This is a genomic window from Sphingomonas gellani (assembly GCF_900110035.1).
In the GTDB taxonomy this organism is placed as follows: Bacteria; Pseudomonadota; Alphaproteobacteria; order Sphingomonadales; family Sphingomonadaceae; genus Sphingomonas; species Sphingomonas gellani.
On record NZ_FOCF01000009.1, the window covers coordinates 115,344 to 172,669 of the forward strand.

47 protein-coding genes and 1 pseudogene (1 of these 48 only partly in view) are annotated in these 57,326 nt (G+C 65.6%); 22 read left to right on the forward strand and 26 right to left on the reverse strand.

Annotated elements, in window-relative coordinates:
* The 4 genes from BMX37_RS15715 to BMX37_RS15730 form a co-directional block, all read right to left on the reverse strand.
* Window positions 1-367, reverse strand: the start of a protein-coding gene (locus BMX37_RS15715; protein ID WP_093666726.1) for a nucleotide sugar dehydrogenase. Its footprint begins 902 nt before the window's first position; only the first 367 of its 1,269 coding nucleotides appear in the window; the start codon lies at window positions 365-367; its stop codon lies beyond the left edge, outside the window.
* A 324-nt stretch (window positions 368-691) separates the two neighbouring features.
* On the reverse strand, window positions 692-3,127 hold the full coding sequence (locus tag BMX37_RS15720) for a M10 family metallopeptidase C-terminal domain-containing protein (protein WP_212611463.1): 2,436 nt from the start codon (window positions 3,125-3,127) through the stop codon (window positions 692-694).
* Window positions 3,128-3,257: 130 nt separating this feature from the next.
* Window positions 3,258-4,895 carry an FG-GAP-like repeat-containing protein gene (locus BMX37_RS15725; protein WP_093666728.1) on the reverse strand — a complete coding sequence of 546 codons (1,638 nt, stop codon included), beginning with the start codon at window positions 4,893-4,895 and terminating at the stop codon, window positions 3,258-3,260.
* A gap of 163 nt (window positions 4,896-5,058) precedes the next feature.
* Window positions 5,059-5,760, reverse strand: coding sequence for an FkbM family methyltransferase (locus BMX37_RS15730; protein WP_170842023.1), 702 nt, complete (start codon window positions 5,758-5,760; stop codon window positions 5,059-5,061).
* A gap of 218 nt (window positions 5,761-5,978) precedes the next feature.
* On the opposite strand from BMX37_RS15730, the gene BMX37_RS18560 reads away from it, so the two are divergent.
* Window positions 5,979-7,811 (forward strand): calcium-binding protein, encoded by a 1,833-nt coding sequence (locus BMX37_RS18560; protein ID WP_170842024.1) that lies wholly within the window; start codon window positions 5,979-5,981, stop codon window positions 7,809-7,811.
* Window positions 7,772-8,782: an FG-GAP repeat domain-containing protein gene (locus BMX37_RS15735; RefSeq protein WP_170842025.1), complete on the forward strand. Its 1,011-nt coding sequence runs from the start codon at window positions 7,772-7,774 to the stop codon at window positions 8,780-8,782. The genes BMX37_RS18560 and BMX37_RS15735 overlap by 40 nt, the downstream gene beginning before the upstream one ends.
* Window positions 8,783-8,870: 88 nt before the next feature.
* Here BMX37_RS15735 and BMX37_RS15740 read toward each other — a convergent pair whose 3' ends face one another.
* The 3 genes from BMX37_RS15740 to BMX37_RS15750 all read right to left on the reverse strand — a co-directional run bounded on the left by BMX37_RS15740 (window position 8,871) and on the right by BMX37_RS15750 (window position 12,028).
* Window positions 8,871-9,521: an outer membrane protein gene (locus BMX37_RS15740; RefSeq protein WP_093666731.1), complete on the reverse strand. Its 651-nt coding sequence runs from the start codon at window positions 9,519-9,521 to the stop codon at window positions 8,871-8,873.
* A gap of 127 nt (window positions 9,522-9,648) precedes the next feature.
* Window positions 9,649-10,827, reverse strand: coding sequence for a hypothetical protein (locus BMX37_RS15745; RefSeq protein WP_093666732.1), 1,179 nt, complete (start codon window positions 10,825-10,827; stop codon window positions 9,649-9,651).
* Window positions 10,828-10,909: 82 nt separating this feature from the next.
* The gene (locus BMX37_RS15750; RefSeq protein ID WP_170842026.1) at window positions 10,910-12,028 is read right to left on the reverse strand and encodes a glycosyltransferase family 4 protein; all 1,119 of its coding nucleotides are present in this window, start codon (window positions 12,026-12,028) and stop codon (window positions 10,910-10,912) included.
* A 114-nt stretch (window positions 12,029-12,142) separates the two neighbouring features.
* Here BMX37_RS15750 and BMX37_RS15755 point away from each other — a divergent pair, with 114 nt between their 5' ends.
* The 4 genes from BMX37_RS15755 to BMX37_RS15770 all read left to right on the forward strand — a co-directional run bounded on the left by BMX37_RS15755 (window position 12,143) and on the right by BMX37_RS15770 (window position 17,369).
* Complete coding sequence (locus tag BMX37_RS15755) at window positions 12,143-12,805, forward strand: ABC transporter ATP-binding protein (RefSeq protein WP_093666783.1); 663 nt, start codon at window positions 12,143-12,145, stop codon at window positions 12,803-12,805.
* Window positions 12,806-12,949: 144 nt separating this feature from the next.
* Window positions 12,950-14,149, forward strand: a complete 1,200-nt coding sequence (locus tag BMX37_RS15760) for a polysaccharide biosynthesis/export family protein (RefSeq protein ID WP_244501634.1) — start codon at window positions 12,950-12,952, stop codon at window positions 14,147-14,149.
* Between the two features lie 17 nt (window positions 14,150-14,166).
* On the forward strand, window positions 14,167-15,336 hold the full coding sequence (locus BMX37_RS15765; protein WP_093666735.1) for an FkbM family methyltransferase: 1,170 nt from the start codon (window positions 14,167-14,169) through the stop codon (window positions 15,334-15,336).
* A 116-nt stretch (window positions 15,337-15,452) separates the two neighbouring features.
* On the forward strand, window positions 15,453-17,369 hold the full coding sequence (locus tag BMX37_RS15770) for a glycosyltransferase family 9 protein (protein WP_170842027.1): 1,917 nt from the start codon (window positions 15,453-15,455) through the stop codon (window positions 17,367-17,369).
* Here BMX37_RS15770 and rfaE1 read toward each other — a convergent pair.
* From rfaE1 to BMX37_RS15785, 3 genes are all read right to left on the reverse strand, one after another.
* Complete coding sequence (gene rfaE1 / locus BMX37_RS15775) at window positions 17,366-18,820, reverse strand: D-glycero-beta-D-manno-heptose-7-phosphate kinase (protein WP_093666737.1); 1,455 nt, start codon at window positions 18,818-18,820, stop codon at window positions 17,366-17,368. The two genes, BMX37_RS15770 and rfaE1, sit on opposite strands and share 4 nt — an antisense overlap.
* A 35-nt stretch (window positions 18,821-18,855) precedes the next feature.
* The gene (locus tag BMX37_RS15780) at window positions 18,856-19,929 is read right to left on the reverse strand and encodes a KpsE/RkpR family capsule polysaccharide export protein (RefSeq protein WP_244501635.1); all 1,074 of its coding nucleotides are present in this window, start codon (window positions 19,927-19,929) and stop codon (window positions 18,856-18,858) included.
* A gap of 124 nt (window positions 19,930-20,053) precedes the next feature.
* Window positions 20,054-20,866, reverse strand: coding sequence for an ABC transporter permease (locus BMX37_RS15785; RefSeq protein WP_170842028.1), 813 nt, complete (start codon window positions 20,864-20,866; stop codon window positions 20,054-20,056).
* A gap of 4 nt (window positions 20,867-20,870) precedes the next feature.
* On the opposite strand from BMX37_RS15785, the gene BMX37_RS18565 reads away from it, so the two are divergent.
* The 3 genes from BMX37_RS18565 (at window position 20,871) to BMX37_RS15795 (ending at window position 24,617) form a co-directional block, all read left to right on the forward strand.
* Window positions 20,871-21,110 carry a hypothetical protein gene (locus tag BMX37_RS18565; protein WP_139198116.1) on the forward strand — a complete coding sequence of 80 codons (240 nt, stop codon included), beginning with the start codon at window positions 20,871-20,873 and terminating at the stop codon, window positions 21,108-21,110.
* Window positions 21,111-21,176: 66 nt separating this feature from the next.
* Complete coding sequence (locus tag BMX37_RS15790; RefSeq protein ID WP_139198117.1) at window positions 21,177-23,246, forward strand: glycosyltransferase family 9 protein; 2,070 nt, start codon at window positions 21,177-21,179, stop codon at window positions 23,244-23,246.
* A gap of 33 nt (window positions 23,247-23,279) precedes the next feature.
* A complete protein-coding gene (locus tag BMX37_RS15795) occupies window positions 23,280-24,617 on the forward strand; it encodes a hypothetical protein (RefSeq protein WP_139198118.1) in 1,338 nt (445 codons plus the stop codon).
* A gap of 7 nt (window positions 24,618-24,624) precedes the next feature.
* Here the strand turns inward: BMX37_RS15795 and BMX37_RS15800 are convergent, their stop codons facing one another.
* From BMX37_RS15800 to BMX37_RS15810, 3 genes are read right to left on the reverse strand one after another with little or no spacing between them, the layout of a single operon-like run.
* Complete coding sequence (locus BMX37_RS15800; RefSeq protein ID WP_093666742.1) at window positions 24,625-25,773, reverse strand: AGE family epimerase/isomerase; 1,149 nt, start codon at window positions 25,771-25,773, stop codon at window positions 24,625-24,627.
* A gap of 38 nt (window positions 25,774-25,811) precedes the next feature.
* Complete coding sequence (locus tag BMX37_RS15805; RefSeq protein WP_093666743.1) at window positions 25,812-26,363, reverse strand: D-glycero-alpha-D-manno-heptose-1,7-bisphosphate 7-phosphatase; 552 nt, start codon at window positions 26,361-26,363, stop codon at window positions 25,812-25,814.
* Window positions 26,360-27,631, reverse strand: coding sequence for a glycosyltransferase family 4 protein (locus BMX37_RS15810; RefSeq protein ID WP_244501636.1), 1,272 nt, complete (start codon window positions 27,629-27,631; stop codon window positions 26,360-26,362). The genes BMX37_RS15805 and BMX37_RS15810 overlap by 4 nt, the downstream gene beginning before the upstream one ends.
* Before the next feature lie 129 nt (window positions 27,632-27,760).
* Here BMX37_RS15810 and BMX37_RS15815 point away from each other — a divergent pair, with 129 nt between their 5' ends.
* Entirely contained in the window at window positions 27,761-28,798 is a 1,038-nt protein-coding gene (locus BMX37_RS15815; RefSeq protein WP_093666785.1) for an SAM-dependent methyltransferase, read from the forward strand.
* An 8-nt stretch (window positions 28,799-28,806) separates the two neighbouring features.
* Entirely contained in the window at window positions 28,807-30,774 is a 1,968-nt protein-coding gene (locus BMX37_RS15820) for a glycosyltransferase family 9 protein (RefSeq protein WP_170842029.1), read from the forward strand.
* A 40-nt stretch (window positions 30,775-30,814) separates the two neighbouring features.
* Here the strand turns inward: BMX37_RS15820 and kdsA are convergent, their stop codons facing one another.
* Window positions 30,815-31,645: a 3-deoxy-8-phosphooctulonate synthase gene (gene kdsA, locus BMX37_RS15825; protein ID WP_093666745.1), complete on the reverse strand. Its 831-nt coding sequence runs from the start codon at window positions 31,643-31,645 to the stop codon at window positions 30,815-30,817.
* A gap of 187 nt (window positions 31,646-31,832) precedes the next feature.
* Here kdsA and BMX37_RS15830 point away from each other — a divergent pair, with 187 nt between their 5' ends.
* Genes BMX37_RS15830 through BMX37_RS15850 form a run of 5 tightly spaced genes read left to right on the forward strand, consistent with a single transcriptional unit; the run spans window position 31,833 to window position 37,039 of the window.
* Window positions 31,833-32,828, forward strand: coding sequence for a KpsF/GutQ family sugar-phosphate isomerase (locus tag BMX37_RS15830; RefSeq protein ID WP_093666746.1), 996 nt, complete (start codon window positions 31,833-31,835; stop codon window positions 32,826-32,828).
* Between the two features lie 12 nt (window positions 32,829-32,840).
* Complete coding sequence (locus tag BMX37_RS15835; RefSeq protein WP_093666747.1) at window positions 32,841-33,650, forward strand: 3-deoxy-manno-octulosonate cytidylyltransferase; 810 nt, start codon at window positions 32,841-32,843, stop codon at window positions 33,648-33,650.
* Window positions 33,647-34,264, forward strand: coding sequence for a histidine phosphatase family protein (locus tag BMX37_RS15840; protein WP_093666748.1), 618 nt, complete (start codon window positions 33,647-33,649; stop codon window positions 34,262-34,264). Before BMX37_RS15835 ends, BMX37_RS15840 begins: the two co-directional genes overlap by 4 nt.
* Window positions 34,265-34,302: 38 nt before the next feature.
* Window positions 34,303-35,346 (forward strand): phytanoyl-CoA dioxygenase family protein, encoded by a 1,044-nt coding sequence (locus tag BMX37_RS15845; RefSeq protein ID WP_093666749.1) that lies wholly within the window; start codon window positions 34,303-34,305, stop codon window positions 35,344-35,346.
* A 4-nt stretch (window positions 35,347-35,350) separates the two neighbouring features.
* Entirely contained in the window at window positions 35,351-37,039 is a 1,689-nt protein-coding gene (locus BMX37_RS15850) for a capsular polysaccharide export protein, LipB/KpsS family (protein WP_093666786.1), read from the forward strand.
* On the opposite strand, the gene BMX37_RS15855 is transcribed toward BMX37_RS15850, so the two are convergent.
* Entirely contained in the window at window positions 37,036-37,632 is a 597-nt protein-coding gene (locus BMX37_RS15855) for a sterol desaturase family protein (RefSeq protein ID WP_244501637.1), read from the reverse strand. The genes BMX37_RS15850 and BMX37_RS15855 overlap by 4 nt on opposite strands.
* Before the next feature lie 145 nt (window positions 37,633-37,777).
* Between BMX37_RS15855 and BMX37_RS15860 the strand changes: the two genes are divergently transcribed.
* Window positions 37,778-38,599, forward strand: coding sequence for an SDR family NAD(P)-dependent oxidoreductase (locus BMX37_RS15860; RefSeq protein WP_093666750.1), 822 nt, complete (start codon window positions 37,778-37,780; stop codon window positions 38,597-38,599).
* Between the two features lie 9 nt (window positions 38,600-38,608).
* Here the strand turns inward: BMX37_RS15860 and BMX37_RS15865 are convergent, their stop codons facing one another.
* The gene (locus BMX37_RS15865; protein ID WP_244501638.1) at window positions 38,609-40,075 is read right to left on the reverse strand and encodes an LTA synthase family protein; all 1,467 of its coding nucleotides are present in this window, start codon (window positions 40,073-40,075) and stop codon (window positions 38,609-38,611) included.
* A 186-nt stretch (window positions 40,076-40,261) separates the two neighbouring features.
* On the opposite strand from BMX37_RS15865, the gene BMX37_RS15870 reads away from it, so the two are divergent.
* Window positions 40,262-41,515, forward strand: coding sequence for a capsule biosynthesis protein (locus BMX37_RS15870; protein ID WP_212611464.1), 1,254 nt, complete (start codon window positions 40,262-40,264; stop codon window positions 41,513-41,515).
* A gap of 123 nt (window positions 41,516-41,638) precedes the next feature.
* Window positions 41,639-42,601 (forward strand): tyrosine-type recombinase/integrase, encoded by a 963-nt coding sequence (locus BMX37_RS15875; RefSeq protein ID WP_093666751.1) that lies wholly within the window; start codon window positions 41,639-41,641, stop codon window positions 42,599-42,601.
* Between the two features lie 87 nt (window positions 42,602-42,688).
* Here BMX37_RS15875 and BMX37_RS15880 read toward each other — a convergent pair whose 3' ends face one another.
* The 3 genes from BMX37_RS15880 to BMX37_RS15890 are packed head-to-tail and all read right to left on the reverse strand — an operon-like array spanning window position 42,689 to window position 44,434.
* Entirely contained in the window at window positions 42,689-43,807 is a 1,119-nt protein-coding gene (locus BMX37_RS15880; protein WP_093666752.1) for a tyrosine-type recombinase/integrase, read from the reverse strand.
* Window positions 43,804-44,181 (reverse strand): type II toxin-antitoxin system VapC family toxin, encoded by a 378-nt coding sequence (locus BMX37_RS15885; RefSeq protein WP_170842030.1) that lies wholly within the window; start codon window positions 44,179-44,181, stop codon window positions 43,804-43,806. The genes BMX37_RS15880 and BMX37_RS15885 overlap by 4 nt, the downstream gene beginning before the upstream one ends.
* 4 nt (window positions 44,182-44,185) lie before the next feature.
* Window positions 44,186-44,434 (reverse strand): AbrB/MazE/SpoVT family DNA-binding domain-containing protein, encoded by a 249-nt coding sequence (locus tag BMX37_RS15890; protein ID WP_093666754.1) that lies wholly within the window; start codon window positions 44,432-44,434, stop codon window positions 44,186-44,188.
* A 271-nt stretch (window positions 44,435-44,705) separates the two neighbouring features.
* Between BMX37_RS15890 and BMX37_RS15895 the strand changes: the two are divergent.
* Window positions 44,706-45,353 (forward strand): annotated as a pseudogene (locus tag BMX37_RS15895) (transposase family protein).
* Between the two features lie 683 nt (window positions 45,354-46,036).
* Here the strand turns inward: BMX37_RS15895 and BMX37_RS15900 are convergent.
* From BMX37_RS15900 to BMX37_RS19215, 7 genes are all read right to left on the reverse strand, one after another.
* Window positions 46,037-46,834 carry a hypothetical protein gene (locus tag BMX37_RS15900; RefSeq protein WP_093666755.1) on the reverse strand — a complete coding sequence of 266 codons (798 nt, stop codon included), beginning with the start codon at window positions 46,832-46,834 and terminating at the stop codon, window positions 46,037-46,039.
* Between the two features lie 3 nt (window positions 46,835-46,837).
* Window positions 46,838-47,992, reverse strand: a complete 1,155-nt coding sequence (locus tag BMX37_RS15905; RefSeq protein WP_212611465.1) for a patatin-like phospholipase family protein — start codon at window positions 47,990-47,992, stop codon at window positions 46,838-46,840.
* Window positions 47,989-48,702 (reverse strand): peptidoglycan recognition protein family protein, encoded by a 714-nt coding sequence (locus tag BMX37_RS15910; protein WP_093666756.1) that lies wholly within the window; start codon window positions 48,700-48,702, stop codon window positions 47,989-47,991. The genes BMX37_RS15905 and BMX37_RS15910 overlap by 4 nt, the downstream gene beginning before the upstream one ends.
* A gap of 11 nt (window positions 48,703-48,713) precedes the next feature.
* Window positions 48,714-49,508, reverse strand: coding sequence for a hypothetical protein (locus tag BMX37_RS15915; RefSeq protein ID WP_139198119.1), 795 nt, complete (start codon window positions 49,506-49,508; stop codon window positions 48,714-48,716).
* A complete protein-coding gene (locus BMX37_RS15920) occupies window positions 49,505-51,049 on the reverse strand; it encodes an MBL fold metallo-hydrolase (protein ID WP_093666758.1) in 1,545 nt (514 codons plus the stop codon). Before BMX37_RS15920 ends, BMX37_RS15915 begins: the two co-directional genes overlap by 4 nt.
* A gap of 3 nt (window positions 51,050-51,052) precedes the next feature.
* On the reverse strand, window positions 51,053-53,077 hold the full coding sequence (locus tag BMX37_RS15925) for a gluzincin family metallopeptidase (RefSeq protein WP_093666759.1): 2,025 nt from the start codon (window positions 53,075-53,077) through the stop codon (window positions 51,053-51,055).
* Window positions 53,078-53,337: 260 nt separating this feature from the next.
* Window positions 53,338-54,321, reverse strand: a complete 984-nt coding sequence (locus BMX37_RS19215; protein ID WP_170842031.1) for a helix-turn-helix domain-containing protein — start codon at window positions 54,319-54,321, stop codon at window positions 53,338-53,340.
* Window positions 54,322-54,456: 135 nt separating this feature from the next.
* Between BMX37_RS19215 and BMX37_RS18575 the strand changes: the two genes are divergently transcribed.
* Together BMX37_RS18575 and BMX37_RS15940 are read left to right on the forward strand one after the other, a co-directional pair.
* Complete coding sequence (locus tag BMX37_RS18575; protein ID WP_139198121.1) at window positions 54,457-55,047, forward strand: hypothetical protein; 591 nt, start codon at window positions 54,457-54,459, stop codon at window positions 55,045-55,047.
* Window positions 55,044-57,302 (forward strand): hypothetical protein, encoded by a 2,259-nt coding sequence (locus tag BMX37_RS15940; protein ID WP_093666761.1) that lies wholly within the window; start codon window positions 55,044-55,046, stop codon window positions 57,300-57,302. Before BMX37_RS18575 ends, BMX37_RS15940 begins: the two co-directional genes overlap by 4 nt.
* Window positions 57,303-57,326 lie beyond the last annotated feature (24 nt).

Genomic DNA, 57,326 nt, shown 5'->3' on the forward strand with positions numbered 1-57,326 from the left:
GATAGACGGTGCTCTCGTAGACGATGATCGACTGCCGCCCGACCTCCAGCATGCCGGCGACCGTGCGCGTGGCGGCCATGACGATCGACAGGTCGGGCTTGTTGTCGGCATCGACCGGGGTCGGCACCGTGACGATGTAGAAATCGGCCCCGGGGCACGCCGCAGGGTCGGATGTCAGGTGCAAGGTGGACGCGGCAAGCCGCTCCGCGTCGATCTCCCCCGTGCGGTCGTTGCCGCCTTCCAGTTCGGCGATGCGCCCGGTGTCGATATCGAGCCCCCAGGTATCGAACGACTTGGCGAGTGCCACGGCAAGCGGCAACCCGACATAGCCGAGCCCGATGACCACCACCCGCTTGTCCTGCACCATGTGCGGCCCGTCCTTTGTCACAACCCTTGAAAAGCCGCCTCTGTAGCGATCAGTCCCGATGCAACAAGCCGCAACCTGCCGCCGGCATGCTCAACAGATGATAATGTCCTTTATCATCTGCGATTGAATTCCTTGGGGGCAGGGGGCGCCTACCAAACCAAGGACCGGCACTGATCATCGTTCATGGCTGTGACCATCGCCATCGCCTTGTTCAATCAACAGTCCTGTTCATCCAATCCGCTGACTGGTTGTACAAAAGTCACACGGATCTGGCCCAAGCGACAGACAGTGCGCGTTTCGCTGGCCACCAGAGAATTCAGCGGTTTAGCCAAGCCCGTGAATATAAAATGGAAGATCGCCAAAAGCCAGATAACGTCCATCCTGGAAATGTATAACTTCTGTCGACCTATCAACATAGATATTCTCAGAGCCGTTATTAGAAACAAGCTCATATCCAGTTATATATTCCGCCGGCTTGTAACTGACGGATGCACCGGCGTATGGATCGTAAGGAACCAGAAAGTCTATAACCGGATGCAATAAATAATCTGCCACGTTGTGGTCGAGATACAAATTGTCAAAACCGTCTCTGCCTAAGACATATTGATCAGCACCCTTTCCTGCCCAGAGAAGGTCGTCCTGATCAGTGCCGTTGGTAAAAGTGCCGCCTCTCATATAGGCTGGTAGATCGGTGATAGACAGATATTGGCCATCACCAAATCGAACAACGTCTATCCCTTGCGATATAAAGAGGGGGTCACGGCCATTGTCTAGAATGAAGGCGCCGTCAGAACTCCTGCTCAGCCGGTAGTCGCCGACATTGCCTTCCACGTAGACGGTATCGAACGCGCCGGTTGCGGCTATGCTGTGCCATGAAGAGCTGATCTGGCCATGTGTCGCGACATGCACGTCGCCCGCCTGCGCCCCGGCGGACCCGACATAAGCGGGTATGTCCTTCAGCGCGAGATACTGGCCGTTGCGGAACTGCACGATCTCGACACTGGAATCGATAAATAGCTCGGCATTGCCGGCGCGTGCGACGAGGTTGAACCCGGAACGACGGCTGCCATCCGGCTCGGACGTGCCGGTGAACGTCCGACCAGTGTAGTCGGTCGCGTTTCCGTCTACGAACAGGATGTCATCGCCACCCCCGCCGACGAAGATTTCGTAATGGTAGGAAGCGTTACGATACAGCAGATCGTTCTGCGTACCGCCGATTGCAAGCGTGCTTGTTCCCGAAACATAGGCCGAAAGATCGCGCAGCGACAGATATTGACCATCCCGGAAATGAAGCTGGTCGATAGCTTCCCCGACATGGACGATATTGCCCGGGTCACGCCGATTGATTAGCACAAAATCGCCGGTGACCCCGACGGAAGAGTCCCGCTGGTCGCGGCTCAAGGTATAGTCCGATGCCCTGCCATCCACGAACAGCAGGTCAAGAGCGGAGGTTCCGTCGCTGCGGGTTTCGCCGATCGTGCGCGCTGCGATCGTGGTGCCGCCTACCTGCGCCGAGCGCACATAGGCCGTGACGTCGCGATAGGCGAGATACTGCCCGTTGCCGAACTGGACAATTTCCGTGCTGGGATCGATCCATGCGCTGCCGCTGCCATCAGCGACCTGAAGGAGCAGTGCGCCGCCCTTTGCTGTCAGCAGGCTGTAATCGGCAACGCTGCCGCTCAACAGGGCGCGATCGTCGCCGCTATCACCGATATAGGTGTCATCGCCGCTCAGGCCACGCAGCAGGTCGTTTCCGCCATTGCCGTGCAGGATATTGGCGGCTGCGTTGCCGATGATTTGATCGTCGCCAGATCCGCCGTTCGCGTTTTCAATGATGGTGCCGAGTGCAATCGACAGACCGCCATGGAAGCCGTCCACGTCGCTGAAGGAGCCGGGCCGCAGATCAATCTTCTGATTGCTCGATCCTCTGGAGAAATCGAACGTATCAATGCCTTCTGCGTCCCAGATGGAGCGCCAGTTCGGCAAAGCCGTGTAGACATCGTCGCCCAGATGGCTGGTCGTGTTCGCCCCATAGATGCGCTGGGCGGCCGCGATGTCATCAATCAACGGACCGAATGCACCCTCTGCCGATCGCCCTACATCCGAACCGGTGTCGGACGCATTGAAATAGCTCATCAGCGTATATTCGCGGCTATCCTCGAAATAGCTCGCATCCGACTGGTAGGAGAGCGTGACGCCCTCCTTTTCGTCGTAATCGGATGGATGCGACAGGCCGATGGCATGGCCTATCTCGTGTAGCAGCGTTTCATAGCCATAGCTGTTCTGGCCGAGCCGACCGTCCATGTTCTCGAACAATGTCGAGTTCACCCAGACGTCGCCCTGCACGGCGCTGCTTGCCCGATCTCCCGGCAGATAGGCGAAGGCGGTCGCGCCGTTCTCGCCCGTGCTGTAGTCGGCGAACAGGATGGTGGCGTTGTTGGAATAGGCGGCACTGCCGCTGGTGCCGCTGCCTACCCGAACAAAGGTGATGTTGGCCACGCTTGCCCAAGCGGCCAGCGCTCTTTCCGTCGCATCGATCTGGCCAGAGGAGAATTGCTGAAAACCGCCCGTGCCCTCCGGCATCGTTTCCGGCGCGGTGGCACGATAGGCATAGGTGACCGTTGCGCCCTGCCCTGGTGCGTTTGCCCAGCTTAATCCATAGCGGGCGAGCTGGGCCGCGGCCTGCTCGATTGTGTAGGAAGGCTTGCCGCTGACCGATATGCCCGCGCGCTGATCCTCGTTCAACGCTGCCGTCGCCATCATTCTCCCCCTGTGTACGTCCCGCCCCCGGGTGAAAGGATACCCGTCAATCCGGCTGGTGCAACCGGGTGCTGTTGCGGCCCGTTCAAAGGGTCGTCATCACGGACGTATCACTATCCGTGTTGCCCGCTCACACGTGCGGCACCACGCTCCACTCGGTGCTGGGGCCGCTGTTGTAGAGGATGTTTTGGTCGAACCCTTCGCCGTTCGACTGCCAGGTTGAAATCGCGCCGTTGTCGTTGTGCCACAGGATATCGGCAAGCCCATCGCCGTTGAAATCCGCCACGGCTGCGACCTTCCAGCTGGTATTGACCGAACCGAGGGGATTGTTCTGGACGAAACCGGTGCCGGTCGACCGCCACAGCGACAGCTGGCCGTCCGTGTTGTGCCAGATCAGGTCGGCCTTGCCGTCGCCGTCCACATCACCGATGCCGGCGATCTGCCAGCCGGTCGCCACCATGTCGGAAAAGCTGTTCTGGGCGAAGCCGTCATCACCTCTTGCTAGCCAGGTCGACACCGCGCCATTGTCGTTGCGCCAGACGATGTCGGTTCTGCCGTCCCCGTTCAGGTCACCGGTCGCCGAGATGCGCCACGACGGGTCAACGCTGGCGTAGAAGCTGTTTTCCGTAAAACCGCTGCCCGTGGAGACCCAGGTGGATACGCCGCCATCGGCATTTCGCCAGATCATCTCGTCACGGCCATCGCCGTTCCAGTCGCCCGTGCCGGCGATCGACCATGAGGGGTCGACCGGCCCGTGGTAATAGCTGCCCTGGTCGAGACCGGTCCCGGTGCTCCTCCAGACAGCCACGGCGCCATTGTCGTTGTGCCAAAGGACGTCGGCACGGCCATCGCCGTCCATATCGAAGGTGGAGGTGGCATGCCAGCCGGCCGCCACGGTCGCAAAGGTTGCCGGTTGCACCGTCGTGCCGTTGCCGGTGACCGTCCAGCTACTGATCGCACCGTCCGCGCGTGTCCACAAGATGTCGGAATGCCCGTCGCCGTCGAAATCCGTCAGGTGTGGGTCGTGATTGATTGCCTGCAGCACCACGCCCTCGTCCGAAGCGACGTTGACCAGCCGACCGACAAGCCCGTTGGGCAGCGTGATCTCACCATCACCCAGGATCAGTCGGTGCCTGTCCAGCACATATCGAAAGCTGCTCGGGTCCGCATCGGTGATCTGGATCCGGTCGCCCACCGACAGATCCATAATGGTGTCGCCCGCCAGCTCGGCCAGGCTGCCATAGAAGGTGTCGAATCCTTCACCCCCGATCAAGGTGTCGGCGCCCAAGCCACCGGCAATCACGTCGTCGCCGGCTCCGCCATCAAGCAGATCGTCGCCGGCGCCGCCATCGATCTGGTCGTCCCCGGCGCCCGCATGAACCGTATCCGGCCCGTCCAGCGTGTAGATGCGGTCGTCGCCATCGCCACCCCGGACGATGTCCGACCCGGACAGGACATGGTCGAAGAACGCCGAATAGTCACCAGCATCAAACCAGCTCGCCAGAAGCTGAGCCGGCAGCTCGATGTCCGAAATGCTGAAAACGAGCTGATCGTCCCGCATCTCGTCGATGCGGGTGATCGTGCCGCCGCTGATCTGGCCGTCGGACATGGTGAAGCCTTCGCCGCTCAGCATGTCCGTGAAGCCGCCGGGATAGGTCAACACCATCTGGTCGGGCGTGACGCTCGCGATCGTCGGTTTCAGCAGGCTGGCAAGTGCCGTTTCCTCCATGTCGAGGACCTGATCGGTCGCGGTGATGATGGTGGCCATGTATTCCTCGACGTGGCGTGGTGCTGAAGGGATCGCCTCCTTTTAAGGCACAGGCGTTAACGACTTGCAGCCACGATGCGCCGCAAAGGCCGGGCGCGGCTGCCCCGGCCTTCTGTCGACAGTCATGATTTGGTAAAGCGGACCCGGCCAGGCCGGTCCGGTGTCAGAACTCGAAGCGGCCCAGGAACAGGTCGGCCTCGTTTGAATTGCACGGCATGTCCAGCGGCGTGGGAAACACTTCGTCCGACACCGCGAACGTGCCTTCGTCCTTGCGGACCATGGTGACTTCGATCACGCCGGGAACGGGGATGCCGCCCACGACCTGCCAACCGCCGAAATTGTTGCCGTGAACGTGCACGACATAGTGCGAGGCCGTGAGGTTGAGGAACGCCTTGCGCACGTTGTTGCCGTCGACGCCGTTAGCCAGATAGCCCAGGTTGTGGATCTCGAACACCATCTGGCGGAACTGCCGCAGCACGCGGTTGGGCGTGCGTTGCAACAGGGGCCACTCACCCCCTTCGATGTCGCACTTCAGGATGAGGTCATGGTTGTTCTCATGGCCATTCTGCCGGATCAGGCTTTCAAGCGTCTCGGTGTTGGTTTCGGCATCAACGGTTCCTCCGATCCATACCGGCTTCCATTGGAACAGCTCGTGATCCTCGGGCAGCTGGGGGATGGTGGGATCGTACTGGAACACCGGAATGCCGCGCGCGGCCATGTCCAGGTCCCAAGACACGTCGTCGTTGATGCCGAGCGAATAAGCAGCCTCGATCCCCTCGAACCGATCCACCATGGCATAGCCGCCATCGAAGAAGCGGCCCACACGCACCTTTTCGGCGCCCGCCAATCGGTGCGGCCTGAGCATGCGTAGCGCTCCTTGCGCCATGAGCGTGGACTGGGGGTTCAGGTCGTGCAGCATCAATGCCCTCAAACTGTTGTGCGCCGTTCTAGAGCGCAATTCCTTAATCGCGCCTAGGCTCGATTTCGGCGGGACGTGAAAACTCCGGTGGCGCCTTGCCATTCACAACGGCAGTTGTCGAACCGGAAGTCTTCGTTATGCTGATCTCGAAACGGGGGGGAGACATGGCGGTTCAGCAACCGGAAGGCGCAATTCGCAGCATCGGCACGGGCACGGTCACCGATCAGATGTTCTCTCCGGACGGAACCCTGATCTACACGACCAGGGGTGGAACGGTGACGGCTTACAGTGTCGCGACCGGTGCGTTCGCGAACAGCTGGACCATCGGCAAGACATTGGGCGGGATCGATGTTTCGCCCGATGGCCGCTATCTGGTCGCGACGGAGCAGCAGAACGGGCCGGCGACAGGATCGGGCTTCAACAGCGCTACCGACTTCTACGTCTATCGCCTCGACCTGACGTCCGGCGTCGCCACGACGTACACATCCCACCTCAGCGGCTATGTCGCCTCTTATGCCGATGTGTCGTTCCTGCCGGATGGCAAGGCGTTGCTGACCCAGAACTATCCCGGTTCGGGCTGGGTGCCGCTGACCACGCTCGATTTCGACAGCGGCATCTTCACCGCCTCGTCGCAGATCTATGCCCAGTCCGGTACGCTGACCGCCTCGCCGGATCGCAGCCACATCCTGTTCAGCCCACGCAACATCTCCGACGCGCCCATCTACGTGTACACGGCGGGCCAGGGCATCACGGCGACGCATGGCGGGTATGCCGATGACATTTACGGTTTCAACAGCGGCGTCCAGGCGATCTCGCCCACCGGCAACCTGATTGCCGAAGGCGTCGGCCTTGCCATCTACGACAGCAACCTTCGCCTGGTCACCAAGCTTGGCGAGCGCTACCCGTTCGCCAGCGGCACGACCGGGCTCGCCTTCAGCCCCGATGGCAGCAAGCTTTATCTGCTCGACCGCGCAGCGCGGGAAGTGTTCGTGCTGAACACGACCAATTGGGACGTTCTGGGCGGCTACCCCGTCGGCGCGGCGCTGGGCGACGGCTATTCGTCCTATGCGGCCAGCTATGGCAACGCGCTCCAGGTCAGCGCGGATGGCAGCCACCTGTCGGTGATCGGCGCGGTATCGGTACAGGTCATCGATCTCGGCAAAGCGGTGTCGGATGCCGGCACCATTGGCGATGACGTCGTCATCGGCGACAGCGCCGACAATGTGCTTTACGGGTTCGAGGGCAACGACACGCTGGACGGCAAGGCGGGTACCGACACCCTGCACGGCGGGTCCGGCGACGACAGCTATTATGTCGACAATCCCGGCGACACCGTCGTGGAGCGTGAGAACGCTGGCAACGATGTCGTGTTCAGCAGCGTCAGCTACAGCATTCCCGGCAACGTCGAAAAGCTGGTCCTGACCGGTACCGATGCCACCTCCGCCTATGGCAACGAGCTGGCCAATGCGCTGATCGGCAATGATTCCGACAATTACCTGTACGGTAGTGGCGGTGACGACGTGCTGACCGGAAATGGCGGCAACGATGTGCTCGATGGCGGTCAGGGCAACGACCGGATGGCCGGGGGCGCCGGGGACGACACGTACCATGTCGAAAGCCCCGCCGATGTTGTGATCGAGATGGCCGGAGCCGGCACGGACACGGTGATGACGGCGCTCGACTACATGTTCGGGGCGAATGTCGAGAACCTGACGCTGCTGGGCAACAATCAGCCGCTGTCTGGCACGGGCAACGCGCTCGACAACGTTATCATCGGCAATGACGGCGACAACCTCATCATCGGCGGTTTGGGATCGGACACGCTGACGGGTGGCTTTGGTCGGGACATTTTCAGGGAACGCGTGCGGAGCTGGCGGGGGACCGGATCACCGACCTGTCGGCAGGCGACCGCATCGCGATCACGGACGCGGACCCGGCAGGCTTTGCGTACACGCGGGTGGGCAACACGCTCAGCCTGGGCGACGGACAGGCGGTGACGCTGGACGGTTTCACCGGCCGGCTGGTGCTGGAAAAGGCGGCCGGGGGCGTGGTGCTGGGCGTGGCGGCGCATGACGGGCAGCTCGGCGACCTGAACGGGGACGGTCGCTCGGACATTCTGTGGGGCAAGGCGGGCGCGGTGAGCAGCTGGACGGTGGACGGCCAGGGCGTGCACCGGAACAGCTTCTTTGCCGGGGTGGACCCGAGCTGGCACGTGGTGGAAACGCTGGACGCCAACGGCGACGGGCGTTCGGATATCCTGTGGCGTCAGGACAGCGGCGCGGTGGCTGTGTGGACTGCCGAGGGGAGCGGGTTCGCGCAGGGCAGCTATTATCATGGTCCCGTCGGTACCGACTGGAGGATCGCGGCGACGGGCGACATCAACGGCGATGGCAAGGACGACCTGCTCTGGCGCAGGACGGACGGGGCGATCTCGACCTGGACGGCGACCGGTACGGGCTTTGCGGAGAACAGCTATTATCACGGACCCGTGGGCGCTGCCTGGTCGGTTGTGGGCATGGGCGACCTGAACGGCGACGGACGGGACGACATCGTGTGGCGCAACACGGACGGCACGGTGTCGACCTGGATCGCGAGCGGGACGGGCTTTGCGGAAAACCGCTTCACGGCCGGGGTGGGCACGTCCTGGCATGTCGCGGGGATCGCGGACGTGAACGGCGACGGGCTGGACGATCTGGTCTGGCGCAACGACAATGGCGCGCTCTCGACCTGGCAGTCGACGGGCCAGGGCTTCACCCGGGGCGTATTCAACGCGTCGGTGGATGCAAGCTGGCAGGTGGCGCAGCTGGGCGACTTCAACGATGACGGTCGTGCCGACATCCTGTGGCACAATGCCAGCGGCGCGATCTCGGTGTGGCAGTCCAACGGCCAAGGCTTCGACCAGAACACCCTCTACGATGCCGGGCCAGCCACCGACTGGCAGGTCCTCGCCCACCAGTACATGGTCTGACGTAGAAGGCGGCTTGGCTGGCCGACCTACCGGCAATTGGAGGAATGACCGGCGTAGATGGCGCCGCAGCCATCGACGCCGGTCATGATTACTTGAAGCGAATGCCGATGCCGCCCATCACCCGCTGGCGCGAGGTGTGATCGTTGTAATTGGAATACACATACTGTGCATTGACATAGAGACCCGAGAGCGGGCCCTGGAAACGGTCGGCCATGGAGAATTCGACGCCACCGCCGACCTGATAACCGTCGCTGTTAACATGATTGTAGTAGCTGCTCTGGCCAGCCGGCGCGTCGAAGCGCTTCCGCTGCTCGTTGGACACATAGCCGCCCTTGCCGAACACCAGCATCTGCGGTGTGACCAGCACGCCGGCGCGCACGCCGATGCCCAGTTCACCAAATGACTTGTGGCAGACGGAACCGCCAGCGACGCCGCCGGTGCAGTTCTCGGTCCATTCACTCGCTCGCCACAGGCTCGCTTCGGGGCCGACCACGATACGGTCACCGATCTGCCCGTCGAAACCGATGGTTGCGCCATAGCCGAACTTGTCGTTGTGCACGCCCTGCGACTGAAAACGATCACCGCCAAAGTTCCCTTCGACACGGAAGCCACGGAACGTGGTGCCATTGGTGCTGACCATGTCGCCATTCTGCGACGCGGCCATGGACGCATCCTGAGCCAAGGCCGGAGACGCCGCCATCAGGCCGGTCGTGGCGCACAGAAGCAGAAGTTTCTTCATGGTATTCCTCGTTTTCACTCAACAACTGTCGCAGGCGCAACGAGACTGGTCCCGCTGCGTTCCTGTGTTGGTGAAACAATAGATGCGTCTGTGACATGCAAGCCACAGGCGCGTTCGACGCTATTGGCTATCGGATCAGGGCCGCGCGCTGCGTGATCAGGCCAAAGGGGACAACCCCTCCCTCCCCAGCCATGACGCGATGTTGGGCCAATGCCGGCTTCATACGGGCCACCTGGTGCCCGCGCGAGATCAGCGCCACGGCGACGCGCTCCAAACCGTTGCGATCGAACGTCACTGTCGGAATGGTCGAAGAAGCGGGATGATACCCCATCATATGCACGGCCAGCCCGCCCGGCCGCAGACATTCCATTGTTTGTTCAAGGAACAAGGCGGCCGTGCGGCCATCACCCAGCCCGTCCGTGACCCGGATCGAGAGCAGGAAATCGAACCCGTACAACTCCCCCGGCAAGGTGGCGGGATCGATCGTGAAGCCGTCGGCGGGTTCTCCTTGTGAGGATGTGTCCCGCAAGGAAAGCCGATGGCAGGAGGCACCCGCTGCTTCCAGCGCCCGGCGGACAACCGCATGATCCTGTCCCAGCATCAGGCCGCGCGCACCCGGTTGCATCATGCCATAGCGGTCCAGCGCCTGAACGGCATAGGCTCTTTGCCAGTCTTCCGGGGTGTCGGTTGGCAGACCGAGTGACCGGCACCGATCGCGAAACGTCGTTTCGCGCATCTGCTTGGCAGTGCAGGGCTGCGACACCGGTTGGGCGAAGGACGGTGCATCGAGCGACAGCAGCAGCGGCACCGGCACCGGCTTCACTGTTGCGCTGCCGAAGATCGTTGATCGTGCCTCGGCCACATCGCCCGTGATGGCCAGATCCTCCGCAGTTGCGGGCCGGTCGAGGATGATGGACAAGCCCTCTGCGTGGGCGTCGAGCTGGTCGGGAACCACGCCCATCAGGGCATAGCGCGCGCCCCGAAACGCCTCGAACCGCAGCTGGGTTTCGCCGCCATGGTGAGCCAGCCAGTTCAGCTGGACGCGGTGGCTGGTCACCAGCTGAGCGGTTGCGCCGGGTTCGTCGGGCAGCATGTGGACACGTAACACCAGCGACCCACGCCGAGCCTGCAGGTTCGCAAACCGGACAAGGAAATGGGCATGGCCGCGCGCTACGGGCACATAGGGCGTGTGAAAGGCGTAGCTGGGATCGGGTAGTGGCACGGAGCCGCCGAGTCCGGCGATGCAGCTGGCCGGGTGGCCGTGGAACTCGAACGGATCTAGCGACTGGCCGGACGGCTCGTCCATGCTGCTTCCAATAACAAGAGGCGGCTGTCAGGAAGCTCGCCGGATACGAACGAACGGCCTGTGCGCATCCATGGGTGACGCGTCAACCTCGGCCATTCAGGCTGCCGTAAACAGCGGCCAGCCGGTCGGCGAACGAGGCCGCATCGAACAAGTGTGCCCGGGTTCGGCCGGCCGCGGCAAGCGTGTGGCATCGCGCATCGTCGTGTGCCAGTTCGGCAATGGCGGCCGCGATGGCGGCGACGTCCAGCGGATCGACCAGCAGTGCGGCCTTGCCCGCAGTTTCCGCTAGCGCCCCCCCCGCACTGGTTAACACCGGCGTGCTGAGGGCCATCGCCTCCGCCACGGGCAGGCCGAACCCTTCGGCCAGCGACGGCATCAGCAGCGCCCTTGCCCGCGCCAGCAGTCCTAGCATCGCGGCGCGGCTTTGATAATGCAGCCGCGTGACGCCCGGCGCTTGAGCGATGGCAACCGCGACATCCTGCGCGTGCCAACCGTCCGGACCGGCGATCACAAGTGGCATCGTACTTTTGCTTCTGCGGTAGGCGGCAACGATCCGCCCGACATTCTTACGCGGCTCCACCGTGCCGCAGACCAGGAAATAGCGTCCGGCTTCAAGCCCTGGCGGCAGTGGCGGCAAGGCGTCGATGCTTTCGACCGCGACCGGCTGCGAACAGTCGACCACTCTTTCTGGCGACAGGTCCAGCGTAGTGGCGATCTCCCCCGCCGCGGCGCGGGATACGGTAACCAGCCGGTCGGCGCATTGGGCGATCTGATGCAGCAGGCGCCGGTGGCGAACGGCATCGATCGGGCTGAGTTCGGGATGGGTGAGCGGGATCACGTCATGCACGGTGTACAGGTTCCGCCATCCGGTCACGCGCAGCGGCACGGGATAGGACCAATGCATGATTCCCGCCGGTCCGGGGACGTGAACGGGCATCAGGCGGCCGTGCAGTGTGAAAAAGGCCTGGCCGAGCCGGAACAGGTCCTGGCGAACGAAGCCGTCCGCACCGGCGTGCGCCCGGGCGCCCGCCGGCACGACCGAACGCAGCGATCGGCGCCAGCGGTCCAGGCGCGATTGCGAACTGTCGGGCGCGCTCGCCCGCCCGCCGCTCAGCAGCAGCGCATTGTTCGACAGGCTTTGCTGCGCGACCCGCAGCGCACGGGCATAGGTGGCGACACCCGTGGCCGATGCCACCAGCATTCGGTTTTCCATGCACAGGGGATCGTTGCCGGGAAACCGCATCATACGCTAAAGCGCGCAAGAGCCGGGACATGTCCCGGAAACAGGATGGCCGATGGCTGCCGGGAGCATGTGGTGATCGTCTTCGAGAACGTGTCCAAGTCATACCACATTCAGAAATTCCATAAGCAGGTGTTCTCCGACCTAAATTTCACGATCACGCAGGGCGACAGTATCGGCATCTGCGGTGCCAACGGTGCGGGAAAATCCACACTGATGCGGATGATTGCCGGGGTGGAGTTTCCGACCACCGGCAATGTGCGCCGATCCATGACGACCTCCTGGCCCATCGGATACGGTAGCTGTTTCCAGTCAAGCCTGACCGGCGCCGACAATGCTCGTTTCATTGCCCGCATCTACAATCAGGACGAGCAGCACGTCATTGACTATGTCGAGGATTTTGCCCAGCTCGGCCCGTACCTCTACCAGCCGGTGGAAACCTATTCTGCGGGTATGAACGCCCGGCTGGCATTCGGCATTTCGCTGGCGATCAATTTCGACTGCTACTTGGTCGACGAAGTCACGGGCGCGGGCGACGAACGGTTCCGCATGCGTTGCGAAGAGGCGCTGATCCACCGGCGCGATCACGCAACGCTTATCATGGTCAGTCACGATCCGGGAACTCTGCGCCAATATTGCCGGCGCGGTGCCGTGGTCTACGGTGGCACCCTGGTCTTCTACGATGATATCGAGGAGGCCAACGACGTCCATCACCGGCTTCAGACGCTGGCCGCCTGACGGCTCCTGCCGACCGCGTGACCCGAAGCCTAAGCGGGGTCCGCTTGAGTGAAAGGTCGGGGCGCGATAGGAGCTTGGCGCCGCTGCTTCCCTGCACCCTGGCCGGGCGATGGCTGTGGCGCGGCTCCACGGGATTGAGAGTGCATGTTTTTCGGCCAACATCAACGTCGTGCGCGGTTTGGCACAGCCTTGTCGGGTATGGTGCTGCTGGCTGGCTGTGCGTCTCTGCCGGCTAGCGGGCCGACCGCGAAGGAAGTGCTGCGCGGAACCGAGGCGGATCACAACGCGATCGGCATGACGGTGGTCGACATTGACAACGCCGTTGTCGCCCGTGTCGCCGCTACCGATGCGGGCGTGCAGGCGGGCGTACCCGGCCTTGTCACCCTGACACGTTCCGGCCGCAATGACACGGTGGGTCCCGGCGACCAGCTGGACATCGCGGTATTCGAGGTGGGCGCATCGTTGTTTGGCGCTCCGCGCGGTTCTGCCGACGGGTACGACCCGTCTGCTCAGGCGCAGCGTTTCCCCACGGTGGTGGTAGATCGCGACGGTGCTATCCGCCTCCCCTATGCGGGCACGATTCACGTCGCCGGTCGGACACCGGGTGAAATCGAACAGCTGATCGAGCGTGGCTATCGCGGTAAGTCGCAAAGCCCGCAGGTCGTGGTGGCGGTAAAGAACAATCTCAGCGGCACGGTATACGTCACCGGGGACGTGCGCCGGCCGGGTCGGGTCGAGCTCAGCCTCCAGAGCGAGCGGCTGCTGGATGCGATCGGCATCGCAGGCGGCAGCGTGGCGCAGACGCAGGACATGGTGGTGCGCGTCACCCGCGACGGACAGCAGGTGCAGCAGCGGCTGGACCGGGTCCGCGCCGCCTCTCCCGACGATCTGGTCCTGATACCGGGCGACCGTGTGGAACTGCTCCGGCAGCCTCAAACCTATGTGGTACTGGGCGCCGCCAACAAGCCGTCACAGGTATCCTTTGATCAGAGCAACCTGACGCTGGCTGAGGCGGTGGCCCGTGCAGGCGGTCCCAACGACGCGGCCGCCAATCCCCGTTCGGTGTTCCTGTTCCGCTACGATCCGGCGCCGGAGGCGCAAGTTGTTCCGGGGACGGGCGCCCCTCCTGCCCTATCGAAATCCCCCTTGGCTCAGCGGCCCGTCATCTACCGGCTGAACCTGCTTGAACCGTCCAGCTACTTCCTCGCCCAGCGCTTCGCCATGCGCGACAAGGACGTGCTCTACGTCAGCAACGCCGGCATCAACCGGACGGCCAAGTTCGTGTCTATCATCAACCAGCTCTTTTCGCCCTTTGTCGCCGCGCGCGCGGTGACGGGCAACTGACGCGGGAAGGCAGGCGCATGATCGACGACACGCTGGTCCAGCCGATCCACCGTGACGGGCGCGAACTGTGGCGGACAGTGGCGGGGCGGCATGGGCATGCCGTCTACGGCCCTTACCGGTCGACGACCCACGGTGTGTATCAGGTCACGTTCGAGCTGGCCTTGGCGGAGGGCGACGGATCGGACGATGTTGCGTGCGCCACGATTGAGATCACCGGCGACCATGGTAAGGTTCTGTTGGCCGACCGCCCGATCCGCACGTCCGACCTGTCAACCGGGCTGCGGCGCTTCACCCTGATGGCGGTGCTGCGGCAGATTCACCAGCTGGAGTTCCGGATCTACGTCAACGGCGCAACGGAGCTGGTGGTGGATGCCGCCCCGGTGCTGACCCGCGTGTCCGGCGTTCTTGATGAACCGCCTCATGACAATCTGGGCGAGGCAGGCCGCAATCCGGAGCGGTTCGCCCGTGACACGCGCCGCATCCTGCGCCGACTGCGCCCCCACGTGCTGACCGGCATCGGCAAGGTGCGGCTCGGCAGGTCGGCCGATGGCGGCTATATCTGCCCCGACGATTTTGAAGGGCTCGATACCGCCTTTTCCTTCGGCATCAACGACGACATCAGCTGGGACCGGGACGTCGCCGGACGCGGGCTGACCGTCCATCAGTTCGACCACACCGTGACCGATCCGGCGCCCGACGATCCGCGCATGGTGTTTCAGGCCAAGCGGATCGACCGTGTTTCCGGTCCTGATACCCAGTCTCTCGGCGACCTGATCCGGCAACATGACAAGGGGGCGGAGCGCCCCAACCTGCTGCTCAAGATGGATATCGAGAACAGCGAGTGGGAAGTGTTCGATGCCACGTCGGAGGAGGATCTGTCCCGGCTCGCTTGGATCGTATGCGAACTGCATTATTTCCAAGGGCTGGCGGAACGCGATCATCGCGAACTGGTCGATCGCTGTCTGGAAAAAGTCGGCCGGCATTTCACAGTCGTCCATGTGCACAGTAATGTGTGGGGCGGTTATTCCAGCTTTGCGAACACCGTGGTGCCCAACGTAATCGAGGTCACGTTCGTCAATCGAGCGCTGTATGACGTGATCTGGACTCATGAGCTCTTTCCAGGACCTGTCGACCAGTCGTGCGATCCCGATCAGCCCGACTTCTACCTGGGTAGCTTCGCCTTTTGATGCGGGAGGGGGGCCGCACGGGCGGGCCGGTAGCCCAGCTGGTACGCAGCCTTCACCGTGTCGTCCGATTGCCCCGTTCGCGTGAGGTGGCCCGGCTGCTCGCCCAAGCCGATGACATGCGCGATGCGGGCCGGCACAGTGAGGCGGCCGGCCTCTACGAAGCCGCGCTTGCGCTCGCACCCGGCAAGGTAGGCGTGCACGTCCAGGCAGGCCACATGTTCAAGGAAGCGAGTGACTTCGGCGCGGCCGCACGACATTATGCGGAAGCCGAGCGGCTGGCCCCCGGCGATGCCGATCTCCAGCTTCAGCTCGGCCATTTTAACAAAAGGGTCGACCGGCTCGCTCAGGCCCGCGCGCACTATGCACGGGCGGTCAAGCTCGCGCCCGGCTGGCCGGAACCGCAGCGCGAGCTTGCCGAGCTGACGAAGCGGGAGGCGGCGCTTGACCTGTCGGACGAATGGACCGGCGACGTGCCCGTACCCGAACTGCTCCCCGGCCCGATCGAGCCGCAGTCGACAGGGCCGCTCGATGCCATACGCCTTCGTCGTTTGGGCGGACGGCGAGCCCGGACGGCTAAGGGCATGGTTCCGTTGTTGTCGGGGGTGGAAGCGATCCACGGCACCTGCTTCTGCGACCGGCCGCTTGTCGAGGCGACGGTGATGATCGACGAGCAGGTGATCGCCCGCGAGCCGATGGAGATGGTCCCCACCGCCGACCCCGCGGTGATGAAGGCGGTATTCAACCTGTGGGTGGACCTGTCCGCGATACCGGCGGGGCTGCATCGTCTAGACCTGGTGCTGGCCGATGCCGATGGATGGACACGCCGACATGTCGAGCGGATTGCGGTTGCCGCACCGGTCCCTGCGGGCGACACCGCGCCGTTCGACAGCGATGGCCGGGTGACGCTGTCGCCGGGCAACGGTTGTTCGGTGGAACAGCAGGTTCGTGCCCTGCCCAGCGTGGTGCGCTCCGTCCACCGGGTGCTGATGCCCGCACCGGCCGCCATTCTGGTGCTGCGCACGGACCAGCTGGGCGACATGGTGGTGTCTGTCCCGGCACTGCAAAGGCTGAGGGCGTTGTTCCCGGCCGCGCAGATTGTCGGGCTGGTTACCGGCGCCAACGCCGACCTTGCCCGCAGCCTCGGCCTGTTCGACGAGGTGCTGGTCGCCGACTTTCCCGACGATCCCGACCGCCGGCGTCGTATCATGACCGCCGACGCGCAGAAGGCGCTGGCGGCACGCCTCGCCGCCTACCGGTTCGACGTGGCAATCGATCTGGCGACCAGCGACGTTTCGCGCCCGTTGTTGCAGCTGACGGGCGCACGGCTGACCTTCGGCTTCGACCATGGGAACAGCCCCTGGCTCGACGGGGGGATTTCTGGCAGCGTTCGCGATCCGCGTGGGGATGGCGATGCGGCCCCGCAGTCGGGTCGTGTGCTGGCGCTGGTGGAGCGGCTGGGCACCTTGTGTGCGACCGGCGCCCATATCGTGCGGCGTTCCGAGCTTGGGCGTGACCATCTGGCGACGCTCGGCCTCGGCCCCGACGAGCCGTTCGTCGTGCTGCACACAGGCGCGCGCGTCGTGTTCAGCCGATGGCCCGGTTTCCCCGAACTCGCCCGTGCGTGGCTGGACCGTCATCCCGGCAAGGTCGTGCTGCTGGCCGAAGGCACGGATGTGGCCGGGACCCTGCCAGCGGAGCTTCACGCGGAAAACCGGCTGATCGTGATCGATCGCCGGCTGGCATTCGACCAGCTCGACGCGCTGCTTTCCTTCGCGCAGCTGTTTGTGGGTAATGACTCCGGGCCCAAGCACTTGGCGGCGTTGCGCGGCACTCCGGTGGTTTCGATTCATTGCGCACGTATCGGCTGGGCGGAGTGGAGCCAGGAACAGACGGGTGTCGTAATCAGCCGGAGGGTGCCCTGTGCCGGCTGTGCGCTGTTCCACGATGCCGATGAGTGCGGCAAGGGCATCGCCTGTGTGACGGATATCGGCTGGGCCGAGGTGCTGGCCGCAGCCGAGGCGGCGATCGCCTAGCTTCGGTTGGCGACCGCCACCAGGCGGCTGGTGGAATGTCCCGCCTCCAGCCGGGCAAGCATCACCCGGCCTCCGCGTGCGCGAACGACGTCGCCGCCCACCACCTGGTCTTCCGTGTAGTCCGCACCTTTCACAATGACGTCGGGCTTCAGGGCAGTGATAAGTTCCAGCGGCGTGTCCTGGTCGAACAGGGTCACGGCCGATACGCCGCGAATGGCGCCCATGACCAACGCACGCGCGCCCTCGTCCTGTACCGGCCGCGACGGGCCCTTCAGTCGCCGGACGGAGGCGTCGGAGTTGAGCGCCACGACCAGCCTGTCGCAGCAGGCGGCCGCCTGCCGCAGCAGCGACACATGGCCGGGATGCAGCAGGTCGAAACAGCCATTGGCGAAGCCGACCACCAGCTTTTCCCTTGCCCAGGCCCAGCGCTGAGCCACCAAGTCGTTCCAGTCCAGCAACCGGCCGTCATTAACCGATGGCGAGGCATTCTCCGCCGCCAGCGAAGCCGCGAGCTCGTCTCGCGTGACGCAGGCGGTACCCAGTTTGGACACGACGATCCCGGCGGCATGATTGGCCATGCGGATGGCATCCGCGAGCGGTATGTCCGCGGCAACAGCCGCGGCGACGACCGCGATCACCGTATCACCTGCGCCCGATACGTCGAACACATCCTGTGCCACCGTGGGCAGGTGAAGGGGCGCGCCGTCGAGCGGGAACAGCGACATGCCCTTTTCCGACCGGGTCAGCAGGATGGCCGCACCGCATGCCTCCTGCGCGCGTTCGGCTGCGATCCGGGCCTCGGCATCGGTTTCGCAGGGCAGCCGGGTCGCTTCGAACAGTTCCTTGCGATTAGGCGTGATGATGGACGCCCCGCGATAGGCGGAGAAATCGGTGCGCTTGGGATCTATCAGCACAGTCTTCCACCGCAGCCTGGCATGGGCCAGTACTGCAGACAGCACCGCGTCGGAGCAGACCCCTTTGCCATAGTCGGAGATCACCACGACGTCGCACGCGTCGATGGCTGTGCGGGCCGCGGCGATGATCGCGGCCTCGTGCTCGGCTGCGAGGAGGTCGGTGTCCTCCTGGTCCACCCGCACGATCTGCTGGTGTGCGCCGATGATACGAAGTTTCTTGATCGTCCGCCGGCCGGGTATGGTGACGATACTGGAACAGTCGATATCGCCGCCGGTCGCCAGCAGCGTGACCAGTTCCTGGCGCGCATCGTCATCGCCGACCACGCCCACCACGTTGACCTGAAGTCCTAGTGCGGCAAGGTTGGTTGCCACGTTGGCGGTACCCCCCGCAACCGATCGTTGCCCGCTCACCTGCAGCACCGGGACCGGTGCCTCGGGTGAGATGCGCCGGACATCGCCGGAAATATAGCAATCGAGCATCAGGTCGCCGATCAGGGCGACACGCCGATGCGTCAGGCGATCGAGATAATGCTCCATGAAAAGCCTCAGTATCGCTGTTGCCGCTGAAATGATCAGGCGGCGTGTTCGCGCACGCCCGCGGCGATCAGCCAGCCGATGGAATAAATCAGCAATAGGCTGACCAGCACCGTGGCCAGAACACGAAAACGCTGTGGGTACAGGGACTTGACCGGCATGTTCGCGTCCACGACCCGGACAACGTAGAGTTGCTGGCGCATGGCACGCTCGCGCGCCTGCTGAAGCGCGCTGGCGGCCGCGTCGTATCGCTTGGCCAGGAATTGCTGGCGCAGCTTCAGGCCCTCATACCCCGCCATGTCGCCGGCGATGGTGTTGTCGGATCCGGTCAACCGGCCCGACTGGGCGGCCAGTTCCGCGCTCAGCGAACGCACGCGGCTTTGCAGGGCGCGGACCTGCGGGCTGTTGGAACTGATCAATCCGCGCATCGCGTTGAGCTGCGCTCGCACAGCCGCCAACTGGCCGGTCAGGTCGGTGACCAGGCCGATCTGTGCCTGTCCGGACGCTTGGGGATCGATGTCGGCGCGGCTCTGGCGAAACCGCGTCATGGACGCTTGGTTGGCCGCCAAGTCCCGTTCGGCCGCGGCGAGCTGGGATTGCCCCAAGGCCACGGCATCCTTGTAGCTGCGCGCGTTGAGCTGATTGATCCGCTGCTCGCCCATGGCTAGCAGTTTGCGGGCGAGATCGTAGGAGTCTCTTGGCGTGAAGCCATGAACCCGAAGGACAGTGATGCCGGTTTCGGTGTTGTATTCGACCTTCACCTGCCGCCGGTAATAGGACAACAACCGTTCGGGGGTCGGATCATTGCCCCACAGCCGGCTGAGCAGGTCCACGCCCTGCCGCTGGAAACGCTGCACCAGCGCATCTTCGCGGCGTAGCCGGTCCACCGCATTGTGCGAGGTCAGATAGTCCGCGACGCTCATGGCCTCGTTCTGGCCGGCGCTGATCCCGGTCGCCATGCTGATGACCTGGCTGACGCCGATGCCGGGCTGGGGCGTGCTTTCGGCGCCGTGAACCAGGAAGTGTGCCTCGGATTCATACTGGTCGGAAGCGAACAGGTACAGATAGCCCGCGACTAGCAGGGTGGGCACTACCACAACCAAGAACAGCATGCGGTTGCGCCGCAGCCAGTCGGATGCGCGCCGGAATGCCGATGGACGCGTCGGTCGGCCCAATTCAACGGGCTCGATGATGCCGTGCATGTTCATGAAACGAAATTCGCCCTTGTGCCCATCATCAGTTCAGATGGACCTTGTTGCGGTAGATTCTCATCGTCACCAGCCCGACCCAGGTCAAGATCATGCAGGCCCCGACCACATACCATGGGTCGCAATAATCGAGATTGGCACTGTTGAACTGACCATAGCGGGCTAGTTCCATGATGTGTGGCAACGGCACCAGCATCAGCCATGAGCGATAGGGTTCGGGCACCATCTCGACTTGGAAAAAGGCGCCAGACAGCGGGATCATGAAATAAGTGTACGGGTGGACCAGCCGCTCCATCGTCCGGTTGTGGAACGTGATGGATGCGATGATCATGGAATGGCTGAGCGAATACCAGAACATCAGCCCTTGCGCTGCGTAGAAGAAGAGCGGCCGTGCCGGCAGCGCCACCAGTCCGGCGCTCCAGAGCAGCGCCATCAGCACCGAATAGGCGAGAAACGTCCCTGCCGCCTCCAGCAACGCGCGCGCCACCACGATGTCGAAGATCGTGACCATGCGGTGGTACAGGAGTGGCGCGTTGGAGGTCAGCGCGGAATCCGACCGGTTCACGATCCCGCGGAACATGATGTAGGTCGTGTAGCCGACGACGATGAAGGGCAGCGGCTTGATGTCGCTGCCATAGGCGGTGTGCCCGCTGGTATGGAGCAGGGCCATCACCCCCGCCAGCATCAGCGGCTCCCCGATCAGCCACAGATAGCCGATATTCTCGCGGCCGTAGCGGGTGTGCAGTTCGCGCATCAGCAGCGCCCCGATCACCCGCATCTGGGTGGCAAGGCCGGTGGCGAAGGATCCACCGTTCGGGCGGGAAAGGCTGTGAGGGGGCATCGCGATGGCGTCTATGCCCCATATCGTGCAGGATGGCGATGCGGATGGCGATAGGCCGTTTCGTCCACCTGTAGCACGGATGGCGATCATGGGCTTCACGATCAATCACGGGTCAGCGGGCGTGCTGACGATCCTGTCGGTGCTGCTGGGCGTGGGTGTCGCGGTGATCGTCGCCGTCTTCGTGCTGAACGTCGTGAAGGACGCGCATGACGACGTGATCGAGGAAGACGAGCCGAACGATTGATTCCGGTTTGACGGCGGTTCCGGGGCATGCTGATCCACCGGCACGATCCGCATCGAAAGGGGCAATGTGAAGGTTTCGCAAGTGTGGCGGTCGATGCGGACGGGCGGCGACCCGGCTCGGCTTTTCCGCAAAAAGGCAGCCTTGGCCCAGCGCGAGGGGCGGTTTCGCGATGCGGCCGCCTTGTATGTGGAGGCGCTGCGCATTGAGCCGCGCAACGGACCCATCCATGTCCAGGCCGGGCATATGTTCAAGGAAGCCGGCGAGTTCGAGCTGGCCGGGCATCATTACCGGCTCGCGGCCGCGCTGATGCCGGAGGACGCCGACCTCGCGCTCCAGCTCGGCCATTTTCACAAAACGACCGGTAGCCTGGCGGAAGCGTGGGATGCCTATGAGCGCTCATCCATGCTGGCGCCCGATTGGGGTGAGCCGCGCAAGGAACTGGAGCGGATGGATGCGGCGGGCTGGCGGGGCACGGACGGGCACGCGGCCGCGCCGTCCTCCCCCGACCTGTTCGCCCCCGATCCCGATCGCCGGCCCTTCGACCCCGAACTGGCGCTGGCGTACGGACGCATGGCGCCCGAGCAGCTGCCGCGCCCTTTCCGCCAGATGGTCCGCCGCAGCGAGCCGTCGATCAACATCGTCCAGTTCGGCGTCCAACTGAACACCTTCTGGGGCATGAAGCGCGTGTCGCGCGGGGTGGAGGCGATCCGCGGTTTCTGCATTTCGGTCGAGCCGCTCTTGGAAGTGACCGCGCTGGTGAACGGTCTGACGGTGCATCGCGGTGCGCCGAAGGGTCCCTACGAGCTGGAATACGAGCCCGACCGGCAGCGTATCCACAAGTTCGTGTTCAACATCTGGTACGACTTTTCCGGCTTTGCCCCCGGGCTCTACACGCTGGAACTCCGTTTCCGTGACGCGCAGGGGAAGGTCCGCTCGCTGCACGAGGATTTCGTGATCGAGCCGCCGCTGAACGAGGAGGACTATCCTGCCTCCGATGCACTGGTCAATCTCCAGCCCGGCGACACCCGCTCCATCGAGGAGCAGATCAACAGCCGCCCGAGCGCGGTACACGAAGCCGCGCGATCCAACATGCTGCCGGACATCCGCAGCATCATGGTATTGCGGGCCGACCAGCTCGGCGACATGGTGGCATCGATCCCCGGTATCATGCGGCTGCGCGAACTATTTCCGGACGCTCGGCTGGTCGGCGTCGTCAGTCCAGCCAATGCCGACCTCGCCCGATCGATCGGCGCATTCGATGACCTAGTGGTGATCAGCTACCGCGAAAGCATGGAGCTGCGGACGCGCATCCTGGGCTGGGAGGAGCAGCAAGCGTTGCGCGACCGGCTGGCCCCCTTTGCCTTCGACGTCGCAATAGACCTGTCGCGCAGCCCGATGTCGCGCCCGCTGCTGGCCCTGTCGGGCGCGCCGTTCCTGTACGGGTTCGAGGATCCGGACTGGCCCCGCCTGTCGGCCAGCGTCGGGGATACCTATCTCGATCCCAAGAACCGGAAAGAGATCGCGACCCATTCGACTCGTGTGGTGACCATGATCGACCGCCTTGCGACGCTGCTCAACAGCCGCGCGCGGGTGATCCGGCGCGATGACCTGTCGCGTGATCGATTGCAGACCTACGGCATCGACGATCAGGACCGCTACGCCGTGCTGCACACGGGCGCGCGCATCATCTTCAGCCGCTGGGCGCATTATGTCGGGCTTGCCGAGCGTCTCCACCGCGACACCGACCTCAAGGTCGTGATCTTCACCGATCGGGCGGACCTGCGCGACGAACTGCCCGCAGATATAGCCGCATCGGACCGGATCGTGCTGATCGACCGGCAGCTGCCGTTCGACGATTTCGACGCGATGTTGTCCTTCTGCTCGGTGTATGTCGGCAACGACTCCGGGCCCAAGCACCTCGCCTCGCTACGGGGCGTGCCGGTGGTCAGCATCCATTCCGCCCGCATCAACTGGAGCGAATGGGGACAGGAACTGACGGGCGCGGTGATCACGCGCAAGCTACCCTGCGCGGGCTGCTCGATCTATCATGACGTGGACGAATGCGGGAAGGATTTCGTCTGCGTCACGGAGATCTCGCTGGATGACGTGTACGCGGTTGTTCGCCGCTATGTCTGACGCGACCGAGGCATGATGGGAAAGGGGCTGCCGATGGAAACGTCTTTCGATCTGCTGCTCTGGCGCGGAACGCTGGCCGATGCCCCACCCGTGCCGACGGCACGCGATTTGGCGGAATGGGCGGAGGTGCTGGCCGACGCGGGTGAGGATGCGGGTGCGGCGCTGTTGTCCGACGTCGCTGCGCTGCATGACGGCTTTTCGCCGCAAATGATCGCAAGCCGAACGGGCTCGGCATGCGCGCGCCCAGCCGGATATCCATCTCGTCCTGACGGTGCTTCACTCGATTGGACGCTTCACCTCGGGCTCTCCGAACTGAGCGAACTGGCACGGCGGGCCGCCGCTGCCGGTCGTCCCCGGCTGGCCCGCCCTCTCCTTCTCCCGTTGTCGTGCCGGGCGGACAACATCGGCACAGGTGCCTTGGTGCCGGGCGCGATTGGAGACATCGCCGTCACGGCCCGGACTCTGCGTACGGCGCTGGAAAGCGAGATCGGCGCTGAAGGGAGGAGTAGCGACAAGCTGGCCACCCTGCTGGCCAGCTTGGTGGAAGCAGACCGGCGTTATCCCGCGCTGGATTATAGGGCGTTTGCGCAAGCGTCGCTGACACTTCTTGTGCCTGCGATCGCGATGATCGGCCTCCTCGACTTTGCCTTGTCCACGCGAGACCTGTGGAGCGGACCGCTGGGATCGCCATCGCTGTTCCACCACGTGGCTCGGCAGGACAGTGCAGGACTTGGGCCGTACCTTGGCAACGTGGGGAGGCTGGCGCGCAACAGCCACGATGTGGTCGACCTAGCCCGCATCGCATGTCGGGCGGCAGCGGAGGGAGGGGACGGCGACGCTGCACTGGAGGCGTGGATCGCTCTTCTGTCGCGCGGCTGTCGGCGCGAAATGCTGTATGAGATTGTGGACGATCTGGGCGATCAAGCCGCGCATGGCCCGCTCTTAGCCATTCTGGACCGCACAGCGTCGCGTCCCGCTGCGGCGATTGACACCGATCTGGTCAGACGTGTGCGTGACGTGGGGCTGGACAACGGAGACTATGCGTTGGCCGCACACGCGCAGCAGGTAATCGTGCGACTGGCGCCCGACAACAGGTTGGAAGGGGTGATCCTGGGTTCGATTGAGGCGAGCGGGGGCGAGTTCGGTCGGGCGGAGGCGATTTTCCGCCACTGGCTGGCCCGGACCCCGGACGATCTCGACTTGCGGGAGCGGCTGCTGGATGTGACGCGTGACCGGTTCGATCGCTTCGCTATTCCCCACGGCTACGGATCGCCTGCGGATCGGCGCGATACCCGCCTGAACCGGCGCGGCGTATCGCCCGACTATCCGCGTCGGAGTGCCGAGCGTATCCGGGCGGTGGACGTGGGCTGACGCGTCCTTACCGGTCAATCATCCGATCCGCTTCCGTGGCGGCGAGGAACAGGTGATACAGCGAACTGGCCGGGACATAATCCACCAACGGTTCGCCTGCCGGAGAGATATGATCGGTCCACCCGCCGGCGAACGGTCCGGCCAGGAAATGCGTGTCCAGCAGGGATGCCATCCGGCCCGCTTCGCCCAGCGCCTCGCCATCCCCGTCCCGGTGGCGTGCGGCAGCCGCCTTGATCGCCTCGGTATGCGGCCATAGCCGGTGCGATGGCTTGGCGACCCGCCCGCCCGCCTCCACCTCGTCATGGATCAGGCCGCCTGGTGCATGGCCGTGCTTTGTGGCCGTGGTGTGCAGCGTGGTACGCCAGGATTCGTGATCCTGTCTGGAAAGCTGCCCATGCCGGTCGAGCAGCCACGCCCATTCGTAATGATGCCCGGGTTCGAAGATGTTTGCGCGTGTCGGGTCGGGATGGGGGCTCCAATCCTGGGCGAAATGTTCCAGCAGCACGCCGCGATCGGTCTTGCCCATATGTCGCTGGAACAAGGACACCAGCGTGTCGGCACGCTCCAGCCAACCGCGCCCCGGCGCCACATCCTCCAACGCCAGCCAAGCTTCCAGCAGGTGCATCTGCGGGTTCTGCCGCTTTGCAGTCGAGGCGGCGGGCAGGGTGTCGATGACGCCGCCATGCACCGGATCGACCATATCTCGCTCCACAAAGGCCGCGACCCGCTCCGCGAAACGCAACAATGCGGGATCACCGTTCAGCCTGTACAGGTGTGCGATCGCGAACAGGACAAAGGCATGAGTGTAAGAGTCGCGCGTTGTTGAGACCTGCCGTCCCGAATGCGGATCAATGGAAAAGGCGACACTGGCGATGATCGCACCGTCGTCGCAGAAATCGCGGCGCAACGCGGCCATCGCCTGCTCCGCCAATTCTGCGCCCGGTACGTACCAGCCCAGTTCCGCCGCATGCGCGAAGACGTAGATCTGTCGGGCCTGCACCATGGCGCGATGCGGAACGGCCAGGGGATAGCCCGACCGATCGAGCCGTTCATGAAAGCGGTCGCCACTGGCGCCGAAACCGCGTGACGCCCAGACGGGCAGCGCCTCCTCGCGGTTCCAGCGCACAAAGGACGTGACGGAGTCTGCCTCGCTCATCCTTTCGCCCTAACCCGGCCGGCCCGGCTTGGCATCCGTTATCGCGTGTTGTCGGGCACGGCCGCTCCAGCCAGCCGCTCCAGCCACACGCTGACCGCCGCATCCAGATCGCAGGTGTCGCTGGACAGGAGCCAAGCGGGAATTCCTGCCCGGACCGCGGCCTCGAGGTCGCTGCCTTTGTCGCCGAACAGGATCGCCCGGTTCGGGTCCACGGGCCAATCGGCCATGGCGCTCAGGATCATGCCGGGACCTGGCTTGCGATCGGGATGCTCTATAGCGAAGCGGGCAACGGTGCCGGCCGGATGATAGGGCGCGACGTAAAAGGCATCGATCCTGGCGGCGTGTTCCGCCAACCGTTCCTGAATAGCGGCATGAAAGCGGTCCACCGCGGCGAGATCGAACATCCCGCGCGCCACGCCCGACTGATTGGTGACCACGATGACGAGGCATCCCGCACGATTGAGCCGGGCGATAGCGGGTGCGGCGGTGGGCGTGAGCGCCAGTTCCTCGGGCCGGTGCGGGTAGCCGGTGTCGACGTTGATGACCCCGTCGCGATCAAGGAAAACGGTCGGGCGTGCAGCTTCGGTCACCGCGTGACCGCCCTTGCTATGGCATCCAGGACGATTGACAGGTGATCGGACCAGCTGGGCGCCCGCCACTGCGCGATGCGCGCGAGATGCGCGGCCCGCGCGGAACCGTTCGGATCAGCCAACGCCCGGATGGCGCGCCGCCAGCCGGGGCCGTCCAGCGGGTCAAGATATTCCGGCGCCTCGCCGCCCGCTTCGCGCAGAGCGGGGAGGTTGCTGCACAGCACAGGCACGCCCAGCGCCAGCGCCTCGGGCACCGGCATGCCAAACCCTTCCGCGAAGGACGGCAGCAGCAGCGCACGCGCGCCGGCGAGCAGTGCACGCATCCGGTCGTCGGGCAGCGCGCGATGCTCCTCCACCAACCCGACCAGGGCGGGACACCGGTCGAGCATGTCGACAATCTGCTCGTTTTCCCAACCGCGACGTCCGACCAGCACCAGCCGAGGCGGGGGCGGTCCTTGTGAGCCGAATGCCCGCTCCGTCGCCATCTGCCGCCAAAGGTTGAGAAGCAGCAGGTGGTTCTTGCGCGGCTCGATCGTGCCAATGCAGATGAAATAGGGTTCGTTTGCAGGGGCCGGCATGGGGATGGCCCTTGCCGGCTCCAGCCCCAGATGCGCGACCGCGACCCGCGTGTCCGCGCGTCCCACCTCCTCCAAATAGGGTCGAAAGGAGTGTGCCGTCGCATGCGAGTTGGCGATCACCACATCGGCCAGAGCAGCAATCGTGCGGACGCGCCGCAGATGCAGGGCGTCGCCACCTGGACGCGCATATTCTGGATATTCGATCGGGATTAGGTCGTGCAGCAAACAGGCGAACGCCGCCTGTTCCCGTTCGAGTATGGCGCGCATCAATGCCGGCCGATGAAGGTGATGAGGCGAGCTTTGCAGGAACACCCGTGGACCTTGCGGGGGAGGCACGGGCGCGGGACGGACCAGTGCCAGCGTGCGGAGCAGCCGCGGCCAGTCCTGTACGCCGTGCGGGAGCCGTTCCGCGCCAGCGGTCCATAACCGCTCCACCCCGTCCAGGAAGCGTCGCGTGCGCGGTGCAGGAATACGGCCGTAATGACCGGTCGGAAGGACGGCGCTGAACGAAAGCTGGTCCGGAATCTGGTGATGCAACTCGCGTGCATAAGCAAGCTCGACACGGTCCACCCCGGTCGGCGTCGGGTGCCGGATACGTGATACGAGGCGCGACAGGTCAAGCACCACTTCTACGTCGGGGCCGGGTGCGCGCAGATTGCCAAACATTATCTGCGCCGCACTCGCTTGCATGATGCCGGTGTCCTGCAACCCGGACCGGTACTTTGCAAACGAAAGCGCCTCAGGCGGCGCCGGCTATCAACGCCAGGCGCCTTGCTCAGGAAGGTCGACCATGTTGCAGCGCGACGGTAGAGGGAGCGCATGTCTACCCCGCCAACGACCGAAGACCTCGACAAGCTTCGGCTGATGCTGTCGCTCCTCAACGAGAAATCCCAGCCGAACATCAATGGCCTGACCGAGGCCGTGCGGAACATCCCCTGGGCTCACCTCAACATCAAGACGTTCGGCTACGATCTGGCGCGCAGCTTGGTGGCGGCGCTGCCCGTCCGCCATGGTCTGGCGCCCCATCATGTCGGCCTGACCTGCCGCGCCTCGCTTCAGGCGGATATGGAAAGCGACTGGCTCGCCTATTGGTGCGGCCAGCTTCACAGCCCGGTCATGTTCCACCGCAAGCTGTGGGAACTCGCCTATGTGCTCCAGGCGGTGCGCGAGAACGGTCATCTGCGCGAGGGCGCGCGCGGGCTGGGTTTCGGTTGCGGGGTGGAGCCGCTGCCGAGCTATTTCGCCGCGCACGGTGTCTCGGTCACCATGACCGATCTTCTTCCCGCAGAGGCGGAGGCGGCCGGCTGGGTGGCAACCAACCAGCATGCCGCCAACGTCGCCATGGCTTTTCATCCCCATCTCGTGACCCGCGAGCGGTTCGATGAAAAGGTGGAGTTGCGCTATGTCGACATGAACGCGATCCCCGCCGATCTCGACGGCTACGATTTCTGCTGGTCGATCTGTGCGCTGGAGCATCTGGGCTCGATCGGTCAGGGACTGGCCTTTGTGGAGAATACGCTGGCGACGCTGAAGCCGGGCGGCTTGTCGGTGCACACCACCGAGTTCAACATCAATGCCGAGGGTCTGACTATCGACAACTGGCCCACCGTGCTGTTCCAGCGTCGGCATGTCGAAGCACTTGCCGCGCGGCTGCGCGAACAGGGGCATGACGTCGCGCCGCTCGATTTCTCACTGGGCGACCGGCCGCTCGACCGGTTCGTCGACTTGCCCCCCTTTCATCACGACCTGCCGCCCGAACTCGCCGAATGGATGGGCACGCCACAGCACCTGAAGGTGGCGGTGGACGGGTTCGCGGCGACCTGTTTCGGCCTCATCGTGCGCAAGCGCGCCGCCTAGCTCCTGCCATGTCGCCGTTCGGTAAAATCGCCAAGCTGGTCCGGCTGCGCTTCGGTCTGCCCTTCGCGCGCCGCGCCGATCGGGCGCGGGAGGCCGGTGAATGGGTGGATGCGGTGGTGGATTATCGCCGCGGGCTCGAATGGATGCCGTGGCGGGACGATCTGAAGGTTCAGATCGGCAATTGCCTCAAGGAATTCGGCGATTATCACGGCGCGATCCGGGCCTATGCGGCGGTGACCGCCGGGACCAGCCTGCCCGAAGCGCGCAAGCAGGCCGAGGACGCCAGCCGGCGTGCGGGCACCGTCCTGCTCCCCTTCGCCATTGCCGAGGGACCGGACGCGCTCGGGCCTGCGCGCGCGCGCGCGGACGTCCCCGCCCCGTCCGACCGGTTGTTGCCCAACCGCATTCGCCTGGACGCGACCGAACCGCGGGGATGGCTGGGCCCGCTCGGCAAGGACACGCATGTCAGCAGCCGGCGTCGTGGCGCCGGCTATGCCGCGATCAAGCTCGATCAGGTCGGTGCCATGGTCCTGGAACGGGACGGGGCGCAGGAACCGCTGCTGGCCGGCGTGGTGGCGATCCGGGGTCGGGTTTCGGTCATGGGGTCGCTGGATGAGGTGAGCATCGAGCTGGGGCGGGACGGCGTACCACCCGTTTGCGTGCGTGCGCCGCTACGCCTGGTGCCCGGTCACCAGGCGTTGAGGCTTTACGTCTTCAACATCTGGATCGATGCTGCCACCCTGCCCCATGGCCGTCACTGGCTGAGCGTTGGCGTCGGCGGCCGGATTGCGCCGGCCGGGTTGTTCGTCAACGTGGCCGAACCGGTGGACGGCGACCACTTTGCCGGATCGAACAGTTTTCTTGCGGCGCCGCTTCATGCCCCCGGTAGTTTGGACGCGGCGGTGACCGCGCTGCCGGCTCTGGTCCGCCCGGCCGCGCGCACTCTGTTCGACCGGCCGGTTGCGACGATCCTTGCGATGCGGGTGGACCAGCTCGGCGACGTGTCCGCCTCGTTGCCGGCACTCATGCGATTGCGCGCCCTGTTTCCCACGGCGCGCCTGATCGTGCTGGCTCAGTCGGGCACTCAGGCGGTTATCGAGGCGTGCGGGCTGGCCGACGAGGTGCTGTCGATCACGCTTACTTATGATCCGGTGTCGGAGCGGCGCCGGCTGGACCCGGCCGAGGAACAACGCGTTCGCGCGATGCTGGTCGACAGGAATCTGGATCTCGCGATCGACCTGTCACCCGGCGATGAAAGCCGTCCACTGCTGCTGTTAACGGGCGCGACCTATCTGGTCGGCTTCAACCCCGACCGCTTCACCTGGCTCGATTTCGGCATTTCGACCCGTTCGCGCGACAAGGTAAACCAGTTGGAAAAGCTGTCCCATGCCGCGTCGGTCTCAATGCTGGTGGAGGCGCTGGCGATCGCGGCCGCGCCGGCGCGTGCCGTGGTGCCGGTCACGCCCGCCCCCGATGCGATCCGGGCGCAGGGACTGGAGCCGGGCAGCTATGTCGTGCTGCACCTGGGTGCCCGCCATGCGATCAATCGCTGGCCGGTCGAGCACTTTGTGGCACTGTGCCGGCGCGTGCTGGGGGAAACGCCGCATCGCGTCGTCATTTTCGCCGATCAGGATGCCGGAGCGCTGGCCGATATGGCGGATGAGCGGGTACGGGTGTTTGGGCTGGTCGCGCCCACCCTGTTCGACACGCTGCTATCAGGCGCGCGGGCGATGGTGGGCAACGACTCCGGGCCCAAGCATCTGGCCGCCGTGCGCGGCGTTCCCACCGTCAGCGTCCATGTCGACCGGCTTAACTGGAACGAATGGGGACAGGACGGCATCGGCGCGATCGTGTCGAAGCGCATGCCGTGCACAGGTTGCGGGCTGAACGATATTGCGCTGTGCGGGCGCGACGCGGTGTGCGTCCGCGCGATCACGGTGGACGAGGTGTGGGAGGCGCTGGTCCACTACCTGTGAGCGGCCACGGTCATGCGGGGTGCGGCATGTCGACACGTCGTCACCACGTTTTCACCGCCGCATCAATGGCGAGAAGTTGGCGCAGCAGCGGTTCCAGCCCATCGAGCGGCCACGCATTGGGTCCGTCGGACAGGGCATGGTCGGGATCGGGGTGCGTCTCCAGGAACAGGCCGGCGACGCCTGCGCCTACGGCTGCACGTGCCAGCACCGGCACGAATTCCCGCTGCCCGCCCGACCGGTCCCCCTGCCCGCCCGGCAACTGCACGGAGTGGGTGGCGTCGAACACCACCGGGCATCCGGTGTCCTGCATGATGGCAAGGCTGCGCATATCGGACACAAGGTTGTTGTAGCCGAAGGAGGCGCCGCGCTCGCAAACGGTGAAGCTGTCCGGATCGTGCCCTGCAGCGGCTGCTGCGCGACGAGCCTTGTTCACGACGTTATCCATGTCGCCTGGCGCCATGAACTGCGCTTTCTTGAGGTTCACCGGCTTGCCACCAGCCGCCACCGCTTCGATGAAATCGGTTTGCCGCGCCAGAAAAGCGGGCGTCTGCAGCATGTCCGCGACCTCGGCGACGGATTCCACCTGTTCGGGCGCGTGGACGTCGGTCAGTACCGGCAGGTCCGTCTCCGCGCGCACCTTGGCCAGGATGCGCAATCCTTCCTCCAGCCCCGGGCCGCGAAAGGACAGGCCGGAGCTGCGATTGGCCTTGTCAAAGGAACTCTTGTAGATCAGCAGGATGCCGAGCCGGTCGGCGATGCCCTTAAGCGTTTCGGCGGTGGACAGCGCCAGCGCCTCGCTTTCGATGACGCACGGCCCCGCGATGAGGAACAGGGGTTCCGCCGGTCCGACTGATTTGCCGCACAATTGCATCCGCTGGTCATCCTTTAAGTCTTGCTCTGCCGCAAAATGCCTCCAGCCGGAGGGCCTTTGCGAGGTATCGCCCCTGCTGAATGCTACGCGATCGACAACGTTCATCCTCAGATAATCGTCTGGCCGTACCCTCATGAAGGCGGTCGGCATAGAGAATGTCGCACTGCTAGTGTAAAGGTGATGATGTATGCGTAGCCTTGCATTGCCCCGGACCAGCACCAAGGCGTTAGTTTCTGCCGCCAGAACGATTGAAATCGAGCGGAACGCATTGCGGACCCTTGCCCAAGCGCTTGAAGAGCCCGGCTTGAGCGAGGCGTTTGAGTTGGCGGTGGAGGCCATTGCCGCCGTGCCCGGCCGGCTGATCGTCACCGGCATGGGCAAAAGTGGGATCATCGGCCGCAAGGTTGCCGCAACGATGACCTCGACCGGAACACCCTCGATCTACCTTCATCCGGGGGAGGCGAGCCATGGTGACCTTGGAATGATCACCGGCAACGATGTCGTACTGGCCCTGTCTTGGTCCGGGGAAACGGTGGAACTGGGCAACATCATTGCCTATTGTCGGCGTTTCGGTGTCAGACTCATCGTAATGACGGCCGCCGTGGACAGCACGGCAGCCAAGGCGGCCGACATCTGCTTGGTGCTGCCACATGTTCCTGAGGCCTGCCCCAACCAGCTTGCGCCCACATCCTCTACCACGGTGCAGACCGTATTGGGTGATGCGCTGGCGATCGCGCTGATCGAGCAGCGCGGCTTCTCCAAATCCGATTTCCTCACCCTGCATCCGGGCGGGCGCCTGGGTGCGCGGCTTACCACCGTGGAACAGCTGATGGGGGGTGGTGAGGATGTGCCGGTGGTGCAAACCGGCGCCACTCTGATGGATGCGACGTTCGAGATGAGCCGCAAGCGCTATGGCTCCACGGCCGTGGTCGACGGTCACGGCAATCTGGTCGGCGTTTTCACCGATGGCGACCTGCGACGCAGCTTTGCCTCCCAGCATCTCCAGGATGCGATTCAGGCCCACATGACGCCCAATCCGCTGGCCGTAACGCCTTCAACGCTGTCGACTGACGCGTTGCGGATCATGAACGATAACGCGATCACCGTGCTGTTCGTCTGCAACGGGGCGAAGCTGATCGGGGCCGTGCATCTCCACGACCTGTTGCGGGCCGGCGTGGCCTGACCCAACTGGCGGATGAGCGACCTTCTCGTTATTCCGGCACGCTTCGGATCGACGCGACTACCGGGCAAGCCGTTGGTCCGGATCGCCGGGCATACCCTGTTGGCGCGGGTGGTTCGCGTGGCGCAGTGCGCGGCCGCGCTGGCCGGAGACTGCGACGTGGTGGTGGCGACGGACGACCATCGTATCGCCCGGCATGCCGAAGGCCTGGGGTGCGAGGTCGCGATGACTGCGGCGGAGATCGGCTCCGGATCGGGTCGTGCGTGCGCGGTCGCCATCGGGCGCGATCCCCGGCCCGGTATTGTCGTCAATCTTCAGGGTGACGCACCCTTTGTCCCGCCCGCGATGGTTGCGGCGCTGATCGCGACCGCGCGACACAGCTCCGCCGCCTGCGTAACTCCGGTCATCCGGCTTGACTGGTCCGCACTCGACGCGATGCGGGCACATAAGGCGCGGTCGCCCTTCAGCGGCACGACCTGCGTTCGCGATGCCGAAGGGCGCGCCCTGTGGTTTTCCAAGACCATCCTGCCCGCGATCCGTGAAGAGGCGACGCTGCGGATGGCGGGGCCGTTGTCGCCGGTGTTCCGGCACCTGGGTCTTTACGCCTACCGGCTGGACGCGCTGGAGCGGTTCGAGGCGACGCCCCCCACGACCCATGAACGACTGGAAGGGCTGGAGCAGCTTCGGTTCCTCGAAATGGGTCTGTTCATCCAGACGGTTGCAGTGGAACCGCCGACGCATGCCATGTCGGGGATCGACACGGCAGAGGATGTGGCACTCGCCGAACAGCTGATCGCCCGTTTCGGCGACCCGCACGCGGCATGAACCGGACGCTGGTCATCGTCCGTCACGGCAACACCTTTTCACCGGGCGAGCCGCCGCGGCGCATCGGGCTGCGCACCGATCCGCCTCTTGCTCCGTCGGGGCAGGTGCAGGCGCGGGCGCTGGGTCGCTGGTTCGCAGAACACGGGTGGCGGTTCGACCGCATTCTCTCCTCCCCGCTGCGGCGCACGCGCGAGACGGCGGAGACGATCGGGGCGGCACAAGCGACCGCACCGCCGATCGAGCCATCGGACCTTCTCGCCGAGATCGATCACGGCGTGGACGAGAACCGGCTGGAAAGTGAGGTGGTGGACCGGATCGGAGTTCAGGTGCTGGCCGACTGGGACAGGCACGGCAAGGCGCCCGAGGGCTGGAAGGTGGAGCGGGCCGCGCGGCTCGGCGGATGGCGCGAGCTGTTCGCGCAAGGCCGGGATGACACGCTGCTGCTGGTTACCAGCAACGGCGCGGCACGTTTCGCGCTGCTCGCCGATGCCGTCCTGACGGCGCAGGCGGGTGCCCTGCCCTCGCTCAAGCTGCGCACGGGCGCCTTCGGCATGGTCGAGATAACCGAAGCGGGCGTACGACTGGCCGCTTGGGATGTGCGTCCCGACCGGTGACGCTTGCGTCCGGGCGCCGCCTCGGGAAGAGGCCGGGCATGAACCCGGCCCGCTACCTCCTGCTGCCCTGGTGGATCGCGCAGCTGGCGACAGGGGCCAAGGCGTTCTGCGACAATCCGGTGATCGGCTCGCCACGGCTGAACCGCTGGGGTTTGCACGTTACGCGCATCCGCCTTGCCGCGCGAATGGCGCGGGCACGACGTGCGCGGCTGGCGCCTCTCGTCTCACCGGAGGATCGGACCGCCTTCGAGCGCGACGGGTTCGTGGTGAAACGCGATGTCCTGCCGCCCGCCGCCTTTGCCGAACTCCGCCGTCAGGCGCTGGGCCACGCCCTGCCCGCGCGAGAAATGGTGCAGGGTGACACGATCACCCGGCGTATCGCGCTGGACCCGGCCGCGCTGGCGGCGATGCCGGCGATTGCGAACCTGATCGGCAGCGCCAAATGGCGCGGGCTGATGCGCTATGTCGGCAGTTTCGACAGCGAGCCGATGGTCTATCTCCAGACCATTCTTTCGCACGTGACCGACGCCGCGCCCGACCCGCAGACCGTGCTGCATGCCGACACGTTCCACGCCACGGTCAAGGCATGGCTGTTCCTGACCGACGTCGCCGAGGACGAGGGACCGTTCGTTTATGTGCCCGGCTCGCACCGGATGACCCCGGAGCGGCTGGCCTGGGAGCGGGAGCGCAGCATCTGCGCCGGTACCGGGCTGGACCGGTTGTCGTCGCGCGGATCGTTGCGGATCGAGCGGGAGGAACTCGCCGCGCTCGGCTTGCCTCAACCGCGTGCCATGGCGGTGCCGGCGAACACGCTGGTGGTAGCGGACACGTCGGGCTTCCATGCGCGCGGACCATCGGTGCGACCGTCCATGCGGGCGGAAATCTGGGCCTATGGGCGGCGCAATCCGTTTCTGCCCTGGACGGGGCTCGACCCGCTGAGCCTGCCTGGGATCGCGGAGCGTCGTGCACCGATCGCCTGGGCGGTCCGGGACCGGTTGCGCGGGATGCTAGGCCAGCCTTGGGTCGATGTCGGGCCAAAGGTCGCGGACGCCCCGGCGCGTGGCGACAGGCCGGGCGGCTGACCGCATGGACAGCGATGGTCCGGCACCCACGGAACTGCTGCGCGCACCTCCCTTTCCCGGCGCATCCTTGGCGCTGTCGAAGTCGGGAACAATGCTCGTCGTCGATGACGGCGTGAAGGAGGAAGGGGTGGTGGACCACCTCTTCGCGGCCTTGCGGCGTGAGCGGGTGGGCGGCGCATTTTGGAAACGGGCGGCCCCGCCCGGCGACTGGCGGGTGGTCGTGCGGGCGCGATCGGGCGCGGACATTGAACGGCTGGGTACCGGACTGGACGCCGGACTGGACCGGGCGGAACGCAGCGCGACCCTGTGGCTGCTCCCCCCTGCCCTTGCGGATCGCCCCGATGGGGGAACGGTGACCGTCTGCGATATCGACCCTTGGTCGCTGCTGACCCCCGAGACGCGCCTGTTTGCCCATGGCGGGGACGAGTGGGTCGCCCTGGGCGCGATCGTTGGGTGCGCGGTGCAGGTGCTGTCGCCCGGTTGTTACGGGGAGCCCGGCATGGACGCGCCGACGCTCAGCCGGCACGTGGCGGCTCGGCTGCTTGGCACGGCGTATCACGATCCCATTTCCGGGCAGCGCGCTTCGGTCGACACGATCATCGCCCGGTTGGGCCACTGGCGCCGTATCATCGAGGCCAATAGCGGCATCGTCGCGGCCTGTGGCATGAGCTGGTGGAAGCGGCATGAAATCGCCCGGTTCCTCTGGTCGCCGGGGCCGCCCTTGCGCTTCTTTCGGTCGGAACGACGAGCCATCGCCTATGCCGCCCGGCAAAGCGGTGCGGTGGCGGTCTGGCCGTCGCGTGTGTCCGTCGGGATGGCCGCAAGAGCCGAGGCCAAAGGCGTGTCGCTGATACGGGTGGAGGACGGGTTCGTTCGTTCGATCGGGCTGGGCAGCGACCTGGTGCCGCCATCGTCAGTCACCGTGGATCGGCTCGGCATCCATTATGATCCTGTCCGTGCGAGCGATCTGGAGGTGCTGCTGGGTCATGCACCTTTCCCGCCCGCAATGCTGGAGCGGGCGGGACGGCTGCGTGTCCGGATCGTGGAGAGTGGGATCAGCAAATATGGCGGCGACCGGGCACACGCCTTCCCGTCGCGCCGGCCGGGTGTGCGGCTGGTGCTGGTGCCCGGCCAGGTTGAGGATGATATGTCCGTGCGGCTGGGCGGGGGCGGGCTGTCCAGCAACCTGGACTTGCTGCGCCGCGCCCGCGCGCTGGAGCCGGAGGCGGAGATCTGGTTCCGGCCCCATCCCGATGTCGATGCGGGACACCGCAAGGGTGCGGTGCGCGATGCCGACGCGCTTGGTCCAGCCGACCGCATCGTCCGCGGGGGCAGCATGGCCGAACTGCTGCAACGGATAGACGGGGTGCATGTCCTGACCTCGCTTACCGGGTTTGAGGCGCTGCTGCGTGGAGTGGACGTGACGTGCCACGGCATGCCATTTTATGCAGGCTGGGGCCTGACGCGAGATATGATGCCCGCACCGACGCGGCGTGGCCGGCAGCTGACACTGGACCAGCTCGTCGCGGGGGTGCTGATCCTGTATCCCCGCTATCTCGACCCAGTCAGCGGCCTGCCCTGCGAGCCGGAAACGCTGATCGCCCGCATGGTGGCAGGTGACGCCGTCAACCGGCTGGGCTGGGTCACCCGCCTGCGACGCTGGCAGGGGTGGCTGAAACGGGCGGCGCGCTAATCGCGGGCGCGAATGCTGGACGATGCCTTGCTAGAAAGGTGGGAGCCGAACACCCGGTCCCAGAAAATAGCGGTGATGGCGTAATTGCCCTCCTGCCGGCCGAAATGGTGACGCAGGTGATGGCGGCGCAGCTTCCGCATCAACGGACCGCGGACCGGCAGCTGGTGGCAGGCGTAATGAATGCCGTCATACGTCACATAGCCGATGATGAAGCCGAGAAAGACGACCGATCCCGGCTGTCTGGCCAGCAGAACGAGTGCCGCCCAGATCGCTCCCCCCCAGGTGACGCTGACGATGGGGGGCATCAGGCTTCGATGGGAGTCGTTCGGATCGTGATGGTGGTTGCCGTGGATCACGAAAGTCCACCAGCGGCCCAGCTCCGACCGTAACTCCCAGTGAAAGATGAAGCGGTGCATCGCATATTCAAATATTGACCAGGTCAGAAGACCCAGCAGCACCAGCCCGATCCATGTGCCCGCATCGACCGCGCCCCAGCCCATCCAGGCGATGAACGGGATCAGCACCGCCCAGATCAGGGCGAAGCTGCGCGGCGAGATCATTGTCATGTGTTCCAGCAGATCGCTGCGGAACAACCGGACCCTTTGCGAACGTACGCCGCCCGTATCTCGTTCAAGACCCGGCCGGCGGGCTGGTCGACGCATACTCATCGTCCCCTCTAGGGCAGAGCCTGCCTTCCTTAGTCAAGCGCTTACCGGTCGGAGGTGTTATCGCCATCGCATGGATGACCAGGATTTTGCGGCAAACAGTTCTCCGTCACGGATTGCGCGACCCGCGCGACGGATACTCATCACTGGCGCGTCGAGCGGGCTGGGTGCGGCGATCGCCCGGCATTATGCGGATCATGACAGCATGCTGCTGCTGTGGGCGCGAGACGAAGCGCGGCTGGAGGCGGTCGCGCACGCGTGCCGCGTCGCCGGTGCGACAGCGACGACACGATCGCTCGATCTTGTCGACAGCGCGGCCGCGCTTGCCGCACTTGCCGAGGAGAAGGCGGCTGGTCCCATCGACATCGCCGTGCTCGCGGCGGGACTGGGCGATATTCAGGCACCTGACGAACGTGTCGAGGATCCGGGGCGGGTCGCCCGGCTGGGCATGGTCAACTACGTGACGCCAAGTGCGATGGCGGCTGCGCTTGCCGATGCCATGGCCACACGGGGCGGTGGGCATATCATCCTGATCGGTTCGGCCGCGGGCTTCCACGCCCTGCCCTTCGCCACGGCCTATGCCGGGTCGAAGGCGGGGCTGGCCCGTTTCGCCCAGGCGCTGCGGATCGCAATGGCGCCGCACGGCGTCCATGTCCTGCTCGCCTCTCCTGGGTTCATCGATACGCCAGGCGGGCGGCAGGTTCCCGGCCCCCGGCTCCTCCTGATGCAGCCGGACGTGGTCGCCGCGCGGATTGCACGGGCGAGCGCAAGGGGATGTGGGCATCTCGTCCTGCCCTGGCCCTTTGCGCTGCTCTGGCTGGTGGATCGAGTCATGCCGTCACGCTGGCGGAACCGGCTGCTGCGCAGTCTGCACCCGCCGGCGCCATCTCCTTAGTCCGGCCCTTCACCCCAGCCCTGCTGATCCCAGAATGGCATGGTGCAGCGCGTCCGGAGTCAGGTCGACCCGGCCTGCGCCGCTGACGGTTTCGCCATCGGGAGCGAAGCGCAGCATCACATAAGGCGTGTGGCGGATCGGGCCGGGCTCCAGCACGCCGGGGATGCTGGGCCGATGGTCGCCGAAAAAGACCAGAAGCGAGGACCGTCCGCTATCGGCCAGATGTTTGCCAAGATCCGTCAGCATGGCATCGCTGTTGCGGACGTGGTGGAGGTAGGCGTCCATGCCCCCCGGCAAACCCGGCACGCGGTTCTTCATCCACGGACCATGGTTTTCCATGGTCACGGCGTAGATCAGCGTCGGCCCCGTCGCGGCATCGATTAGGTCCCGCAACCCGGTTCCGAGCGTCCGATCGTCGACATAACGCCCCTGCCCCGCCACCACCGGCGGGAAGCCATCCTCCCCTACCAGCCGATGGAAGCCGATGGCGGGCATCAACCGGTCGCGCCCGTAGAAGCGCAGGTCGTGCGGGTGAACGAACAGCGTGCGATATCCTGCCCCACTCAGTTGTGCCGGCAGCGCATGCGACGCTTCCCCCCGCGCGGTGAGGAAGGGATCGTAACGGCGGAAGCCGAGCGCGTCCTCGCCCCGGCCGAACAGCACGCCGAATTCGGTTCGCATTGTGTAGGCGCCGAAGCCGCTGACGGCGAGATCGCCCCATTGCCATGCGTCGGCTCTGGTTCGGGTCAGCCCGGGCAGCGCCAGTGCGTCGTCCCCCGTCAATTCGACCGGATCGGCGAAGGACTCGCACTGGATCACCACGATCAGCTCGGGCGCCCCGGGAGCGGCATGCCGCCTGTTCGTCGGCCGGGCCGGCGGATCGGGCGTGGCGCGCCATCGCAGCCAATAAAGGATCAGCGTCGCGATCAGACCGTGTCGCAGCAGGTCTGCGGGCATGTCGGGCACCCGCGCAAGGCGCTGCAATGCCGGCGCGCGCAGCACCAGCACGACGCACCCCAACGCGCCGAGGCATAGGAAGAGGCCGGCGAGATGCGGCGCCAGGCGCGGCACGAACAGCCACGCCATCGCCAGCAGCAGTCCGGCCGCCCCGCCCGCCGCCCCTGCCTTCTGCCCCATGGATAAAGCGGTGAAATAGAAGCCGGGATGCCGGAACAGGCCGGCGAACAGGGCGAGGTCCGAGAACAATAGCGACTCCCCCAGCATCACATGCTTGGCATTGGAGCCGATCACGAACGCCGCCTGGCACCCAAGGGCCAGTGCACCGGCGGCCGGCACGCTGCCCGCCATCGCCAGGAACAGGCCGAACAGCACGACCATGGTGCCGAGGTGAAGGGCCAGTCCCTGCCAGCTGCGTCCACGCCAGCCGTGAACGAGTCCACGGCGCGGCCGGACGGCGCTGTCCAGCAGCAGCGACGCGACCAGCAGGATCAGGAGGTAAACGGCATCGATCGCCACAGTTCCGCCGTGTTGCCAGCCTTAAAGGTCACCTCGTACGGGATACGCGGCAGCGTGGCGGGTGCGAAACGATAGCGGATGCGACCGGGGGTGTCATCCCGGTATGCTTGCCTTGGCGGGGGTGTCTGACTAGCTGCCGGTGTTCAGCGCAGGGTGCCGCAAGAACGGGAATGAAGGACTGCCGGAATGCCTGATCTGTTCGCCGGCTCCCCGGTTTCGTCCAGGCCGGCGCCCCGGCGTATCCTTATGCTGCAAGGATTGATGGGACGGCTGTTCCGCCGTCTGGGCCAGGCCCTCCGCCAGGAGGGGCACCAGGTCTACAAGGTGAATTTTAACGGCGGTGACCGGCTGTTCTGGCGACTACCGGGCGGTATCGATTACCGCGACAGCCTGGAAAACTGGCCGGCCGCGATGGGGCGGATCGTTCGGGAGCGCGGCATCACCGATGTCATGCTGTTCGGTGACTGCCGGCCGCTGCACATGGCGGCGATCGATACCTGTCGCGAACTCGGCGTGCCCGTCCATGTTTTCGAGGAAGGCTATATCCGCCCGGATTGGGTGACGTTCGAGGCGGGCGGGGTGAACGGCCATTCCAGCCTGTCCCGCGATCCGGAGTGGTACCGGGCGGAGGCCGCTATGCTGCCGCCCCTGGCGGAGCATCGCCAGATCCCCTCCTCATTCCGCAGACGGGCGCTGGAGGCGGTCGCCTATAACGTGGCGGACGTGTTCACCCGCTGGCGCTATCCTTATTGGCGCAACCACCGTCCCTGGCCGCCGATGGTGGAAGCGGCCGGTTGGGTACGCAGGCTGAGGCGACGCAAGGAAGCGGAGGCGCAGTCGCTGGCGCTGGTCAGCCGGCTGGAGCGGTCGTGCGAACCCTATATGCTGTTCCCCCTGCAGCTGGATTCCGATGCCCAGATCCGGCTTCATTCGTCCTTTGCGGGCGTGGCCGATGCCCTCCGCATGGTGATCCGCTCTTTTGCGGACCATGCGCCCGCGCCGTTGCGGCTGGTCGTCAAGGAGCATCCGCTTGACAATGGCGTGCGCGACTGGCGGGCCGAAACGGCAGCGCTTGCGGCGCTTCACGGCGTCGCCGATCGGGTCGACTATCTGGAAAGCGGCGATATCGTTCCGGTGGCTCGGAACGCCCGGGGTATGGTGACGATCAACAGCACTAGCGGCACGCTGGCCCTTGCGCTGGGGGTGCCGGTGGTCGTGCTCGGTCAGGCGGTGTACGATATCGACGACGTGACATTTCAGGGACGGCTGGATGATTTCTGGCAGGATCCTGGCCGGCCGCATGAAGCAACCTTTGCAGCATTCCGCCGCGTGTTGATTGATCGCTGCCTGGTGCCCGGAGGTTTCTTTTCCGAAGAAGCGCTTGCCCAGGTGACCCAGGGTGTCGTCGTCAGGTTGCGGGAGACGCGTGCGGCCGGGTGAACGGGTGATGGTCACCGCTCCACCTGCGATACGGTGGGAAGGTTGTGATCGTGGTATAGACATGTCGCGGTGTCGACATATTAGATTGTCAACGTCGCTGATCCGCATTAGCCTGACAACCGGATGACGATGCTCGCCCCCCTGTCCTCACCGAGGGTTCCCCTGCCGGCGATCATTGCCGAGGCGGAACCGGCGGTACAGATGCGGTTCCTGGAGTTCTTCACCGCGACCATCCGCAACGCGCACACGCGGCGATCCTATGGGCGGGGATGCGGCGACTTCCTGCAATGGTGCGCGGATCGGGGCGTGGCCGGGCTTGCCCAGATCCAGCCGATCCACGTTGCGGCCTGGGTCGAGGAACTGGGATGTGACGTCTCGATCCCCAGCGTCAAGCAGCGCTTGGCCGGTGTGCGCCACCTGTTCGACTGGCTGGTCCGCACCCAAGTGGTGGCTCAAAATCCTGCAGTTTCGGTAAGGGGCCCCGCGCACAGCGTCAGGCGTGGCAAGACGCCGGTGCTGGACCCGGCGGAAGCCCGCGCGCTGATCGATGCAATCGACGTCTCCACGCCGGCGGGCCTGCGCGATCGTGCTCTGATCGGGTTGATGGTCTACAGCTTCGCGCGCGTGGGCGCCGCGCTGACAATGACGGTGGACGACGTATTCGTCCAGAACCGGCGCTTGTGGGTACGTCTGCGTGAGAAGGGCGGCAAGCGGCACGAGATGCCGTGCCATCATAATCTGGAGGAGTATCTCCACAGCTATATCGATGGCTGTGGGTTGACCGAAGATCGCAAGGGACCGTTGTTCCGCACCGTCGCACGCGGAACGGGCCGGCTCAGCCGTAATCCCCTGCCCCAAGGCAATGCATATCAGATGGTGCGACGGCGTGGGTTGGCCGCAGGGATCGAAACCGTGATCGGCAATCATTCTTTTCGCGCGACGGGGATCACGGCCTATCTCAAGAACGGGGGGACGCTGGAACGCGCGGCGGCCATGGCCAACCATGCCTCCACCCGCACCACGCAGCTTTACGACCGGCGTTCCGACGACGTGACGTTGGACGAGGTGGAACGGGTGATGATCTGAGGTGATCCTGATAAAGGTGTTAGGGTGCTGTGCGCGAGGTGAGTGCGACGCCCGAACGGACCCGGCCTCGGACGATGAACCCTGTTCTTAAAGAAAGCGCTGGCCCGCATGATCCCGGAACTTGTCGTGCTCGCGCACGTAAGCGGCCAGGATATCGAGCGACTTGTGCCGGCTGACCTCCCGCATTTTGAAGATGTTGGCGTTCGGCTGGCGCGCCGCCTCAGTCAGGAACCCCGATCGTAGCGAGTGGCCGGCAAACAGCGCCGGGTCGAGGCCCGCCGCCTCGGCGCGCGCCTTCACCACCAGCGCCACGGTGCGATCGCTCATCGCCCCGGACTGGACCCGGTCACCAAGCCGGCGGAACTGCGCCTTGCCGGTTACCGGATCGAGCATCGGCTCGCGCGTCTCGGGATCGCGCACCTTCTCGCGGACCTCGACCAGCGCTCGGAACAGCGGCCCGTCGCTGACGCGCCCCACCCGCAGCCATTCGAGTAGCAGCGCCTTGGGGCGGATCCGCGAGCCCTCGGGCACCGCGATCGACACACCCTCGCCGGTCTGATCGGTCTTGGACGAGCGGATAAGGACGCTCAGCCCTTCGGGCCGGAACAGGATGTCGTCGAATTGAAGCGCGACCAGCTCGGAGCGGCGCAGCGCGGCCGCCATGCCGAGCGCCAGCAGTGCCCGGTCGCGCGCCGAGCGGACGTCATCACCGACGATCGTGGCGAGCATCGCGCGCAGGCGCTCGCCGTCGGCCGCGCTCTTCTGGGTCTTGTCGTTGCGCCCGCGTCGGCGGATGCCGGCGAACGCCTCACGGACAAGGACGCCGCCATCCTGATCGCCCGGAGTGGCTAGCCGCGCCTGCTTGTGGCGGTAGTTGATCGCCGCGAGATAACGCGACAGCGTGGCGACCTTGCGCGCAGGGCGCGGGGGCGAGGTGGTGGTGTCGCCGGTCGCTTGGACGGAAAGAAAGACGGCGACCGTTTGCGGGCTGGCGGGGAGGGGGTCGAGCCCGCGTGCCTCGCACCACGCGAGGAACACGCGCCAGTCGCTGTCATAGGCGCGGTGGGTGGCGTCGGCGCGGGCGGCGCGGACGAACGCGCGGGTGCGCTCGATCTCCTCGTCGAGAATTCCCGGCAGGATGCCGCCGGCGCTGGCCGGCAACACCGTCAGCGCCTTCTCTTCCTCCTCGCGCTCTTCGTCGCTCATCGCGCGAGTTCGACCTCAAGCCCGAGATCCAGCTCGGCCCACGCCCGGTCGGTAGTCAGCGCAACCGCGCGCCGTGTCTGCGCCAGCGCGAGACAGGCGCGATCGCCAAGCGACAGGCCGGCGTTGCGGGTGGTCTCGCGCAGCAGACCGGCACGCTCGGCCTGATGGCGGTCGACCGCGACGATCTCGACTTCGAGGTCTGCCATGATGCCGACGATCTCCTCGACAGGCGCGCCACGGTCGACCAGCTTGGCGATCACCTCGGAATAATTGGTTGCGCTGACCAGTGCGCCGGCGAGCCGATCGCCGACGTGGTCTGCGCCGGGCTCGTCGAACAGCAGGCAGAGCAAAGCCGAGGCGTCGAGCACGTACATAGGCTTACTCACGCGCCGCTGCCTCGCGGCGCTCCGCGATCAGCTCGTCCGACGCACGCAGCGTCTCAATACCATATGGGCGAAGCCGGTCCTGAATGCGTTTGAGCGCGGTCCTGGCCGAGCGGACCCGCAGCTCCTCGCCATCCAATTCGAAGTGAACGGTATCGCCTTCGCTCAACCCCATGGCGCGGCGAATGTCGGCGGGCAGCGCGACGCGCCCGCCGCCAATGATCTTGCCTCGTACCACACCCATGTATCACCTCCACCGTTTGTAGCCACGCCTCGGTTCTACATCAAAGCGGCCGCTGACACCAAATCTCCCGCGCGAACACAGATTCCGATAATAAGGGCTTATCGGAAACAGCCCTGTAGACTGAGGCCAGAATGGTGGGTTGGCGAGGAACCAGCGACTAGGTGTTTGGTCTCACGGTTGATGGTGAAATCCTTTCGTTGGAATGGAAGGAAGCCGCATGGGACAGGTACGTCACGGAAACGCCACGATCACGCACGTCATCTGAGCAACAATACAGCGATCGCAAGCTTCGCTCGCGACGCTGAGCCAGGAGCTGGGGATCAACCCCAAGACAGTCGCGAAGTGGCGCAAGCGGGCGACGGTGGAGGATCTGAAGACCGGGCCGAAGGCCCCTCATTCCACCACCCTGTCCGAGGGCGAGGAGGCAATGGTCGTGGCGTTCCGCCGCCACACCCTGCTGCCGCTCGACGACTGTCTCTATGCGTTGCAGCCATCAATTCCGCACCTGACAGGTCAGCGCTGTACCGCTGCCTCCAGCGTTACAGGATCTCCCGGCTGCCGGATGTTGAGGGTGACAAGCCCAAGCGACAGCGCTTCAAGCGCTACCCGATCGGCTTCTTCCGCATCGACATCGCTGAGGTGCAGACCACCGAAGGCAAGCTCTACCTGTTCGTCGGCATCGACTGTACGAGCAAGTTCACGGTCACCCAACTGGTCGACCTTCAGACGCTTCCACTACGAAAGCCACGACCAGCTGCGAACGCACCTCGCCGACTTCAAGGTCGCCTACAACTCTGCCCGCCGGCTCAAGACGCTCAGCGGCCTCACACCCTACGAATACATCGCCAAGATCTGGACGTCAGAGCCAGACCGGTTCATCGTCAATCCGATCCACCAAGTCCCGCGACTGAACGCCTAGCGTACAACTATCGCCAAACGTTGCCTGCACATCCACCTGGATCAGGGAATACGGCTTAATAATGTGGTACACTAATGTAGCGTCGGGTTGTAATCCGCCGTGGGCAGGTCGGTTCCGTTTGTGGCTCCCTTACTCTATCGAGCGGGACCGGCCTGCTTCGACATAAGCGCCTACCGCGCCATCTTTCGCTTCGATAATATCTCTGGGAGCTCGAGTTGCCGGCGATCGTCGAAATCCGCGCTTGTGGCAAGCCCTTCAGCGGATTCACTGAGAGATACTGTTCCTCTCCGAACCGAAGCGTCCTGAACTGATGTGCATGCCTCTTTCGAGCGGCATCGTATGATGTCGGACCGGCACCGGGAGGTGCCAAGCGAAGGGGCATCCAAATCAGTTCAACGTCTGCATGAAGCGGATCGTTGCGGAGTCTCGCCATAACTCGACTCGAACATTTTGCCGCCAGCCAGTGAAAAGGCGGGAGTCAGTCCCTTTTCGATGGTAGCCGGCCTGCCGAAGGCCTTGTCGCCAATTGAGTTTTCAAGGCATGTGATGCAACTGGGCACCGACACCTGTCCTCATTTGAAGACTTTTTTCGTTTGCCGTGCTGGACTTCTGCAAATCGTCCGTAATCCAATACGGATGGCTGCCGCCACGATATTCGCTGCGGCGTTTCCAAATCTCGTATATCACCGCAGATCATCCGCGCGTGACCAGCCGCGATCGGGTTGGGCAAACGCGTCGCTAAAGCCGGCGCGGCGCAGCATCCGGGCCCGTGCGCGGGCATCCTCCTCGGATTTATCGGTGCCCGATGTCAGTGCGAAGCTGTTGCTGATCCGCGTGCGGTAGACGTGCACGTCATTGTCCGGCAGCCCGGCGCCTTGAAGGCGGGCGTTCAATTGCCGGGCGAGCGCGCCGACCGCGCCGGGCGCGCTTTGCGGCAATGTGCCGACCACCGCGAACCAGCGTCCCGACGCGGCCGGCCGCGCCGCCTCCGCCGCGGCGACGCCGGCATTCTGCGCAGCCGCGGCCGGCGAGTTCAGGAACGCCTTGGGATCCTGCTGCGTCACCGCGGTTCGCGCGACCTGCGTGGCGGACGAGGCGCTTGCCGCGAGCCGCTCTCCGCCAAGCTTCGATACGTTGCGACACAGGCCGGCATTCGCGCCCATCCTCAGTCCGGTTTCCGACGGATCGTTGCAATAATCGATCGCAGTCTGAAGGTTCAGGCGTTCGCGCAAATCGGGCGGCAGCTGATCGAGGATGAAGCGCGCCTTGTCACGGTGGCTGGCCTCGTCGATCCGCGCATCGGCCTTGCGGGCGATCTCGGCGTTGCGTCGGGTGGCGAGCGCCTGTTCCGCTTGCGCGCGCTGTTTTTCGGCATAGGTCAAAACCAGCGTGGCCGCGCTGACCAGCAGGCCGGCGGTGGCGATCAGTGTCTTGGAGAAGAAATCGGCCCATTCGACCCAAGTCTTCGGCGCCGTCGCCATGGTTTACACCCTGCTCGCGGGATAGGGAAAGCCGGCCGGATCTGGCAGCGCGGCGTCGACATGGGTGCGCAGGGCGGCGTCGGACACGGCATAGCCCCAGTTCACCAGCCGTTCCTGCGTGCGGTCATCCAGCCGCTTGAGACGGGTCGGCACCGCCGCCAGCTCCGCCACCGCGTCTGCCGGGCACGGCAGCCGCGCGGAATGAGCGGCATAGCGTTCAACCGGCGTGCCGATCCCCCAATAGGCGCCGCGCCTGGCGCCGGGGCTCGCCGGATCGGCGGTGAACGCGGCGATCACCGACCGCTTGCGCAGCGCACGCACCTGATTGTCGATCAGGTCGAGGACGCGGTAGGCATGGCGCGGCCAGTCGCGTTTCGGCTCTTCCTCCGCCCGCATCCGCGCGCCACCGTCGCTGACGTACAGCGTACGGTAGTGCTTCCACGCGGTTTCCAGCCCCATATTGTCATACACGCCGCCATCGGCGAGCACGACGCGCGTGGTGAACGGTTCGCGCTGCAGGTCGGCCTTCGGGTCCGGCGCGACCGCGCCGGCGGGCAGGTCGATCTCGATCGGGGACAGCACCGGCGGAAAGGCGGAGGAGGCGGCGACGGCGGTGGCCAGCGACAGGTCGGGGTTCATCACCCGGCCGACGCGATAATCGCCCATGTACGGCTTCGAGAAGCGCCACAGCACCCCCGATTGGACGTTGGTGGCGTTGATGACGAAACGGGGGGCGTCGGGCAGGTCCTGCAACGTCGCGTCGCCGAACAGCGCCTTGCGATACGCGGCCGCGACCCGGTCGCCGATGCTGCCGGGCAGCAGGATGCCGCCGACGATCGCGTCCGCGTCCAGCGTCCGTCCGGCAAGCGCGCGGACGGGGCCGACCACCCTGTCGACCAGACGGTCGAGCGCGCCGGGGCTGCCCGGCCGCACCTCTCCCCAGACCAGCGCCAGCCGGGCGGCGGTGATCGATCCACCGGACACGCTGGACACCCGCTTCACCCGCGCGAGAACGCCTGCCTGTTCGAGCCGCCACAGCACGCCCAGATGAAACAGCATCGCGCGATACCCGCCGCCCGACAGGCACAGCGCCTCGCCATCGTCCAGCGCGTCGTCGCCATCGGCGTCGTTGAGCGGATTGGGGAAGGATGCGCTCACGGGCGGTTATCCCCATTCCCCCCTTCCCCGTCCGGCTCCCCGGCATCGGCGTCGTGATCGTCCATCACCTCCGGCGCGTACTCGGTAGCGGGTACCGCTGCGCGCGCGAGCAGCGGGGCAACCCTGGGGTCGTCGCGGTTGGTTGCCGCGCCATCCGCGTCGAACGTCGCGTGCAGCACGTAATCCGCTTCCACGGCGGTATAGCCGGGGTCCCAGTGCGTGTTGCCGGGCACTTGGCTGTGACCGAAATGGCCGCCCTGATTGCCCCAGATCGCCGGGTCGCGCCGGTGCCCGCCGGGATCGGCACCCCGCACCGGCGGCTTGGGCGGGCCGGCTGGCCAAGCCTGGGGAACGGCGTGCGTCTGCTCGATCCAGCGGCACAGGCGCGCGACGTTCTTCAGCGTGGCGGTCCGCTTCGGCGCGCCGGCAAAGCCGACCACCTCGATCTGCACCGCGCTGTCGCGGTTCGTCTCCGGCGTGCCGGCATCATGGCGCAGCGCGCGCGCCGCCAGATCGGTGTCGATATGCTGGTATACGGTGGTGCCGTCGACGGTGAAATGCGGATCTGAACGGTGGGTGGCGAATGCAGTGAAGGCGCCCGCCGCGCTCGACCCCTCCGTGGTGTGATGGACGATCTTGTACGGACCGCCGACATTGTGGCCGGACGGGCCGGTGATGGGCCGCCACTGCGCAAAGGGACATTTCGCCATGATGGTTTGCCTCAATCAGCCGAAATGGGAGGAAGCGGAATCGCACCGATGAACGCGGCCCGGTATGCGGTCACGCGCGCCCGCAGCAGCGGCGCGACGCTCCGCATGGTGGCGTCGTCCAGCGCCAGCGTCCCGTGCCGCGTGCGCAGCGCGGTGCGGTCGACGTGCAGCTTGAAGAACAGGATCTGGGTGACCGTGCTGTCCGCCTTCAGCGAAAAGGCCATGACGTCGATCGCCACCCCACCTTCCCCCGCCCCATCCTCATGCACCGTCGCCACCTGGAACCGGCCGGCGGTGGCATGCTGGGCCTCCCGGTTGAACAGGGTGATGAGCGGTGAGTCCTTGTTCATCGATCCCAGCGCGTTCAGCGTGGTGACGACCAGCGCCATGGCGGCGGGCGCGGCACCCAGGAACGCGGCCGCGACCTGGATGATCGCCTGATGCACCTCCAGCCCGTCGCCCTTGAAGTCATGGGTGGTGCCGTCGTTCGCCTGCGTCCGCCAGCCGAAGGTGCTGAGCGCGGAAACATAGGCTTCGAACCAGGCGATCGGATCGCCGTTGCCCGGCACCTGCGCATTCGCCATGAACTGGGCGAGCAGCATGCCGTCGGCGATCGCCTGACGGTAATCGGCGCCGACCGTGTCGGCGAAGCTGACCACGTCGGAGCCGACCACCAGCGCCTGTGGCGTACCGGTTGCCATCGCAGGAGCAGATGCGGGCGCTGCCATCCCCAGCCTGGCCTCCGGCCTGGGCGGCAACGGCGCCGCGGCGATCGCCATCCGCGCCTTTTCGAGATCAAAGCTCATATCGTCTTCTCCCTCTCCTGTTCTTCTGCCGCGTTGCCCCAAACCCGATAGTCGACGAACAGGCCCGCCCGTTCGTCCAGCCGCGCGATGAAGTCGCCGGATGCGGGGAACGGCCGAACGTCCTCGTCCTCGCGCCAGCGACGGTCGCCCCGGATCAGCCGGCCCCTGGTCGCCTCCAGCAGCGCGCGCTTGGTGTTGCCCGCCGGCATCCGCCATCCGCGTGCCGGCGCCTGTGCGAACGCCTCGTCGGTGGACACCATCGCCACCAGCGACGGATGGGTCATCAACTCCAGCCCCTTCGCCTTCAACGTCGCGTTGTGGCTGCCGTGATGCCCGACCTTGTAGAGCCGGGTTCGACCCAGGATGTCGGTGGCGGTCAGCGTGGCGTTGCCCAGCGCATAGGTCTGGTTGTGCCAGGACTCCCAGTTGCCGACCTGCGCATCGCCCGCAAACAGCATGAAGTCCCCGTTCGGCAACGCAAACGCGATCACCAGGCTGGTGTTGTTGGTATCGCTGTCCAGTTGCAGCGCGAACTCGCCGGCCGCGCTCAGCCAGTCGCCGTCGATCCGCCGACGCGACTGGTCGGGCGCGTCGCCGCCACGGCTCGGCTGGTCGGGGGGCAGGTCGTCATAATAACGTCGGCGCAGCCACTGGCGTGCCGCGTCGTCCGGCCCGGCCGCCGGATCGTCCGTCGCGGCACGCACCGACACCTCGGTCAGGCGCCGCTCGCCGGGCGCGAAGGGGGAATGGCCGCTGCGGTCTGGCTGTGCCGGATCCAGCGCTTCGTCGAGCAATGCCAGCGTCGATCCGGGCGGCGCGGCATAGACCTCGTCCCCGCGTTTCGTCGGCAGGTCCTTGAACAGCAGCCGATCACGTGGGGGGCCCATCACCACCGCGTCCAGCGGCACCGCCCCGGGCGTGCGCAGCACGGTGCCCGGACCGAGATAGCGGACATGGCCCTTTCCTGCCGTGTCGCGCAGCCGGTCGATGATCGCGCCGGTCGTCATGCGCGTACCGGCGGTGGTCCCGGTCGGCGCGGCTGCGAAGAACGCGTCCAGTCCGGCCAGCGCCGTGTGCGGTGCGGCCGCGAAAGGGCTGCGCGGACCCGGCGTCGCAATCGCTTCCGTCAGAGCGGCGAGCTTGCCGCGCGATCGGTCGAACCGTTCGCGAAGCTCATTCGCCTGATCGTCCTCCGGGTCTTCCGTCCAGGCGAACCAGACGTCGCCGATCGCGATCCCCCCGCCGAAGAACAGGTCGGCCGCCTGCGCGAAGCCCGACAGATGGTCGGCATGCTGGTGCGTTGCGATCACCAGGTCGAGCCGGCCGCCGCAGGCCGCCGCGATGTCCTGCGCGACCGCGTGCATCACCCCCGCCGCGTCGGGGGTACCGGTCAGCACGCCGCAGTCGATCAGGATGAACGCGCGCGCGTCACCGTCCTCGATGCTGAGGAGGAAGCAGTCGCCGAGCAGCCCGCGCGCGACCTTGTTCCCGTCCGCCTGGGGCCCGCGATACATGCGCACGGTGATGCGGGGATCGCCCATTGCCTATGCCCTGTGAACCAGCGCGAACGGCTCGCGCGGGCCGGTGCGGCGGGCGAACGCCATGCCCAGCGGTTCGCCGGTGTGGAAAGCGCGCTGCCGGACCAGTCGGTCGCCGTCGTCGATCCGTTTGCGGATGATCCGCCGGACGCGCCCGTCGCGCAGGTCGACGATCACCGTTGCGCCCCCCCGGAACCAGAAATCCTGCGCCGGGGGTTCGGTGCGCGTACCGTTTCCCGCACTCGCGGCTTCCGCCTTGTCCTGCAACGCCTTGTCGAAATAGCCGCGCCGACGCTGTGTGATGTGCGCGATCAACTGGTGGAGCTCCTGCCCATCCGGCCCCTGTCGCCGCGCGATGCGGGCGGTGTTGACGGAATAGGCGGGCTTGCCCGTCTTCTCGGACAGCGCGATCGTCGGATGGTCGTCGGTGACCATGCGGATGCCCAGCAGGCTTTCCCATTCCCGGTCGATTTCGGAGCTTCGCTTTTCGTCGGTTGGCGCGCCGGTGTCAGGATCGATCGATGGTTCGTTCAGCCATTGCCACAGCGCCACCTGATTGTGCTCGATGATGCCGATCGCCTTTTCGCGCAGGTTGCGGCCGGCCACCTTGCCCGACTGCGACGAGGCATAGGCATCCCCGTCGTCCTTGCCGTCGAAGGTGACGCCGAACTTCAGCCGGGCAAGCGCGCCCTGCATCAGGCCGGTGACCTGGTTCTCCGTGGCCAGGTGGGTCAGGTCCGACAGGTCGGGTTCCGCCCACATCAGGCTGGACGGCGCGTAGGAGATGCAGCCGGGCACCGGGATGCCCCGTTTGCGGAACGCATCGGCAAAGGCGACGCGGTAACGCAGCGGATCGTCGGGGACGAGATCGGCATCGGCGGTGACGATCGCGCGCAGATACTCGCCGAAACTGTTGTCGACGGGCGGCAGATAGTCGAGCCCGCGTACGCAGATGCGCAGCACCTGGTCCGCCGTCTTGCCCGCCTCCCGCGCCAGCCGGCGGGCCAGTTCGATCGGCAGCGTGTCGCTGGTGCCCGGCCGGTAATCGGCCAGGCGGAACAGGTCGGCGGTGCGCCGTTCGTAGATGGTCGCGAACGCGTCGAAGATCGCCGCCACCAGGAACTGACCGCGATCATGCGGTTCGGTCGTGTCCTCCAGCTTGCGGACGGGGCCTGCACCCCTCGCCTCGTCTGCGATCAGTTGCAGGGCATAGCGCAGGGCGCCCGCGCGTCCCGTCGCGTGGCCGAACTGCGCCGCGATGCCGGTCAGTAATCCATTGGCGCGCAGCGACCCGGACGAGGCGACGATCTGCTGCTCGACCACCTCCGTCATGGTGAAATGCTGGAGCAGCGCGACGATGTCGGCGAACCCTTCGTGAAAGGCGAGCATGTCGGGGTTGGACGCGTCGATCGTGCGCGGTTGCAGCCCGTGCAGGATGGCATGCGCGGTTTCGTGTGCGACGATGTCGTGCGACAGGCAGGTGAACACCCATGCGGAGTCCTGCCCGGGCACCTCATCCGGCTTGAAATAGCCGAACAGCAGCGCTGTCTTATCGGGGCTGTAATAAGCGTTCGCCTCGCGCAGGGCGTGCGGGTAGATGCGCAGCCGCTTGACGTAGTTGCCGGGGCTGTTGACCCCGCCCGTCCGCGCCCAGATCACGCCGCGCCCCAGCGCCCGCTCGAACACGCGCACCGTCTTCATCGCCACCGCGAACACCATCTGCTGGTGGAATTGCGGCTGCCCTTCCGCCTGCGGCAGCCCGTCCTGGGCAAGGAGATGGGGGTGGTCGAGGTCGACGGGCGCGTAGAACAGCCCGCAGGCCGGATCGTAGTCGACGACCTCGATGTAATCGTTGCACGGCCCGGGGCCGAGCGCATCCTCCCACGGTGTTTCCCATGGCAGCTCGATCACCGTGTCGTTGCAGATTGCGGTTTCCAGCGTCACCGAGGATCGCGGATCGAATGCATAGACTCGCAGCCGGCGCTTCGCAGGCCGTTCCAGCCAACTCGGAAGATCAGTCGCGATCACCATGGCCTGTCGACCCTGCCGCAGACAAAACCCGAAATTGCGCGATACACGTCACGAGCGATGGGCGGCGTCATCAGTGTATGCCGCGAGTCGCTACTTGGCATTACCAAGTTGATACTATCAACGACTTGAGTCAACCTGAATACAGGCCGATGTTACGGCCTCAACTGCATGGCGTTACCGGCAACGGGCAGGCAAATACTGAAAACAGGTAACCCGCTGTTATTCCTGACCATCGGGATTCTGCGCGCATCTCCGCCGGATCAGCGCGCCCGTGCCTCTCCCGGCGTGCAGCCGAAGCGCGCGCGAAAGGTTCGGTTGAAATGCGACAAGTCCGAAAAGCCGACCGCCAGCGCGATATCGAGGATGCGGTCGCCCGCCGCGCCGCCATGGTGAAGCCTCTCGATCGCCCGGTCCAGCCGTACCGACCGCAGCAGCCCGCCGAAATCCAGGCCGCGCGATGCGAAAAGCAGGTATGCCGACCTGAGCGAAACATGCGCCGCGGCCGCCGCGTCTCGCATGGTCAGCGTGGGGTCGGCGTAGCGTGCCTCGATCGTCGCGATCATGGCGCAAAGGCGTGCTTCGTTAAGCGCGGCCCGCCCCAGCACGCCCGACCCGTCCAGCGCGTCGTGGATGGCGCGGCCGACCAGTTCGCCGATCTGGCGGCGGGCCAGCATGCTTGCCGCCTCGCCGCCTTGCGCACGGCGCATCAGGGTGGCGAGATACGGGCGTAGCAGCATCATCGCCTCGCCATGGGCGGGCAGGTGCACTCCGCCTGCCTGCTCGACGCGCGCGATGGGACCCAGCACGCCTCGCGGCAGGCGCACCAGCAGGAAACGGTCGTTGTGCCACCAGCTTCTGACCGGGCGACCATGGGCGACGAACAGGCCGTCGCCGCGCCGAAGCATCACGCGCCGGTCGTTCTGTTCGAAACGGATATGGTCGGTCAGCGCCACGAACAGGGTGCAATCGTCATCATCGTCGCCGCGCAGCAGGCGCGCGTCGCGCTCCACGTCCAGCCCGATGATCCGGCCGCTGGCCAGAACCAGCCCGCCGCCCAGGTCGACGTTCAACCAGTCGAGGTCGGGATGGCCGCCCGACCCGTCCAGCACCCGTGCCTGGCCGGAGGTGAGCCGGCGGGCAAGCTCGTCGCTGAGCAGGCTGGTGCGCAAGGCCGGCGCGACGCCATCGGTACGGATCCGCGTGACGACTGGTGTGGCGGGCGTGGCACCGGCGCGATCCGGCATTCCGCCGGTCGCTGCGGGGCGAGGAGCGGTTTTTGCACGCCGGTCCCGTTCACTTGCACTGTCGGCCAAGCGATCGCTCCCCCGAATCGAATAGTGCAACATCCGGAAGCTGACACAGCAGGGGAGCGATTGTCGATGCAGGTCGCGGGACTTGTCGTGCCAACGCCGGGCGTGGCGGCATCGGTGGAGTGGCTGGAGATACAGGCCGCGGTGACGCGCGGCGCGGCTTCGGTGCCCCCACCCTTCGCCACCGCCACCACCGATGCGCAGGGGCGTTTTCGCATGGTGGTGGACGATGCGACGCCATGGAACGCGGTGTCCTTTTCCGTCCGGCATGCGGGCACCGACATCCCGGTGCGCAACCTGGGTAGCACGCGACAGCGTACCGGTATCGGCATCACCCTTCAGCTTCTGCCGCCGCAGGACGGGCGCATCGCGATCGCCGATTTGGCGGGCCTTCACGCCCAGGAGGCGGAGGTGGTGGCACGGCTCAACCGGCTGCCGCAGGGGGGGCTCGCCTTTTTCACGGATCCGGTCCGTGCGTTGGGCGCGGCGGGGGTCGACTTGGCGCCGCAGGCGGTGGCCGAGTTCCGCATCGAGTTTCCGCACACGCCGACCTCCACCGCGCTCGCCTTCGCGGCGGTGCTGGCGACACCGGCTCAGGGGTCGAATGGGGTGCGCGTCCGCCTGAGCGGGCTGTTTCAGCAGGGAGGGGGCAAGCCATGAGCCTGACGGGTGGACACGATCTTGCCATCGCCATTGCGGGGCCGGCGATCCGCGCGCTGATCCTGAAGCAATTGCCCGAACAATTGCCGATCAAGGGTCCGGTGCAGATCGGCCCCGTCGCCATTCCGCTGACGCTTAACGGGAAGACGGGCACCGTCACCCTGTATGCGGTGCTGCGAAAGCTGACGCCGCAGATGGTCGATGCGAACGGCACGCCCACCTTGCGCTTCCAGCTCCGCTACGACCGGGCGAGCCTGTCCGGCGCGATGCTTCCCAAACAGGTCTGCCCGATCGCGGGAACGCTCACCATCGACGCGGCGATCACGGTCGCCTCCACCCCGATCGGCGGATCGACCAATGTGCTGCAACAGGCGCAGGTCGACTTTTCCGCCGCCAATTTCACCAACAGCTTCGACGACAACAGCGTGGAGGCGGCGGTGCCGGGCGGGGGCGCGGCGATCGGTGCCGCCATGGCCGGCGCCTTGAAACAGCTGCTCATCATGTTCGCGCCCAATGGCGGGGTCATTCCGGTAGGACCGGCGATACCGCTCAACCCGAAAAGCGGGGGCAGCCTCAGCCCGCTGGTGGTCACCGCTTTTCGCCTGCGCGCGATCAACGGCGGGTTGGTTCTGTTCATGAACCTGGACGGATCGACCCGCAACGCAGGCGATCCCAAGAACAAGGTCGCGCTGGACCTGCCCGCCAACCGCAACATCGCGCTTCAGATGTCGGCGGGGTGTTTTCACCGACAGGTCTTCTGTCCGGGCCTTGCCAAGCAGTTCAAGGTGCCGGTCGCCAGCCTGCCGACCAGTTGCGGCAATGCGGGGTCGGTCGGCTATTACGTGGCGCAGGCGGACGAGACGATCGACATCAAGCGGCTGGGCGACACGTTCCAGCAGGGCCGGATCGTCGTCGACGGCACGTTCGGCAAGTCCGGCTTCTGCTACGACCTGAACGGTGGGTTCACCGGGCAGATCACCTTTCCCAGCGGGATCGTGCCCAAATTCGATCTGGTCAATGCGACGTCCGACCTCGACGTGCCCTGGTATTGCAAGGTCGTGGCGGCGGTGATCGGGACGCTGACCGGGGGCGCGCTGTTCGGTGCGATGACGTTTCTGGGCGTGGAGATCGCCGAAAGCGCTGTCGACAATGCGATCAGCAAGCAGCTGAAGAACGGGTTCGACGGACTGGGCCTGCCCGCCGGCGCGCTGGGGTCGGGTGCGTTCACGGGTGCCAGCTTCGACACCGCCATCGTCACGGCGGAAGGACTGTCGATCGGCGGAACCCTGCCCGCGCCCGCAATTCCCTGGACCGACGTGACGCCCGGCATGTCGCTGGACGGCGCGATCTCCACCACCAACACGCAACTGATCGAACAGGGCACCGTCAAGAAGAAGACGCCCTGCACGCTTGAGAAGGACTATCCCTACACGCTGCAGAGCGTCAGCGAGACCGCCGCCTATGACGTGACGCTGCAATGGGTGGTGCAGCCCATGCTGTCCACGGAATGGCGCATCCTTATCCCCAATGCGGCGTGGACGGCCGCGCAGGTGATCCCGCTGTCGGGCACCGGCGTCGCGACGCTGTCGCAGGTGGACACGATCATCCCCAACCTGAACGGTCCGGTGAAGGGCAAGGCGGACGTGACGGTCGCCTATACCGCAACGGCGGACGGGATCACGCTGACCAACCTGGAACCGCAAAAGGGTGGCTACGGCTTTCAGCTGGAAGCGGTGGTGACCCTGTGCGGCGGGGAAACGAAAAGCGTCCAGCGCGGCATCGCTTTCCAAGGCATGGTGCTCGACATTCTGGGCTTCGACCAGGACGTGAACGACTGCACGACCAAATGGTACAAGGCGATCAAGGCGGCCGCGGGGCGGTTCCGGCTGGAACGTGTGCCGACGATCCTGGAAAAGGTCGACATGCCACCGCCCGAACGCTTCCGGCAGTTCTTCGAAACCATGGTCCGTCATGGGCGTCAGGCGGGGGCCGACACGCCCGAACTCGCCGCGATGCTGGCGGCGGGGCATGTCGGCAGCATGGCGCGCGCGACCCTGCATGCCGAGGGGCTGCGGACCATGGCACTGGCCGCCACCAGCGATGCCGGGATCCGCGCTGCGTCCCAGGCACGCTTCGATGCCGCCAATGCGGCGCTGGCCACTGCCCAATCGGCGGTGGACGGGGCGCAGCAGCAGCTTGCCGACGCACAGCAGATGGCCGTGGACGTGCGGCTGTCCCTGGCGGGCGGACGCTGAGCGGCCCTTGTCGGCGCCGGACGT

Excerpts from the sequence above, each read along its gene's own strand:
- BMX37_RS15820 (WP_170842029.1), top strand. The coding sequence starts at position 28,807 with ATGTCGCCGTTCGGTAAAATCGCCAAGCTGGTCCGGCTGCGCTTCGGT.
- BMX37_RS15830 (WP_093666746.1), top strand. The coding sequence starts at position 31,833 with ATGCGTAGCCTTGCATTGCCCCGGACCAGCACCAAGGCGTTAGTTTCT.
- BMX37_RS15750 (WP_170842026.1), bottom strand. The coding sequence starts at position 12,028 with ATGCTGGTGGCATCGGCCACGGGTGTCGCCACCTATGCCCGTGCGCTG.
- BMX37_RS15810 (WP_244501636.1), bottom strand. The coding sequence starts at position 27,631 with ATGCAAGCGAGTGCGGCGCAGATAATGTTTGGCAATCTGCGCGCACCC.
- BMX37_RS15770 (WP_170842027.1), top strand. The coding sequence starts at position 15,453 with ATGCGCGATGCGGGCCGGCACAGTGAGGCGGCCGGCCTCTACGAAGCC.
- BMX37_RS15870 (WP_212611464.1), top strand. The coding sequence starts at position 40,262 with ATGCCTGATCTGTTCGCCGGCTCCCCGGTTTCGTCCAGGCCGGCGCCC.
- BMX37_RS15840 (WP_093666748.1), top strand. The coding sequence starts at position 33,647 with ATGAACCGGACGCTGGTCATCGTCCGTCACGGCAACACCTTTTCACCG.
- BMX37_RS15785 (WP_170842028.1), bottom strand. The coding sequence starts at position 20,866 with ATGCCCCCTCACAGCCTTTCCCGCCCGAACGGTGGATCCTTCGCCACC.
- BMX37_RS15780 (WP_244501635.1), bottom strand. The coding sequence starts at position 19,929 with ATGCTGTTCTTGGTTGTGGTAGTGCCCACCCTGCTAGTCGCGGGCTAT.
- BMX37_RS15850 (WP_093666786.1), top strand. The coding sequence starts at position 35,351 with ATGGACAGCGATGGTCCGGCACCCACGGAACTGCTGCGCGCACCTCCC.
- kdsA (WP_093666745.1), bottom strand. The coding sequence starts at position 31,645 with ATGCAATTGTGCGGCAAATCAGTCGGACCGGCGGAACCCCTGTTCCTC.
- rfaE1 (WP_093666737.1), bottom strand. The coding sequence starts at position 18,820 with ATGGAGCATTATCTCGATCGCCTGACGCATCGGCGTGTCGCCCTGATC.
- BMX37_RS15730 (WP_170842023.1), bottom strand. The coding sequence starts at position 5,760 with ATGCTCAGGCCGCACCGATTGGCGGGCGCCGAAAAGGTGCGTGTGGGC.
- BMX37_RS15845 (WP_093666749.1), top strand. The coding sequence starts at position 34,303 with ATGAACCCGGCCCGCTACCTCCTGCTGCCCTGGTGGATCGCGCAGCTG.
- BMX37_RS19215 (WP_170842031.1), bottom strand. The coding sequence starts at position 54,321 with ATGCCGGATCGCGCCGGTGCCACGCCCGCCACACCAGTCGTCACGCGG.
- BMX37_RS15745 (WP_093666732.1), bottom strand. The coding sequence starts at position 10,827 with ATGGACGAGCCGTCCGGCCAGTCGCTAGATCCGTTCGAGTTCCACGGC.
- BMX37_RS15725 (WP_093666728.1), bottom strand. The coding sequence starts at position 4,895 with ATGGCCACCATCATCACCGCGACCGATCAGGTCCTCGACATGGAGGAA.
- BMX37_RS15925 (WP_093666759.1), bottom strand. The coding sequence starts at position 53,077 with ATGGTGATCGCGACTGATCTTCCGAGTTGGCTGGAACGGCCTGCGAAG.
- BMX37_RS15915 (WP_139198119.1), bottom strand. The coding sequence starts at position 49,508 with ATGAGCTTTGATCTCGAAAAGGCGCGGATGGCGATCGCCGCGGCGCCG.
- BMX37_RS15800 (WP_093666742.1), bottom strand. The coding sequence starts at position 25,773 with ATGAGCGAGGCAGACTCCGTCACGTCCTTTGTGCGCTGGAACCGCGAG.
- BMX37_RS15885 (WP_170842030.1), bottom strand. The coding sequence starts at position 44,181 with ATGTACGTGCTCGACGCCTCGGCTTTGCTCTGCCTGCTGTTCGACGAG.
- BMX37_RS15880 (WP_093666752.1), bottom strand. The coding sequence starts at position 43,807 with ATGAGCGACGAAGAGCGCGAGGAGGAAGAGAAGGCGCTGACGGTGTTG.
- BMX37_RS15815 (WP_093666785.1), top strand. The coding sequence starts at position 27,761 with ATGTCTACCCCGCCAACGACCGAAGACCTCGACAAGCTTCGGCTGATG.
- BMX37_RS15740 (WP_093666731.1), bottom strand. The coding sequence starts at position 9,521 with ATGAAGAAACTTCTGCTTCTGTGCGCCACGACCGGCCTGATGGCGGCG.
- BMX37_RS18575 (WP_139198121.1), top strand. The coding sequence starts at position 54,457 with ATGCAGGTCGCGGGACTTGTCGTGCCAACGCCGGGCGTGGCGGCATCG.
- BMX37_RS15910 (WP_093666756.1), bottom strand. The coding sequence starts at position 48,702 with ATGGCGAAATGTCCCTTTGCGCAGTGGCGGCCCATCACCGGCCCGTCC.
- BMX37_RS15835 (WP_093666747.1), top strand. The coding sequence starts at position 32,841 with ATGAGCGACCTTCTCGTTATTCCGGCACGCTTCGGATCGACGCGACTA.
- BMX37_RS18565 (WP_139198116.1), top strand. The coding sequence starts at position 20,871 with ATGGCGTCTATGCCCCATATCGTGCAGGATGGCGATGCGGATGGCGAT.
- BMX37_RS15860 (WP_093666750.1), top strand. The coding sequence starts at position 37,778 with ATGGATGACCAGGATTTTGCGGCAAACAGTTCTCCGTCACGGATTGCG.
- BMX37_RS15760 (WP_244501634.1), top strand. The coding sequence starts at position 12,950 with ATGTTTTTCGGCCAACATCAACGTCGTGCGCGGTTTGGCACAGCCTTG.
- BMX37_RS15890 (WP_093666754.1), bottom strand. The coding sequence starts at position 44,434 with ATGGGTGTGGTACGAGGCAAGATCATTGGCGGCGGGCGCGTCGCGCTG.
- BMX37_RS15795 (WP_139198118.1), top strand. The coding sequence starts at position 23,280 with ATGGAAACGTCTTTCGATCTGCTGCTCTGGCGCGGAACGCTGGCCGAT.
- BMX37_RS15765 (WP_093666735.1), top strand. The coding sequence starts at position 14,167 with ATGATCGACGACACGCTGGTCCAGCCGATCCACCGTGACGGGCGCGAA.
- BMX37_RS15920 (WP_093666758.1), bottom strand. The coding sequence starts at position 51,049 with ATGGGCGATCCCCGCATCACCGTGCGCATGTATCGCGGGCCCCAGGCG.
- BMX37_RS15900 (WP_093666755.1), bottom strand. The coding sequence starts at position 46,834 with ATGGCGACGGCGCCGAAGACTTGGGTCGAATGGGCCGATTTCTTCTCC.
- BMX37_RS18560 (WP_170842024.1), top strand. The coding sequence starts at position 5,979 with ATGGCGGTTCAGCAACCGGAAGGCGCAATTCGCAGCATCGGCACGGGC.
- BMX37_RS15720 (WP_212611463.1), bottom strand. The coding sequence starts at position 3,127 with ATGGCGACGGCAGCGTTGAACGAGGATCAGCGCGCGGGCATATCGGTC.
- BMX37_RS15875 (WP_093666751.1), top strand. The coding sequence starts at position 41,639 with ATGACGATGCTCGCCCCCCTGTCCTCACCGAGGGTTCCCCTGCCGGCG.
- BMX37_RS15940 (WP_093666761.1), top strand. The coding sequence starts at position 55,044 with ATGAGCCTGACGGGTGGACACGATCTTGCCATCGCCATTGCGGGGCCG.